General features: G+C 69.6%; 45 protein-coding genes. 19 read left to right on the top strand and 26 right to left on the bottom strand.

The window, feature by feature from the left end; all coding sequences use genetic code 11:
• Positions 1-144: 144 nt before the first annotated feature.
• The 15 genes from ENSA5_RS28180 to rplU form a co-directional block, all read right to left on the bottom strand.
• Positions 145-747 (bottom strand): polysaccharide biosynthesis/export family protein, encoded by a 603-nt coding sequence (locus ENSA5_RS28180; RefSeq protein ID WP_106394812.1) that lies wholly within the window; start codon positions 745-747, stop codon positions 145-147.
• A gap of 1 nt (position 748) precedes the next feature.
• On the bottom strand, positions 749-2,098 hold the full coding sequence (locus tag ENSA5_RS28185; RefSeq protein WP_106394813.1) for a hypothetical protein: 1,350 nt from the start codon (positions 2,096-2,098) through the stop codon (positions 749-751).
• 225 nt (positions 2,099-2,323) lie between these two features.
• A complete protein-coding gene (locus tag ENSA5_RS28190; protein ID WP_146156200.1) occupies positions 2,324-3,070 on the bottom strand; it encodes a hypothetical protein in 747 nt (248 codons plus the stop codon).
• Positions 3,071-3,258: 188 nt separating this feature from the next.
• A complete protein-coding gene (locus ENSA5_RS36450; protein ID WP_146156201.1) occupies positions 3,259-5,142 on the bottom strand; it encodes an AgmX/PglI C-terminal domain-containing protein in 1,884 nt (627 codons plus the stop codon).
• Positions 5,143-5,546: 404 nt separating this feature from the next.
• Entirely contained in the window at positions 5,547-6,080 is a 534-nt protein-coding gene (locus ENSA5_RS28205; protein WP_106394816.1) for a biopolymer transporter ExbD, read from the bottom strand.
• 61 nt (positions 6,081-6,141) lie between these two features.
• Complete coding sequence (locus ENSA5_RS28210; protein WP_106394817.1) at positions 6,142-6,720, bottom strand: ExbD/TolR family protein; 579 nt, start codon at positions 6,718-6,720, stop codon at positions 6,142-6,144.
• Between the two features lie 114 nt (positions 6,721-6,834).
• Entirely contained in the window at positions 6,835-7,467 is a 633-nt protein-coding gene (locus ENSA5_RS28215; RefSeq protein WP_106394818.1) for a MotA/TolQ/ExbB proton channel family protein, read from the bottom strand.
• A 135-nt stretch (positions 7,468-7,602) separates the two neighbouring features.
• Positions 7,603-7,866: a hypothetical protein gene (locus tag ENSA5_RS28220; RefSeq protein ID WP_146156202.1), complete on the bottom strand. Its 264-nt coding sequence runs from the start codon at positions 7,864-7,866 to the stop codon at positions 7,603-7,605.
• A gap of 453 nt (positions 7,867-8,319) precedes the next feature.
• On the bottom strand, positions 8,320-9,708 hold the full coding sequence (locus tag ENSA5_RS28225; protein WP_106394820.1) for a tetratricopeptide repeat protein: 1,389 nt from the start codon (positions 9,706-9,708) through the stop codon (positions 8,320-8,322).
• Positions 9,705-13,172, bottom strand: coding sequence for a tetratricopeptide repeat protein (locus tag ENSA5_RS28230; RefSeq protein ID WP_106394821.1), 3,468 nt, complete (start codon positions 13,170-13,172; stop codon positions 9,705-9,707). The genes ENSA5_RS28225 and ENSA5_RS28230 overlap by 4 nt, the downstream gene beginning before the upstream one ends.
• 39 nt (positions 13,173-13,211) lie before the next feature.
• The gene (locus tag ENSA5_RS28235; protein ID WP_146156203.1) at positions 13,212-15,626 is read right to left on the bottom strand and encodes a tetratricopeptide repeat protein; all 2,415 of its coding nucleotides are present in this window, start codon (positions 15,624-15,626) and stop codon (positions 13,212-13,214) included.
• A gap of 10 nt (positions 15,627-15,636) precedes the next feature.
• Positions 15,637-16,566 carry a dihydrolipoamide acetyltransferase gene (locus tag ENSA5_RS36455; protein WP_146156204.1) on the bottom strand — a complete coding sequence of 310 codons (930 nt, stop codon included), beginning with the start codon at positions 16,564-16,566 and terminating at the stop codon, positions 15,637-15,639.
• 299 nt (positions 16,567-16,865) lie between these two features.
• Positions 16,866-18,215, bottom strand: a complete 1,350-nt coding sequence (locus ENSA5_RS39590; RefSeq protein WP_308726579.1) for an Obg family GTPase — start codon at positions 18,213-18,215, stop codon at positions 16,866-16,868.
• A gap of 106 nt (positions 18,216-18,321) precedes the next feature.
• Positions 18,322-18,609: a 50S ribosomal protein L27 gene (gene rpmA, locus ENSA5_RS28255; protein ID WP_106394823.1), complete on the bottom strand. Its 288-nt coding sequence runs from the start codon at positions 18,607-18,609 to the stop codon at positions 18,322-18,324.
• A gap of 16 nt (positions 18,610-18,625) precedes the next feature.
• Positions 18,626-18,943: a 50S ribosomal protein L21 gene (gene rplU / locus ENSA5_RS28260; RefSeq protein WP_106394824.1), complete on the bottom strand. Its 318-nt coding sequence runs from the start codon at positions 18,941-18,943 to the stop codon at positions 18,626-18,628.
• A gap of 230 nt (positions 18,944-19,173) precedes the next feature.
• Here rplU and ENSA5_RS28265 point away from each other — a divergent pair, with 230 nt between their 5' ends.
• From ENSA5_RS28265 to ENSA5_RS28280, 4 genes are all read left to right on the top strand, one after another.
• Positions 19,174-20,142, top strand: coding sequence for a lytic transglycosylase domain-containing protein (locus tag ENSA5_RS28265; protein WP_106394825.1), 969 nt, complete (start codon positions 19,174-19,176; stop codon positions 20,140-20,142).
• A gap of 25 nt (positions 20,143-20,167) precedes the next feature.
• A complete protein-coding gene (locus ENSA5_RS28270; RefSeq protein ID WP_219906879.1) occupies positions 20,168-21,415 on the top strand; it encodes a cysteine desulfurase-like protein in 1,248 nt (415 codons plus the stop codon).
• On the top strand, positions 21,412-22,107 hold the full coding sequence (locus ENSA5_RS28275; protein ID WP_106394827.1) for a hypothetical protein: 696 nt from the start codon (positions 21,412-21,414) through the stop codon (positions 22,105-22,107). The genes ENSA5_RS28270 and ENSA5_RS28275 overlap by 4 nt, the downstream gene beginning before the upstream one ends.
• A 219-nt stretch (positions 22,108-22,326) precedes the next feature.
• Entirely contained in the window at positions 22,327-22,743 is a 417-nt protein-coding gene (locus tag ENSA5_RS28280) for a host attachment protein (protein WP_181198233.1), read from the top strand.
• Between the two features lie 43 nt (positions 22,744-22,786).
• Here the strand turns inward: ENSA5_RS28280 and ENSA5_RS28285 are convergent, their stop codons facing one another.
• Positions 22,787-25,720, bottom strand: coding sequence for a protein kinase domain-containing protein (locus tag ENSA5_RS28285; protein WP_106394829.1), 2,934 nt, complete (start codon positions 25,718-25,720; stop codon positions 22,787-22,789).
• A gap of 214 nt (positions 25,721-25,934) precedes the next feature.
• The gene (locus ENSA5_RS28290) at positions 25,935-26,513 is read right to left on the bottom strand and encodes a Crp/Fnr family transcriptional regulator (protein WP_106394830.1); all 579 of its coding nucleotides are present in this window, start codon (positions 26,511-26,513) and stop codon (positions 25,935-25,937) included.
• Positions 26,514-26,763: 250 nt separating this feature from the next.
• Here ENSA5_RS28290 and ENSA5_RS28295 point away from each other — a divergent pair, with 250 nt between their 5' ends.
• On the top strand, positions 26,764-27,819 hold the full coding sequence (locus ENSA5_RS28295) for an SIR2 family protein (RefSeq protein WP_106394831.1): 1,056 nt from the start codon (positions 26,764-26,766) through the stop codon (positions 27,817-27,819).
• Between the two features lie 72 nt (positions 27,820-27,891).
• Here the strand turns inward: ENSA5_RS28295 and trxB are convergent, their stop codons facing one another.
• Positions 27,892-28,836 carry a thioredoxin-disulfide reductase gene (gene trxB, locus ENSA5_RS28300; protein ID WP_106394832.1) on the bottom strand — a complete coding sequence of 315 codons (945 nt, stop codon included), beginning with the start codon at positions 28,834-28,836 and terminating at the stop codon, positions 27,892-27,894.
• 142 nt (positions 28,837-28,978) lie between these two features.
• Between trxB and ENSA5_RS28305 the strand changes: the two genes are divergently transcribed.
• Together ENSA5_RS28305 and ENSA5_RS28310 are read left to right on the top strand one after the other, a co-directional pair.
• Positions 28,979-30,178, top strand: a complete 1,200-nt coding sequence (locus ENSA5_RS28305) for a fatty acid desaturase family protein (RefSeq protein ID WP_106394833.1) — start codon at positions 28,979-28,981, stop codon at positions 30,176-30,178.
• Positions 30,179-30,201: 23 nt separating this feature from the next.
• The gene (locus ENSA5_RS28310) at positions 30,202-31,122 is read left to right on the top strand and encodes a MerR family transcriptional regulator (RefSeq protein WP_181198234.1); all 921 of its coding nucleotides are present in this window, start codon (positions 30,202-30,204) and stop codon (positions 31,120-31,122) included.
• Positions 31,123-31,137: 15 nt separating this feature from the next.
• On the opposite strand, the gene ENSA5_RS28315 is transcribed toward ENSA5_RS28310, so the two are convergent.
• A complete protein-coding gene (locus tag ENSA5_RS28315; protein ID WP_106394835.1) occupies positions 31,138-31,887 on the bottom strand; it encodes a hypothetical protein in 750 nt (249 codons plus the stop codon).
• A gap of 428 nt (positions 31,888-32,315) precedes the next feature.
• On the opposite strand from ENSA5_RS28315, the gene ENSA5_RS28320 reads away from it, so the two are divergent.
• Positions 32,316-33,206 carry an MBL fold metallo-hydrolase gene (locus ENSA5_RS28320; protein WP_106394836.1) on the top strand — a complete coding sequence of 297 codons (891 nt, stop codon included), beginning with the start codon at positions 32,316-32,318 and terminating at the stop codon, positions 33,204-33,206.
• A 79-nt stretch (positions 33,207-33,285) separates the two neighbouring features.
• Positions 33,286-34,962, top strand: a complete 1,677-nt coding sequence (locus ENSA5_RS28325; protein WP_146156205.1) for a right-handed parallel beta-helix repeat-containing protein — start codon at positions 33,286-33,288, stop codon at positions 34,960-34,962.
• Positions 34,963-35,101: 139 nt separating this feature from the next.
• Here ENSA5_RS28325 and ENSA5_RS28330 read toward each other — a convergent pair whose 3' ends face one another.
• The gene (locus tag ENSA5_RS28330) at positions 35,102-37,195 is read right to left on the bottom strand and encodes a cytochrome P450 (protein WP_181198235.1); all 2,094 of its coding nucleotides are present in this window, start codon (positions 37,193-37,195) and stop codon (positions 35,102-35,104) included.
• 254 nt (positions 37,196-37,449) lie between these two features.
• Between ENSA5_RS28330 and ENSA5_RS28335 the strand changes: the two genes are divergently transcribed.
• From ENSA5_RS28335 to ENSA5_RS28345, 3 genes are all read left to right on the top strand, one after another.
• Positions 37,450-38,301: a hypothetical protein gene (locus tag ENSA5_RS28335; protein ID WP_106394839.1), complete on the top strand. Its 852-nt coding sequence runs from the start codon at positions 37,450-37,452 to the stop codon at positions 38,299-38,301.
• 170 nt (positions 38,302-38,471) lie between these two features.
• Positions 38,472-39,182 (top strand): hypothetical protein, encoded by a 711-nt coding sequence (locus ENSA5_RS38405; protein ID WP_181198236.1) that lies wholly within the window; start codon positions 38,472-38,474, stop codon positions 39,180-39,182.
• The gene (locus tag ENSA5_RS28345) at positions 39,170-40,738 is read left to right on the top strand and encodes a DUF2961 domain-containing protein (protein ID WP_106394840.1); all 1,569 of its coding nucleotides are present in this window, start codon (positions 39,170-39,172) and stop codon (positions 40,736-40,738) included. Before ENSA5_RS38405 ends, ENSA5_RS28345 begins: the two co-directional genes overlap by 13 nt.
• 46 nt (positions 40,739-40,784) lie before the next feature.
• Here the strand turns inward: ENSA5_RS28345 and ENSA5_RS28350 are convergent, their stop codons facing one another.
• A complete protein-coding gene (locus ENSA5_RS28350) occupies positions 40,785-41,582 on the bottom strand; it encodes an SDR family NAD(P)-dependent oxidoreductase (RefSeq protein WP_106394841.1) in 798 nt (265 codons plus the stop codon).
• A 62-nt stretch (positions 41,583-41,644) separates the two neighbouring features.
• On the opposite strand from ENSA5_RS28350, the gene ENSA5_RS28355 reads away from it, so the two are divergent.
• The 4 genes from ENSA5_RS28355 (at position 41,645) to ENSA5_RS28370 (ending at position 46,053) form a co-directional block, all read left to right on the top strand.
• Positions 41,645-42,364 carry a histidine phosphatase family protein gene (locus tag ENSA5_RS28355; protein WP_106394842.1) on the top strand — a complete coding sequence of 240 codons (720 nt, stop codon included), beginning with the start codon at positions 41,645-41,647 and terminating at the stop codon, positions 42,362-42,364.
• 55 nt (positions 42,365-42,419) lie between these two features.
• Positions 42,420-43,652: an acyl-CoA dehydrogenase family protein gene (locus ENSA5_RS28360; RefSeq protein ID WP_106394843.1), complete on the top strand. Its 1,233-nt coding sequence runs from the start codon at positions 42,420-42,422 to the stop codon at positions 43,650-43,652.
• On the top strand, positions 43,649-44,794 hold the full coding sequence (locus ENSA5_RS28365) for a phosphotransferase family protein (protein WP_258183038.1): 1,146 nt from the start codon (positions 43,649-43,651) through the stop codon (positions 44,792-44,794). The genes ENSA5_RS28360 and ENSA5_RS28365 overlap by 4 nt, the downstream gene beginning before the upstream one ends.
• 152 nt (positions 44,795-44,946) lie before the next feature.
• Positions 44,947-46,053, top strand: coding sequence for a vWA domain-containing protein (locus ENSA5_RS28370; RefSeq protein ID WP_106394844.1), 1,107 nt, complete (start codon positions 44,947-44,949; stop codon positions 46,051-46,053).
• Here ENSA5_RS28370 and ENSA5_RS38410 read toward each other — a convergent pair.
• The 3 genes from ENSA5_RS38410 to ENSA5_RS38415 form a co-directional block, all read right to left on the bottom strand.
• A complete protein-coding gene (locus tag ENSA5_RS38410; protein ID WP_181198237.1) occupies positions 46,050-46,703 on the bottom strand; it encodes a hypothetical protein in 654 nt (217 codons plus the stop codon). The genes ENSA5_RS28370 and ENSA5_RS38410 overlap by 4 nt on opposite strands.
• A gap of 183 nt (positions 46,704-46,886) precedes the next feature.
• The gene (locus ENSA5_RS28380; RefSeq protein ID WP_181198238.1) at positions 46,887-47,810 is read right to left on the bottom strand and encodes a hypothetical protein; all 924 of its coding nucleotides are present in this window, start codon (positions 47,808-47,810) and stop codon (positions 46,887-46,889) included.
• Between the two features lie 54 nt (positions 47,811-47,864).
• Positions 47,865-48,866, bottom strand: a complete 1,002-nt coding sequence (locus ENSA5_RS38415; protein ID WP_181198239.1) for a hypothetical protein — start codon at positions 48,864-48,866, stop codon at positions 47,865-47,867.
• 100 nt (positions 48,867-48,966) lie between these two features.
• Here ENSA5_RS38415 and ENSA5_RS28400 point away from each other — a divergent pair, with 100 nt between their 5' ends.
• Positions 48,967-51,168: a DUF4139 domain-containing protein gene (locus ENSA5_RS28400; RefSeq protein ID WP_106394847.1), complete on the top strand. Its 2,202-nt coding sequence runs from the start codon at positions 48,967-48,969 to the stop codon at positions 51,166-51,168.
• 1 nt (position 51,169) lies between these two features.
• Positions 51,170-52,795, top strand: coding sequence for a mucoidy inhibitor MuiA family protein (locus tag ENSA5_RS28405; protein WP_106394848.1), 1,626 nt, complete (start codon positions 51,170-51,172; stop codon positions 52,793-52,795).
• Positions 52,796-52,910: 115 nt separating this feature from the next.
• Here the strand turns inward: ENSA5_RS28405 and ENSA5_RS28410 are convergent, their stop codons facing one another.
• On the bottom strand, positions 52,911-53,462 hold the full coding sequence (locus ENSA5_RS28410) for a carboxymuconolactone decarboxylase family protein (protein ID WP_106394849.1): 552 nt from the start codon (positions 53,460-53,462) through the stop codon (positions 52,911-52,913).
• A gap of 102 nt (positions 53,463-53,564) precedes the next feature.
• Between ENSA5_RS28410 and ENSA5_RS28415 the strand changes: the two genes are divergently transcribed.
• Positions 53,565-54,476, top strand: coding sequence for a LysR family transcriptional regulator (locus ENSA5_RS28415; RefSeq protein ID WP_106394850.1), 912 nt, complete (start codon positions 53,565-53,567; stop codon positions 54,474-54,476).
• Positions 54,477-54,544: 68 nt separating this feature from the next.
• Here the strand turns inward: ENSA5_RS28415 and ENSA5_RS38420 are convergent, their stop codons facing one another.
• Complete coding sequence (locus ENSA5_RS38420; RefSeq protein ID WP_181198240.1) at positions 54,545-55,171, bottom strand: DUF4351 domain-containing protein; 627 nt, start codon at positions 55,169-55,171, stop codon at positions 54,545-54,547.
• Between the last annotated feature and the right edge of the window lie 480 nt (positions 55,172-55,651).

Raw genomic sequence — 55,651 nt, forward strand, 5'->3', positions numbered from 1 at the left:
GGGGTCTAAATAGCAGCCCCCCTTGGGGGGCCACGCATCTCTCGGCCAAGCTCATCAGAGCCCACCGAGCGAGCGAGCGCAGCGAGGGAGCGACCGGCCGCGCAGCGGCCGTGCGTGGCAAAGTGCAGGATGCCCGCGGGGGGTCTAAATAGGCGCGAGCGGCACGAAGATGATGTCGCCGGGCTGGAGGAGGATGTCCTGCTCGCGGCCGTCGGTGATCGCCTTGACCGAGACTTCGTAGGTCCCCGCCCCGGTCGGCCCCTTGCGGGTCAACTTGACCCGCCGGGCGTGGGCCAGCTCGTTGAGCCCGCCCGCGGTGGAGATCGCCTGGACCAGGGTCAGCTTCTCGGCGTAGGGAAAGGTCCCGGGTCGCTGGACCTGGCCGAGCACGCTGACCTCGAGGTTCTCGCGCTCGGTCAGGATCACGGTCACGTGGGGATCGCGGAGGTAGCCCTGGCCGAGCTCTTCCTCGAGCAGCGCGGCGAGCTCGCCCTGGGTCTTGGCGGTCACATCGACCCGCCCGATCAGCGGAAAGTCGATCGTCCCGTCCTCCTGAACCTGGAAGGAGCCGCCGATGTCCTCCTCGCCGAACACCCGGACCTCGAAGATGTCGCCCGCGGTCAGGCCCGAGGTCACCTCGACCGGCTGGGCCGGTGGGATCAGGCTGTGATCCGGCTCGAAGCAGGCCGTGAGCAGCGCGCCGAGCACGAGCGCGAGCACGGCGAGGCGGGCGATCGCGTGGGCCACCTCAGTACCTCACGGCCACGAAGGCCATCGCCAGGTGGCGGGAGAAGCGGCCCGGGCTCGTGAAGCCGTTGGCGTACTCGACGACGAAGTCGGTGAGATCAGCCGCGACCGCGTAGCGAGCCCCGACGACCAGATACTTGCCGAAGGGCTGCTCGAGTTGAAGGTTGAAGGACACCAGCGTGTCGCGCCGGACGAAGCCGGGCGCGCCCGTGTACCCGGTGATGTCGTTGGTGTCTTGACCGGGGATCGGGAGCCCGGCGTAGCGCCGCCCGTAGACCCCGAGCCCGGTGTCGAGGCGCATCTTCCACCGAAACACGTGGGTGGCCGCGAGCGAGCCGCCGACGTCGGTGAGGTAGTTGCCGAACACCGAGTCATGAAACTGGCGACCCACGCGCAGGCCGATCTGGGTCTTGGACGTCGGAAACAAGCCGAGCGCCGCGTGGCCGATGAAGTTCTTGTGGTCGGGCCCGCTCGCGTCGAGCTTGTACAGACCCCAGCCCCAGCCGCCGAACACCTCGAGCACGACCTTCTTGCCGAGTTGACCGACGTAGCCGCCGAGCAGGCGGTGGGCGTGGGAGTCCTCGTTGCGGCCCTCGCCCAGGGTCGGGAACAGGTAGTAGGTGTAGTGAAACGAGTAGCGAAGGGCGAGCGCGCTGCGATCTCGAACGCGATACTTGGTCTCGGTCTCGGCCCCGTTGACGAGCCGATCGGCGGTGTAGATGTTGCCGCTCGTGAAGTACAGCAGCTCGTTGCGGTAGGCGAGGTTGAGGCTCAGCCGCCCGCCGCTCGGGCGAAGGATGAAGCGCAGCGCGGCCGAGTTGTCGACGCGGTTGAAGTTGTAGGCCTGTCCGGCCTCGAAGTTGGCCGGCTCCCCGACGAAGTTGAAGTCGTCCTCGACCGCAAACGAGAACCGGCGCCCGGGCGCAAACATGACCCGCATGTTGACGCCGATGTTGGGCTTGCTGGCCTGCCAGACCGTCGGCTGGCCGCTCATGTACAGGCGATAGCCGGCGAGTACGCCGAGGTGATAGTCGACCTTGCGCCCGCTGCTCTTGGGCGGCGAGTCGAGCACGCCCGCGCGCAGCGGCCGGTTGCCGACGGTCAGCCAGACCGAGGGCAGCGCGTAGGCGGCGCGTCGGGGATCACGCGAGCCCGACTCCGAGAACACATTCGAGTCGAAGCCGATCGACAGCGCGGCGCCGCCGTGAAAGGTCGAGTTCTTGCCGACCTTGAGCCCGGGGCCATCGGCGACGCGCGGCACCAGCGTGGCGGGGTTGCCGGGCGCCATGCTCGGTCCGCCCGGGGTCGACGCGAAGGCCAGGCCAGGCACGAGCAACAGCACGGCGAACACGAGCAGCAGCTCGAACCGGGCTCGCCGAGATGTAGACCTGCAGTGCAAGATGGTGGGCTGACTCAGGTATGCGCCCGAGTCACTCGTCGAGTAGGGCGAGGTGGCGACGCGACGCCGCGCCAGCGGAGCCTAGCTGAGCCTCGCAATTAATACAGATACCGGCGTCGGCTCGAGCTCCCCGAGGCTGCGACGGTCCGGGACCGTGGGACCGCGCTTCGTCGGTCGTCACTCCATCGGGCTCGCGAAGGGTGGCCAGCCCGCGTCGAATGGCGGTGGTACTGGGCTGTCTCCGAGGCCGGCGGTGGGGTCCCAGATCGGGATCGTGCGCGGCTCGTCGGCCTCGTTGCGCGTGATGTCGACCTCGTCCTCCGGGCCCTCGCGACCCGAGCAGGCCTTGGCGTCTTCGACGAGCTTGTCGATCCGGCCGGACGCCGCCTCGAGCTTCTCGAGCGCGAAGCCCCGGGCCTGATCACTCGTACCCGGGTCGCGGATGACCAGCAGCTCGCTGGTGCCAAGGTCCATCACGTCGTTGGCCCGATCTTGCTTGTCGAGCACACAGGTCGCGCGGACGAGGTCCTCGTCGTTGCGGGCCTCGACGGCGAGCTCGCCGAGCTCGGTCATGCCGGACTCCATCCTCGCGCGCATCGAGCTCGCGCCGGGCACCGAGGCCGCGCTCTCATCGGGCAGCGTGTCCACTGGCGGGAGCTCGGACGCGTCCGGCAAGGTCGCGCTCGCGTCTGCCGCGACCGGCTCCGCCGTGGGGTCTGCGTCGAGATCGCCGCTCGCGTCAGGCGCGGGCTCAGCCTCTGGACCAGACTCGGCGGGGGCCTCGGCGTCTGCGGCTGGGGGTCCGCCCCAGACAGTTCGCGCGAGGCCCAGGCTCGAGGTCAGACCCAAGACGACGGCCAGCGTCACCACAGACCGGAGCGGGCTGCTCGTGCGGTGGTTTCGGGGGTTTTTGCGGTCGGGCATGGGGTCCTCCAGAGGGTAGATGGCGGGAGCGCCCGGATCCTTTGCAGTTTTCCGGGCCCGCGAACACCGCGGAGTGGCTGCAACCAGCTTGCCCCCCTCTGGGCGCCAGATCAACTATGCGCCCCGCGACCGCCCTGTACTGTGACTGTGCCACGCAGGGCCGCAAACGATCGGTCGCCGCTGTAAACCTAGCCCGTGAAGGCCACGGAGAAGGTGACCTCTGACGAGTCCTCGGCGCCCTCGGACAAGAAGCGCCAGCCCTTGATCTTGGCCGTGGTGCAAGACCGGACGGAGGCGTCGCCGACGGTGTCCACCTCGATGTCCACGTCGCTCACGCGGCCCGAGGGGTTGATCGTGATCGTGTAGGTCATCTTGCCGCTGAGGCTGCTGTTGGAGCGCAAGGCTTTCTCGTAGCAGGCCTCGAGGCCCGGCATCCGTCGCCGGATCGTGGCCGACACCGACTTCTTGTCGACGTCGCCGACCACGTCGCCCGTGCTGCTCTTGGCCTTGACCTTGCGCTCTTTCTTCTTGGTCGCGCCGACCTCGGCCGGACCCGTGCCGGTCTCGAGGCCCGCGTTCTTGGCCATGGTCCCGGTCGACTCGATGCCGCCGCCGCCCGCGACGAAGTCGCCGATCTCGCCGCCGCGATACTCCTCGGTCGACGACATGCCCAGCGCGAACATCTCGCCGAGGTTGTTCTCGGTGTTCTCGATCACATCGAGGACCGAGCCCTCGCCGGGGCCGCCGTAGGTCCCGAGGACTCGCGCGACGCCCACCCCCCGGGCCTCTTGGAAGGCCTTTTCGGACACGTTTTCGGGCTTGTCGAGCTTGTCTTCCTCGGGCTCGTCTTCCTTCTCTTCCTTCTCTTCCTTTTCGTCTTTTTGCTCGAGCGCGTCCTTCTCTTCGGTCTCTTCGGGCTCCTCTTCCTCCTCCTCCTCGTAGAAGGAGGCTGGCATGCCCATCTCCCGGACGAAGCGCTCGGCGGGGGGCGGCGGGGTGCGGTCGGCGAAGTAGGCGAACCACACGCCCAGGAGCACGGCGACCCCGGCGACGGCGCCGAAGGAGGAGGCGTCGAGGCTCGACGGCCGCAGGTGGGTGAGCGGGTCGACGTACTCGACGGGGAAGGGCCGCCTGGCGGCCGCGCGAGCCGGCTTGGCGGTCTGGAAGATGATCTTGGTCTGGCCGATGAGCAGCTTGCCCTTGACCTTGGGCCCGAGCTTGATGCGGAGCCGATCACCCTGGCCGTAGCGCTTGCGCAGCTGGTCGACGCTCGCGCGGTTCTTGCCGAGCGCGAGCTTGCCGCGGGTCTCGGGCGGGAGGTCGATGTAGTAGGCGCCCTCGCGCTCGACCCACTCGAACAGCTTGTGCTCGCGGGGCGCGTGGCCGCCCTTGGGCTTGCGCCTGCGCGGCTTGACCGGCGCCTCCTGCAGGCCCATGAACCCGATGACCAGGGGCACGAGCCCGAGCAGGCCGATAGCGAGCCCGATCCCACCGGTGCCCTGATCCTCGGCGTTCTTGAACGCCTCCATGTCACCGCGCTTGACCTCGGTGATCGAGGCCCCGGGATCGTGCTGGCCGACCTCGTAGGCGAACAGCCCGCCGCCACCGAGGGTCAGGACCAGGCCTAGGCCGAGCCAGATCGGCGCTCGCTTGCGGTAGTCTCGAGGCTGAGTCCAGCCGTCGTAGACCGTCAGCTGCTGACGGCGGCGACGACGGCGTCCGCGCAGCATCGTGACCCCGGTCATGAGCGGGACCACACCCAGCAGCGCGACGAGCAACGCGATCGTGCTGCTCGGATCGTTCTTGGCCTCGCTGGCCTCGGGCGACGCGTCGGTCGGGCCGGCGAGGACCGCGTTCTCGGTCACATGCTGGCTGACCTCGTAGGCGAAGAAGCCGCCGGCGAGCACGACCATCAGCAGCCCGATGACGATCAGCGCCCACGGGAGGGTCTGCTCGCCAGGGCGGCCCTCCGCGGCGACCCCCGTCTCGAGCTCGAGGCTCGGGCCCATGCTCAGCGAGGAGCCCGAGGCTCGGCCAATGACCACGTCTCCCGGCTCCGACTGGTGGAGCACCTCACACGACTCTCCGTCGACGATGACGGCTACGCGGAGGACTTTGGAGGGCTTTGGCGAGGACATGAGCGAGGCGGTTGAATCAGTGACGGCCAGTCTGAGGGAGAGTAGCAGCGAGGATTTGGTCGCCCAAACGGTCGGAGCTCCGTGAGATCAATGGCCTGGCTGATCCGTGACCTTCACGGATTCTGGTCGCGCGCGACGTCAATGTGAACGTAACAACCAGCGGCGCGATCGATCACAGCGGGCCCCAGGCCCGAGTCTTGGCGACGATAAAGACGCTCTCCCGGCAACGTTGGGCTCGCGCGTAAATTTGCACAGAGGCGAAGATTTGGCCGGGGCGCGAAAATGACGAAACCCGACAGCGCCTGGTGCGCTGTCGGGTCGCGGCGGCCAAGGCCGGCTCAGCCCTTCTGAATGATGCAGAACGAGTACTCGGAGTACTCGAGGCGACCCGCCGTGTACATGACGTCGACGATGGTCGAGAACTTGAGGGCCTGGTCACCAATCAAGATGATGTGGCCGACCCACTCCTCGCCGCGGGCCTCGAACACTTGCTTGGACTTCTCGGTCTCTTCTTCGAGCTTCTCGAAGAGCGGCCGGATCACGTGCCCCTGGACGATGTTGGCATCGAGCTCGCCATCGGTCAGGGTCGCGAGCTGCTCCTCGTTGAAGATCAGCTCACGCGACGAGACGTAGAGCGCGACGCCCTCCTTGATCGGCATGTCCATCCGGGACATGGGGATCTTCTGCTCGGCGATCGGCGTGATCAGCACGGGGTCGGAGGCGTAGGACTTGAGCAGGTAGATGACGATGATGGCGACGATGTCCATCAGGGAGGTCATCCCGAGCTTGGCCTCTTTCTCCGTGTCCTGGCGACGCTTGGCCTTCTTGATTTCCTTCTTGAGCCTGAACAGCTCTTCGGGGGTCATGCTCATGACGACTCCTTGCCTTGTCCGTGCGTGCGCGAGGGGTTAGCCGGGCAGCGAGCGGGGAGGCTCACCCTGCACCAGCTTCTACGATGGGTTGGAAGAAGAGGCACTCCTCGGGGATCTCATCGTCATCCGTGAGCGTGACGAGCTTGCAGTCCGTCCCCCGGACCGCGTCCATCGTGCTGATCAACACCTGCATGGGGATGTCGTTCTCAGCGCTGATCGTCACGACGGTCTCGTGCTTGGCCTTGTCTTTGAGCTCTTTCGCCTTGGCCTCGAGCGCGGCGTAGTCGTAGCGCTCGTAGTCGGTCGCGTCCGCGCCCGGCTTGGCCAGGGGAATGCTCGGGCCAGAGCTGTCTTGCTCTTTGCCAGCCTCGGCGCCCTCTTGCTGGGCGGCGGTGCTGACTCGGAAGCCGTCGGAGAGGATGAACACCTTGAACTTCAAGGGTTTCTCTTCCTTCTTCTCTTCTTCCTTTTTATCGGAAGGAGCCGCGGCAAATTTCGGCGGCGACACGGCGATGGCTGCCAAGCTCGCGACTTCCATGGCCAGCAGCAGAGCTGGGATGAGAAGGAACATGATGTTCATGACGGGAAGCACGTTGGCTTCCTCGACTTCGAGCTCTTCATTCTTCCTGACACGTGCCATGGTGTTCCTCGATTCGAGAGGTGGCGAGCCTGTGCTTGCCGGTGCCGTGTCTCAGTCGACGGTCGCGAGGGATTGTTCCCCCGCGACCGGGGCTGCAGCACTCGGACGATTCGATCAGCTGTGACGCACGCGCGCCGCGAGCAGGTTCTCCAGCTTGACCGAGTAGAGCTCGACCTCGTCGGAGATCTTCTTCGCCAGGTTGGAGATGAAGATGTGAGCGGCGAGCAGCGGGATGGCGATCATCAGACCGAAGCCGGTCGTGTTCATCGCGATACCGATGCCGCGAGCCAGAGCGGTGGAGCGCTGGTCGGCGGGCGCGTCGGCGACGGCGCGGAACGCCTCGAGCATGCCGAAGATGGTGCCGAGCAGACCGAGGAGGGTCGCGATGTTGGCGATCGCGGCGATCATCGGGACGCGCTTGTTGATCGCCGGACCGACCTCGAGCATCGACTCTTCGATGGCGGCCGAGATGTCCGCCTCGCTCTTGTTGGCGCGGGTCAGACCGGCCTTGACGACGCGCGCGAGCGCGGCCTTGTCGGCGGCGTTGCAGAGCTTGATGGCGCGATCGATGTTGTTCGCCATCACCAGCTTCTGGATTTGGTTGAAGAACTGCTGTCCGTTGATGTTGAAACGGAAGAACAGAAAGATGAAGCGCTCGACCATGACGGCGAGGCCGAGGATTGCGCAAAGGGCAATGGCGTGCATAAACACGCCGCCGTTTGCGTAGAACGTTGCGAAATCACCCATGACCGGTGTCCTCCTGAGGGGGGGCTGGCGAAGCTGCCCGAGTGCTGCAGTGCCCGAAGGGCTTGGTGCGGTTTGTCGTTCTGCGACGGAGTTGATGAAACGTCGGTGGCGCGGGATGCGCCTTCGACCTAGGTATTAGAACAAAGGATCCTGTACGGACTCAAGTACGAGCGGTGTAAACTGCGCGTCGAGTCGCGCCCAGTCGTAGTCCAGCGCCGAACGCTTGAACACGAAGAAGGCACTCGGCTTCTCGAGCTTGCCCTCGACGAGGAACTCGTCGTCGAGAGAGATCCGCTTGCGGCCGCTGGGGGCCGGCTTCGCCGAAGCGCTCGCCTCGGCCCCACCTTCGGGTGTTGGATCCTGTGCGAGTGCCGGGCAAGGAAGCAGCATCGTAGACAAAACCCCAGCGACTGCCAAGACCGAAAAAGCGCGCGTTCGTGTCAACACTGCAAAACTCCCATGCTCTAGCTCAAGCGAGGTTCGGCACCGCGCGGGTTGCGATGCGCTTGGAAGCGGGTTGGAGCGGCGGTGAGCGGCGCTTCGTGGCCGATCGCTCCAACATGTTCCGAGGAATTGTCCATTCGCAGGATTCTGACTGTCGAAGGCGTACGCGGGGTCGCAAGCCCGATCGCGGCCGATCGTCGGGAAACGCGCGGCCTGCCTGGGCTGAGCCTGGGGTCATCTTAGATCGGAGGTGGGTCCCAGCGAAAGTATTGTCTGACGCGACCTGGTCACGTGGGCGAGGCGCGGCGCGGCGCCTGGCGCTCACAGCGGCATATCGATGCAGTTCAGCTCGCACGTTCAGGTGCCGTCGAACGGCTAACATTCCTGGGAGATCTTCTCAGCCTGTCATTAACCGCCAGGTTTTTGGACTTTTGGCTTCTGAGGCTTGGGTTTGCTCGGGGCTTGCGGCTTCTGCGTGGGCTTGACCGGTTCCTGCGGCTTCTCACTGGGAGGGGGATCTGCGGGCTTGTCCGCGGGCTTCTCGGCCGGCTTCTCCGGAGCTTTCTCCGGCGGATTCGGTGCTTTTTCGGCCGGTTTTGGGGTCTCGCCGGGCTGCTGCGGCTGGGCCGGCTGCGCGGGCTCGACCGGCGCAGCCTCGGCGGCGGCCGCGGCTTCCTCTGCCTCTTGCTTGGCCTTCTCGGCGTCCCTTTTCTTGCGCTTGGCCTCACGATCCTGGCGCCGCTCCTCGCTCTCGATGCCCTTGTTGGCGGCCTTGATGTAGAGGTCGGCCTGGGCGACCGAGACGAGCTCGTTGCCCATCGCGTCGGTCGGCCCGCGCTGTTGGGTGCTGCGCTCGATCGAGCTGTTGCCCTTGGCGACGAGCGACTTGTAGCGCTCGAATTCCTTGATCGCGGCGTCGAGCTTGGCGACCTCGTCGTGGTTGGGGATCTGGTCGGCGTCGAGGTAGAGCACGCCGAGGTTGAAGTGGACCTCGGGCCAGTCGGGCCGCAGCTTCGAGGCCTGGCGGTAGGCGGCCTCGGCCTCGGCGAGCTTGCCGTTGGCCCGGAGCGCGGCGCCCCAGTTGAGCTGGGCCTCGGCGAACTTGGGATCGAGGGACACGACGTACTCGAAGCAGGTCTCGGCCGTGGCCGAGTCGCCGCGCCACATGTACTGAACGCCGAGGTTGTTCCAGCCCGAAACGTTATTCTCGTCGGTCTCGGCGGCGTTCTTGAACGCGCGGAAGGCCTCGCCGCGGTGGCCCGCCTGGAGGTACGCGAAGCCCACGAGGTTGTAGGCCTGGGACTTCTCCTCGGGGCTGAGGACCTTGGGGTCGACCCTCAGGATCGAGCCGGTCACCGACTGCACGAGCTCGTGCTTGCCCTGCTTGTAGAAGGCCTCGGCGATCACGAGCATGGCCTCGACGTTCTGCTCGTGGTCGCGCAGCGCGTTGCGAGCCTCGGCGATCGCCTTGTCGCCCTGCCCCGCGCGCAGCATCTGCTTGGCCTTGGCGCTCTTCTCCCGCGAGCGCTTCATCTTGGCCTTCTCTTGGTTCGGATCGCGGTCCTGGACCTTGGGCAGCGACGCGGCCGGCTCCTCGATCTTGTTGGCCGCGACCTTCTCGTCTTCGACGGGGTCGGGGGCGGGCTCGTCGGGGCCGGCCTTGTCGGCGACCTTGGTCTCGGGCGGCAGCTCGAACTCGTCGGGCGTGTCGCTCGACGGCTGGTCCTTGGCGCAGCCCGCCCCGAGCACCCCGAGCATGAGGGTGAGGCCGATGATCTCTAACGTCCCTGCCTTCATCGACGATCCTCCAGCTCGAGGGTCAGGGCCGGGTCACGCAGCGAGGGGTACTCGTCGGCCTTGTAGACGTTGAGGCGCTCGAGCGCCCGCGAGGTCCACACGTTGTTGATCCGAAACTCCTTGCTGCGCTTGACGCACTCTTCGTAGAGACCGATCGCCTTTTGATAGAGCGGCTCCATCTGGTCTTGGATCGTGATCTTGTAGGCGTAGTAGGCCTCGGAGCCCTTGCGCAGCTGCCTGGGGACCGGGGCCTCGATGACCGCGGTCGCGACGCTCTCGAAGGCGTAGGCGCGGCGATACATGGCCGCGAGCACCCAGTCGAGCGAGCGGTAGGTCACGACCTTGTCGTACTCGCTGGCGACCTTGACCAGCGCGTCGAGCAGCTTCGTGGCCTCCTTGCCGATCTTGTTCGAGTTCGTCGACTTGATCTTGATCTTGACCACGTCTTCGAGCGCGTACTCGGCGAGGATGAACTGGGCCTCGGCCGGGAGCGCGGCCTCGGGCGTGCCGGCCGCGAGCCCCCGGGCCGCGAACAGATCGAGCGCGGCCTGGAGCTCGCGGGTCGCGGCCTTTCGATCCCGGCCCTTGCGGTAGAGCTGGCCGAGGCGCAGGTGGGCCTCGACCTCGCGCACGGCCTGATCGGCCTGGCCGCCGTGGGCCTTGAGAAACTTCTTGTAGGCCGCGATGGTCTTCTTGTCGTTGCCGGCCTTCTCGAGCACCTCGGCGGCCTCGTAGAGGGCCTCGGCCTTCTCGGTCGCCGAGTCGGCCTTGTTGGCGACCTCGTAGTAGAGCTTGGCCGACTGCTCGTAGTTCTGGAGGCTGTCTTGGAGGCCCGCGGCGTTGCGCAGCGCGGTCAGGCGGTGGTCGCTGTTCTTGTAGTCGTCCTTGGTCGCGAGGATCAGGTACTTGGCGACGGCGTCCTCGAACTCGAAGAAGCGGGAGTGGTTGTAGCCCGCGCGCAGCAGGGCCTCGTCGGCGAACTCGCTGCACTTGTCGCCGTCTTTGAGCGTCGGCGAGTCGCAGGGCTTGTAGGTGGTGTAGATGCGCTCGTAGGTGTTTGAGGCGCTCTCGAACCGGCCGATGTTCTCGTAGGCGACGGCGGCGTTGTTGAGCGCGTTGTCGGCGTTGGGATCGTCGGGCGCCTGGTTGACGAGCGCGACGTAGCGGTCGGCGGCGGCCTCGAACTCGCCGGCCTCGAACAGGATCGTGGCCTCCTGGAAGATGACCGCGTTGCCGATCGAGCGCAGCTTGCCAGCGAACTCGGTCTTGGCCTCGCCGGTCCCGCAGGTCTTCATGTCGGCCAGGATCTCCTCGGTCAGCTGGCCCTGGAGCGTGTAGCCGTCGATGATCGCGAGGCTCGCGTTGATCGAGACGTCCTGCTCGCAGTGGCGGTCGATGACCCGCTGAAAGCGCGGCCGGGCCTCGGCGAAGCGGTTGTGCCTCTGGCTGATCTCGCCGGACTTGAAGATGATCTCGGCCACGCCCTCGCTGTCGGGGTTGAGCTCGGCGTAGCGGTCGTAGGCGTCCTGCAGCGCGAGCGCGAGCGGGGCCACCTCGAGCGGCTCGTAGGGGCCGGCGTCCGGATCTTTGGGCATGTCCGGCAGCGCGAACTCGCCGGCCGCGGCCCGCTCTTCGGCGTAGGCCTCGAGCGAGGAGACCACGCCCTCGGACGCGTCGGCCTGGAGCCGGTTGTCGAGGTTGGAGTCGCGCACGATCGCGAATTGCTTGGCGGCCTCGAGGTACTGATCGGAGTAGTAGAGCGAGTCGGCGTAGCTGTAGCGATAGTCGTAGGAGCTCTGGGTGTTGGGGAAGCGCTCGAGGTAGGCGGCGTAGGCCCGCGCGGCGATCTCGTACTCGAGCTTGGCGCCGGCGTCGTCGCCGTCGCTGCGCAGCGCCTGGGCCCGGGCCTGGTGGTCGACGGCGGTCGCGACGAGGGCGTCTTCGGCGAGCTTGAACGCGCGCTCGATCGCGTCGGGGTCGTTCTCGTTGGCGTAGTACCAGGCGGTCCCGCGCAGGTAGTTGGTCGCGAGCTTGTCGCGCGCGTCGGTGATCTTCTTGTCTTCGCGCAGGGCCTTCCAGGCGGCGAGGATCTTGGCCTGGATCTCGGGCGCGGCGGCGGCCAGCGGCCAGCGGGCGAGGGCGAGCTCGTAGATCTGCACGGCCTCCTCGAACTCGGTCTCGTAGGCGAGCAGGTCGGCGTAGGCGGCGTAGATCTCCGGGACGTGGGGCTCGTCCTTGCGCTCGGCGTAGTCCTGCTCGAGGCGCTTGATGCCCGAGACCCGGTCGCGGCGGCCGTTGCCGTCCCAGTCGTCCTCGTTGTAGGTCTTGGCCATCCACTTGATCACGTCGCCGCGGTAGGCCCCGTCGTCTTCGAATTGCTCGGTGCCCGCGAGCGAGTCGGCGTAGAGGATGTACTGGTCGAAGCGGGCGATCGAGCCGGGGAAGTCGCGCTTGAGGTAGGTCGTGAACGCGATGCGGAGCAGGGCCTGGGCGAACAGCTTGCTGCCGGGCTCGCCGAGGGCCTGGGTGTAGGCCTCGAGCGCCGGGTCGAGCTCGTCGACGTCGTAGTGGAGCTCGCCGACGCGCAGCCAGCTCTCGGCCGTGAACGCGCTCTTGTCCGACAGCGGCGTGCAGCGCTCGTAGTCGCCCGGGCGAAAGGTCGAGGTCGAGGCGATGTTGGAGAAGTCCTTGTTGGGGACCGCGTAGCGGTTGGAGCACGACAGGGCCAAGAACGCCTGGCGGCTGGCGTCGAACTCCTCGCTCTCGTAGAGCAGCACGCCCATGCGGTAGAGCGCGGCGTCGTTGAGCGCGTAGTTGGGGAAGTTGCCGACGACCGTGGTCAGCAGCTCGATCGAGCGCAGGTAGTCGACGGTCGGCGGCGGGCGCATGTCGGGCAGGTTCTGCTCGCCGGCCTCGCGGCGCTTGTCGAGGGCCGCGAGCTCGTCTTGCCAGGCGTCCTCTTGCCGCTGGTAGCGCTCGAGCGACGACTCGAAGTGGAGCTCGGCGAGGCGGAACATGATCTCCGGGGTCCAGGCCGCGTCGTTGGGGTGGAGCCCGAGGAAGTCCTCGTAGCGGGTGATGGCCTTGGCCCGGAGCGAGCGAGCCTGGGCTCGGTGCTCGCGGATCTCGCGGTCGTACTGGCCCGCGAGCTCCTCGCGGCCCTTCTCGGCCTCGATGATCAGCTGGTCGCGGAGCGTGTCCTCGCTCGCGATCGCCGCCGCCTCGAAGCGCTCGAACAGCTCCTCGAGCTCGCCGATCGCCCGGGCCTCGTCGTCGTTGCGCGGGCGCCGAGGCAGCGGCGCCTGGAGCCGGTTGGGGTCGCCGCCGCCCTCGACGAGGCGGCCGACGCCAGAGCCGGGCTCGCCCGGGATCCCGACCAGCTGCTCGGACTCGGCCTGGGCCCCAGTTGGAGTTGGACGCGAGGCCTGGGCCTCGGTCGCCAGCGCGAGCGCGCCCAGGCCCACCAAAGCAACAAACGAACGAGCCAACGAAGCGCGCCGCATCTACTCGTCCTCCAGGGCTTGCTCGAGCACGCGGTCGAGCTCGCGCATGTCACGGTCGCGGGTCGTCTCGAGCCGACGGATCTCCTCGGCCTCGACCTCCTGGATCGCCCAGGCGACGTCGAGGAGGCCGACCTCGGACCGGGTCACGAGGTTGGCGAGCTCGCCGACGACGTCGCGGTAGCTGGCCTGCATGACCTCCCCGACCAGGGTCCGGGCCTCGGCCTTCTTGTCGCCGAGCTCGACCTTGTAGCGATCGAGGTTGACCCGCTCCTCGCGCAGGATCTGGATCGCGCGACGCAAGCGGCGACCGGCCGCGTTGTCGAGGCGCTCGCGACCCTCGACGACGCGCGCGCGCAGCGAGCTCGCGCGCGCCCAGATCTTCTGGGCTCCGCTGTCGGCTCGCGCCTTCATGATCGCCGCGAACGCACGATCGAGGAAGGCGGCGTACTCGTCGACGGCCTGGCGCTGGGCCTCGGCCCAGGGGTCCGCGAAGCGCAGCGCGGTCTGGGTCCGCTCGACGTCGGCCTCGAGCACCGCGACCGCGCCCTCGAGCTCGGCGACCTCGTCGCGCAGCTCGGTCGCCTGGTTGAGGAAGCCCTCGGGGTCGATGCGCTGATCCTTGCGGGTCTCTTCGTAGTAGCGCTCGGTCGCGATCAGCTGGGCGCGCAGGGCCTGGACGGTGAGGTCGAGCTGGTGGAGCTCCTCGGCCCGCTCGCGCAGGCCGCCGGTCACGTCGTCGCGCGAGTTGCCGTCGCCGAGCGGGTTGTCGACGCGCTCGCGCAGGACCCGGCGCTGGGCCTCGATGTCGGTGAGCCCGGCCCCGCTGACGCCCCCGCGGGCGCGAGCGAGGAGCTTCTCTTCGAGCGCGATGATCTCGAGGTCGACGGAGTCGAGCGAGCTCAGGTGGGCGCCGAGATCGGTGAACAGGCGCGCGCGCTCCCGGGCCTTGGCGGCCTCCTCCATGCGCGCGAGCAGGGCCCGGGTCTCGAACAGCATCTGCTCGACCTCGCCGACCTCGTTGGCCAGCTCGACGGTCTGGACCGCGCGCGGCAAGGTGTCGGCGACCGGCACGGCCTCGACGGGCATGACCGCGCCGAGCGAGAAGTGCTGCATGTCCTCGGCGGCGACGGCCGAGAAGTAGTGGGCGGCGTCGGCCTTGGCCTCGAGCTGACGACCGAGGCGCTTGGACAGCTCGTCGAACTCGCGGCGCAGGGCCAGGAACTCGCCCTCGGCCGCTTGCCAGTCGCGCATCTGGATCTTGACCTTGCCGCGCAGCTGCTTGATCTCGGGCACGATCGGGCCGTCGGGGTCGTAGACGAGCAGCAGATCCAGGGCCTGGAGCGCGCGGTCGTAGTTGCCCGCGCGCAGCAGGGTCCAGGCGGTCTCGTACATGGCCTCGGAGAAGAAGGGCGAGTCGCGGGAGATCCGTCGGTAGGCCTGGACGGCGCGGTCGGTCTCGTCGAGGTCGTGGTGGATGCGGGCCCGGGCCAGCCACGCGAGCTCGACGATGCGCTTGTCTCGCTCGTTGATCGGCGTGGCCACGGTCATCGACTCGAAGCGCGCGAGGGCCTCGTCGATCTCGCCCATGGCCAGGGCCGCGGTCGCGGCGAAGTACGCGGCCCGGACCCGCCACCGGGCCCCGGGCCCGCCCGCGGACATCGGCACGTCGAAGGGCGAGACGCTGTCGAGCGAGGCGATCGCGGCCTCGTGCTTGGCCTGGAAGTAGAGCCAGCGGCCGTAGGCGTAGCGCAGCTGGAGCTCGCGCTCCTCGGGCGCGATCGCCTCGACGGCGAGGGCGACCCGCAGGATCATGGCCTCGTCGACCTTGCCCTCGGGCGGGGCGACCTCGACCTTCATGCCGATCGCCTCGAGCCGGGCGCGGACCTCGGGCGTGGCCGAGAGCCCGGGCTTGCGGGCGAAGCCCTGCTCGCGGCGAGGGACGGCGAGGTCGAGCATGTTGGCCATGCTGCGCTGGTGGAAGCGGCGGCCGTCCTCGCTGTTGTCGACGAGGTTGCCGCTGAAGCACTCGATCGCCCAGCGGTCCATCTCGAGCAGGACCAGGGCCTCGCCGAGGAAGTACAGGGCCTGGCTCGCGGCGAGGCTGCCGGGGTGGTTCTCGAGCACGTCGAGGAACACGATCGCGGCGTGCTCGACGTCGTGGTCGACGAGCATCAGCTGGCCGGTCACGACGCGCTTGGCCAGCTCCTCCTCGGTCTCCTCGGTCTCTTCGTTGGCGGCGGTCTCGGCGGCCACGAGGACCGACTCGATCGCCTCGATCCGCTCGACCGCGTCGTCGAGATCGAAGCCGCGGCGCGGCGGCGCGGCCTCGGCGGGCGCGGGCGCGACGAGCCCCGCGGCGACCGCGAGGATCGTCGCCGTGGCCGTGGCGAGCACCAGTTTCGCAGGGCGGATCATCGCGTGGGGCTCAGTCGCCGGCCGGTTTCTGGGCCGCGGGCTTCTGGGCCGCGGGCTTTTGGGCGGCGGGCTCGGACACCTTCTTGGTCGCGGGCTTTTGCTTGGACTTCGACTTGGACTTGCCGGGCTTCTTCTTGGCCTTGCGCTCGACCTTGGGCAGCGGCTTGCCCGAGGCGTCGAGCGGGATCTCCTGCCAGTCGACGCTCGGCCGGTCTTTCATCTCGGTCGTGATGTTGCCCTTCTCGAAGCCCGAGCTCATCAGGCGCAGGGCGCCGTTCTCGCGGGCCGTGAAGTTGTGCGAGCTGCGGCTCTCGAAGGTGTAGCCGTTGAGGTAGCTGAACACGCCGAAGCCCTGGCCCTGGTAGGTCAGCTCGACGGTGATCGTGTGCGGGCCCGGGACGATGTTGCCGTCGAGCACGGTCAGCTCGTCCTCTTGATCGAGCGCGCCGCTGTCGTCGGTCCGGGCGTAGATCTGGGCGCCGTCGAGGATCACCGCGAGCTTGGTCAGGCGAAATTGCGAGCCCATCAGGTTGCGGTGGACGATGATCACGCGGCTGCCCGCGAGCACGCCGTGGAGCACGGTCTCTTTGAGGACCGAGAGCCGGGCCTTGCTGCGGAAGATCCGCTCCTTGAGATCGTCGACCTCCCCCTGGAGGCCGTCGATCCGCGCGCCGTAGATCTCGCTCTCGCGCCGGCTGCTGTCGACGCCCTCGGGCGTCTCGGTGGTCTGGAACAGCTCGGCGGTGTCGTCGTCGTTGTCGGCGGGCGGGGCTGGGGGCTGGGTTTGGGGCAGGTCGGCGGGCGGGATCGCCTGACCGGTCGCCGGCGGTGGCGCGGCCTCGCTGACCGAGACCATCGAGCCCGAGAACAACAGCGCGAGCGCGACGGTCAGAATCGCCAGCAGAGCCGACCCGCGAGAGTTCCAATGGGACCGCGACACGCCACTACGGTATCAGGGCCACTGCGCCCTCGCCAGCTGGCAGCGCCGCCTGGCGCGAAGATCGAGGGCGCACGTTCAGTGAAGATTGGCGCCGGGCTGGGGCCAAGGTTGGCCGCGAAATTTCCCGTGAAGGAAGCACGACGCTCGGCCATGGAGAGGGGCCCGCGGGTCTGATCAGGCTCGGATGAGGCCGGCTTCAGACCAAGTTCGAGCCAGGTCCAGACCAGGTTCGAGCCAGATCCAGACCGGGTTCGAGCCAGATCCAGACCAGGTCCAGACCAGGCTCGAGCCAGCCCGGCTCAGGTGCCTCGAGCTCGGTCGGCCAGTTGCAAGCGGCGCCACAGCGCCTCGAGCAGGGCGTCGGTGCCCTCGCCGGTCACCGCGCTGATCGGGAACAGCGGGATGTTGCGCTTGCGCAGCGCTCGGCGCGTTGCCTTGATCAGCTCCTGACCTTCGGTCGTGTCGATCTTGTTGAGCGCGACGACCCGCGGCCGGCCCTCGAACATCGGGCCGTAGCGACGCAGCTCTCCCTCGAGGGCGTCGAGGTCGCGGAGGAGCTCGCGGCCGGGGGTCGGATCGGGCGCGAGCAGATGCAAGAGCACGCGCGTGCGCTCGAGGTGGCGGAGGAACTCGTGGCCGAGGCCGCGGCCCTCGCTGGCGCCGTCGACGAGGCCGGGCACGTCGGCGACGACCATGGTCCGCTCGTAGGTGTCGCCCGGGAGGCTGACAACGCCGAGCTGCGGGACCAGGGTCGTGAACGGGTAGGCGCCGATCTCGGGCCGGGCCCGGGAGATCGCGCTGATCAGCGTGGACTTGCCGACGTTGGGGTAGCCGACGATCCCGACGTCGGCGAGCAGCTTGAGCTCGAGCCGCAGCCACATGCCCTCGCCCTCGGTCCCGGCCTCGGCGCGGTCGGGCGCGCGGTTGGTCGAAGATCGAAAGTGGACGTTGCCGCGCCCGCCCCGGCCCCCGCGGGCGATCGTGAGGCGCTCGCCGTCGGCGTCGAGATCGCAGATCAGGTCGCCGCGCTCGTAGCTGCGGGGCTCCTCGCGTCGGCGACTGCGGCCCGTGCCGCGCCGCATGTGGCGGCGCTGGGCGCCGCCCGAGATCGTCTCGCCGATCGCCACGACCTCGGCGGGCGCGCCGAGCTCGATCAGCTCGACGCGCTCGGGATCGGCCTCGGCCTCGGCCGGCTCGCCAGCCTGGCCCGGAGCCTCGACCTCCTCGCCGTCGACGATCCACACGTTGTCCATGCCCTCGCCGTCGGGCTCGACGCTGATCCCCTCGGGGGTCTCGTCGGGGGTCTCGTCGTCGAGCCACGGGGGGCGCTCACCGTGGCCGGTCGCCTCGCCCTCGTAGTAGACCGCGGTCCCGAGCGGGACGTGGACCTCGAGGGTCTCGCCGCCGCGGCCGTTCTTGCCCGCGCCGCCGCCGGGCCGACCGCTGGGCGCGTGGTGGTGCTGGCGGTACTTGAGGTCGAGCAAGGTCGCGAGCTGGGCATCGGCGACGAGCACGACGTCGCCCCCGTCACCGCCGTCCCCCCCGGCCGGGCCGCCCTTGGGCACGTGAGCTTCGCGGCGCCACGCGACGGCCCCATCGCCGCCGTCGCCAGCGCGGACCTGAATGCGGACGCGGTCGATGAAGCGCATGGGGAGTCTGCCTAAAACGTCGAAAGCCCCCCCTGAAGCAGGGAGGGCCCAGAGGGGCGGCTGCGAGGGTTCACGAGTGGAGCCGCCGCGGCCGGGCGGGCCCGAGCTACTCGGCGGCTTCGGCCACCTGGTCGATCGGGTCGACCGTGACGTAGCTGCGGCGCTGAGCCTTGCTGCCGGCCTTGTAGAAGCGGACCACGCCGTCGCGCTTGGCGAACAGGGTGTAGTCGCGCCCGCGGCCGACGCCTTCGCCGTTCCAGAACGACGAGCCGACCTGACGAATGATGATGTTGCCGGCGCGAACTTGCTGGCCGCCGTAGATCTTGACCCCACGCATTTGCGCGTTGGAGTCGCGGCCGTTCTTGATCGAGCCCTGACCTTTTTTATGTGCCATCGGTGCGTTCCTCTTGTCAGGCGGAGATCCCGGTGATCTCGACCTCGGTGTAAGGCTGACGGTGACCGTTCTTGCGCCGGTAGTTCTTGCGACGACGGAACTTGTAGACGATCAGCTTCTTGCCGCGGCCGTGGGCCTTGACGACGCCGCTGACCTTGGCGCCCTCGACGAGGGGGGTTCCGACCCGGGCCTTCTCGCCCGCGCCGACGAGGAGGACCTCGTCAAACTCGACAGCTCCGCCGACCTCGGTCGGGAGCTTCTCGATACGCAGCTTCTCGCCCACGGCGACGCGGTACTGCTTGCCGCCGGTCTTGATAATGGCCTGATCGCTCACTGGCTTGTTTTTTCGTCGACGATGCGCCCGTCTCGGCGGGGACTTCGACCCAGGTCCCGGGGCCTCCGCGATCGATCACGCGGGGGAGCGAAGGATATGGATCTACCAGCGCGGGTCAAGCGAGGGCGAAGGGGGCCCGCGTGTGGCCGACCACGGGGCAGATGTCCAGGGGCTCCGGCTGCGCTTCGTCGAAAATTCGGCTGTGGCGCTGCTTTGCATAGGGTGGCGTCATGCGGCTGTCCTCGAACCTCCATTTTGGCCTGGCCCTCGGCATCGCCACGGCGGGCGTGATCCTCGCGCTCGGTGGCTGCGTGGCCGGCGGGAGCGCGACGACGACCAGCGCCGTCCCCGCTTCGGGCGCGGAGGCGGGCGCCTCGAAGCTCGCGCAGTTCAGCGACAGCGAGCGCGAGCGGATCCTCGCCGTCCAGGGGATCGTCGAGCGCGCCGCCGCCGAGCACCAGCTCGATCCGACCTTGATCAACGCGATGATCTGGGTCGAGAGCCGGTTCGAGCCCACGGCCAAGTCCTCGTCCGGCGCCCGCGGGCTGATGCAGCTGATGCCCGCGACGGCCGCCTACCTGGCCAAGCGCATGGGCGAGCGCAGCGCCCGGGCCTACGACCCCGAGTTCAACGTCCGCGCGGGCGCGCTCTACCTGGCCGAGATGATCGAGAAGTTTGGCGACGAGCAGCAGGCCGTCGCGGCCTATCACGCCGGGCCCGGCAACGTGCGTCGCTGGGTCGACGCGGGCGAGGCCTTCCCCGACTACAGCCAGGCCTACGTCGCCAAGGTCATGGACGCGCGCGCGCGCTTCGAGGGCGTCGACGTCCACGGCCGCCCGAGCGGCGCCCGGGCGCCCGCGGTCGCGGCCAAGCCCGGGCCCAAGACCCCGCCGCAGTCGGAGCCCGAGCCCCTCGTCGCGCCCGAGCTCGACACGCTGCAAGACGCCGCCGAGATCCACGGCGTCCCTCGGGTGATCCGCGAGCAGCCCCAAGCACCGGCGCCCACGCCCGAGCCCCAGACGCTCGAGCCGGTGTTCGAGGTCCACCCCGAGTTCGACCGTGACCGCGGCGCTCCCCCGCCCGGCTGGCGCATCGCCAAGCCGAGGCCCAAGCCAGCGTCGAAGCCAGCGGCAAAACAAGCGCGCCCAGACCCAGCCCCGAGTCAAGACGCCGGGCTCGGCGTGCTCCCGGATCTGTAATCGCGCGGCTTGCTAAGGTCTGCGCGTGCCCTCGCTCGACGTCGAGTTCGTCCGCTCGCAGTTCCCCGCGCTCGCCCAGCACTGGCCCGACTGGGCGCTGATGGACAACGCTGGCGGCTCGGTCATGCCCCGGCAGGTTCAGACCCGCGTGGCGGACTACCTGCGCCGCTACATGGTCCAGACCGGGGCCGACTACCCGCTCTCGCAGCGGGCCGCGGGCATCGTCGCCGAGGGCCACGCCAGCGCCGAGCTGCTCGTCGGCGCGCAGCCGGGCGAGGTTGCGATCGGCGCCTCGACCACGCTCAACGCCAAGCTGCTCGCCCTCGCCCTGCGCCCGCTGTGGCGCCCGGGCGACAAGATCATCGTCAGCGATCTCGACCACGAGTCGAACATCGGTCCGTGGGCAGCCCTCGCCGCCAGCGGGATCGAGGTCCTGACCTGGCGGCTGCGACCCGAGACCGCCGCGCTCGAGCTCGACGACCTCGCGCCGCTGCTCGACGAGCGCGTCAAGCTGGTGTCCATGACCCACTGCGCCAACATCGTCGGGGCGATCCACGACGTGTCGGCGGTCGCGGCGAGGGTCCACGAGGTCGGGGCCCAGCTGTGCGTCGACGGCGTCGCCTTCGCCCCCCACCGCCTCGTCGACGTCGCCGCGCTCGACGTCGACTACTACCTCCTGAGCCTCTACAAGGTCTACGGACCCCACCAGGGCCTGCTGTGGGGCCGGCGCGCGCTGCTCGAGGCCGCGCGGGGGCAAAACCACTACTTCATCAGCGAGGACCGGGTGCCCTACAAGCTCGAGCCGGGCAACGCCAACCACGAGCTGTGCGCGGGCATCCCCGGGATCGCCGACTACCTCCGCGACCTCGACGGTCACCACCACGGCCACCCGGCGCCGGCTTCCAACCCCGATCGCGAGGCCCTCGCGCGCAGCTTCGAGCTGATCGCGGCCCACGAGGCCGAGCTCGCCGAGCGCCTCTTGAGCTTCCTCCGCGAGCACCCGAAGGTCCGGATCCTCGGGCCGAGCTCGAGCGATGCGGCGACCCGCGTGCCGACGGTCGCCTTCGTCGTCGAGGGTCGCAAGGCCAGCGAGATCCCGCCGCTGCTCGCCGCGCGCAAGCTCGCGATCCGCTCCGGTGACTTCTACGCCCGGCGGGCGATCGAGGCGCTCGGGCTCGTCGAGGGCGACGGCGTCGTGCGCGTGAGCCTGGTCCACTACAACACCCTCGCCGAGGTCGACCGCCTCGTGTCCGCGCTCGACGAGGTCTTGTGAAGGCCGCCTGGACGACGGCGCTCGCGGTCCTCGTCGGCTGCTCGCGGCCGACGGTCATCGTCGAGGCGCCCGCCGACCCGGCGCCGGTCGCCGCCGCCGCTGCCGCCGAAGATCCCCTCGTCGAGCAGGAGGCCGTCCGCGAGGCCGTGCGCAGCTACGCCGCGGCCCTCGGCGCGCGCGAGGCCGAGGCCGCGCGCGAGTGGGTCGTCTTCGAGACCTTCGGCTTCTATGAAGATCTACGGATCGCGGCGCTGCGAGCGAGCCGCGAGCAGCTCGAAGCGTGGGATCTGATGACCGTGATCTTGATCCTGCAGATCCGCAGCGAGGTCCCCCGCGCGCAGCTCGAGGCCCTCGACGGTCGCGGTCTGTTCGCGCGCGCCGTCAACGACGGGCTCGTCGGCGAGCAGCTCGAGGACATCGCCCTCGACGAGGTCTGGATCGACGAGGAGCGCGAGCACGCCCAGATCCGGGTCGAGGGCGATCCGGTCGTGTGGCTGCGTCGCGGCCCCGACGACGAGCGCTGGCGTGTCGACATCCCCGAGATGATCCGGCTGCTCGGTCCGGCGATCGAAGCGCTCGCGCGCGAGCGGGTGCTCGCCGACGGCAAGGTCCGGACCGCGCTGACCTTCGTCGAGCTCAGCGCCGATGGCTTCGTCGACATCGCCGTGCTCGATGGACCGCTCGACGAGTGAAGCTCGGCGACGCCAGCAGCGCCGGGCTTCAACACCCAAAGCGTGGCAACTTGGGACAGCGTGAACGAGGAACATGCGAAGCAGTCGACACACATCGTTCGCTCGCCGTTAGCTCCCTTGCAGGCATTACGACGGCGCCCTGGGACCCGCGAATTGTCTTGCCCGCGCACGAGCGACGATCCGACAATCGAGCTACTGGAGGTGTCAATGATTCCAACCGTGTTCGTCGTAGCAGATCAAAGTGAAGCCCACCTGTACAAGGTCGGCGGCACCAAGCTCAACCCCACGCTCGAGGCGATCGAGCAGCTCGAGCATCCGGAGGCCCGCGAGCGACTCGAAGCGAGCGAGTCGAACGCCCACCTCCACGTCGACACCAGCGGCTCCGAGGCCGAGGAAGAGCGCCGCTTCGTCCGCGAGCTCGTCGATCGCCTCCGCCGCGGCCAGTCTTCGGGTGAGTTCCGCAAGCTCTACATCGCGGCCCCGGCCAACTTCGTCGGGCGCCTGCGCAAGCACTACGGCTCGGCCCTGTCGCGGACGGTCGAGCGCGAGATCATCGGCGACTACACACGCCAAGACGCGCGCACCCTCACCAAGCGCTTCGCCAAGTGGACCGGCGGGACCGGCGGCTCGGCGTGACTCCCCCCTGGCGGCCCTGCGCTGTGCGGGGCGGCCACCGGGGTCACAAAAAATACGACTCGGGGACGACGACGCCGATCCAGAGCTTGGGTCGGTCGGGCGCTTCGACCCGACGAAAACCAACCCAGTAATTCTCGCCGTTGTGGGCGAGGCTGAACCCGCCCGGCTCGTCACCGCGCTCGCGCCACTCGGTGAAGGCCGCGCGGCAGATCGGGGCGGCTTCGACCTCGGCCATCGGCTCGAGCAGCAGCGCTTTTCGCTGGTCCGCGCTCAGGGCCAGGGTCTCGCGGGGGAGGCCGAGCAGGCGCAGCTGATCGTCGAGCACGAACACCTGGCCCTGCTCGACGCCCTCGGGCAAGCGGCTGGTCACGCGCGAGAGGTCGCCGAGCCTGACGTCGAAGGCGAGCACGAACTCGCGGCCGGAGCTGCTGGTCGCCGGCGCCGAGACCGAGATCCCGAGCTCGCCTGTCGTGAAGAAGATGTAGGGCTCGGTCCAAAACACCGGGTGGCCGCGATCGTGACCGACGCGGGGGGCTCGCTCGCGCAGCTTGGCGCCGCCGATGTACCAGGGGCGCTGATGGGGATCGTAGGCGAGCCGCTCGCGGCGAAGGTCGAGGAGCTCGCCGTCGGAGCTCCAGTCGCGCAGCTCCTGGGCGGCGCCGGGGATCGTGCTGCGCGTGCGCCAGCCCTTGGCCCAGTCCGTGGAGTTGCTCAGCAGCATGTACTCGTAGCCGTCGGCGTCGGCCCGCAGCATCGAGCTCGCGGCGTCGACCCCCTCGAGCAGGGGGATGAAGTAGGGGTTGAGCAGCTCCGGGTTGTCGACGTCGAGGGTCCCGGCCTCGGTCCAGCTGACCGAGGTCATCAGCGCGCCGTGAACGGGCCTGAACAGGATCTCGAGCTGGGCCTCGACGGTGTTGGCGGTCGCGTCGAGCAGGACCTTCGACAGCGCGTCGCGCTCTTGCCGGGCGCGGTCGCGCTCTTGCCCGAGCGCCATCCTGCCGACCCCCATCGCGACCAGGGTCGCGACGGCGAGCACCGCGGCGAGCCCGGCGGCGAACCACAGGGTGAGGCGTCGCCGCCGAAGCGCGTGCTCGCGCTGATCCAGCGCGGTGCGCAGCTGCTCGGCCCGGATGTCGAGCTCGCGCAGCTCGCCGATCGTCGTCTCGCTGGTGTCCTGCTGGATCCGCACGCTGGCCACGCTGGCCACGCTCGCGGACTCGAGCTCGGAGCGAGGGGACAGCTCGCCGCTGACCTGCGCCCGCGCCCGGGCGAGCTCGATCGCGCCGAGGGTCGAGGTCGGGACGTCCTCGGTGACCAGGTCCGAGCCCGCCCACTCGCTCGAGCTCCCGGCGACGAGCGAGGCCGTCGGCGGCCCCGCGCCCGCCCCGACCTCGCCGGGTGAGTGCGTGGTCAGGCGTCGAGCGACGCGGTCCGGCTCGGGCGCGGGCAGCGGCGGGAGCTTGTCGAAGGCGTCGATGCTGATCCTGGCCAGGCCGTGGTCGTCGATCGCCAGGGCCAAGGTCGCTAGCTCGAGGTGAGCCTGGGCGAGGGTCTGGCGCGCAGCGACGTTGCGCGGCCACGACTCGAGCGCGCCCTCGAGCCGGGCGATCATCGCGACCAGCGCCTGATAGCCCGCCGCGCCGCTCGTGTGGCTCTCGTCGCGGGCCGCGAGCTCCTCCTGCGCGCGGCTCGCGACCTTGGCCGAGTCGTAGTTGCGGATCGCCCGGCGCAGGGCCTCGCCGAATTCGCCCGCGTCGGCGAAGCGCAGCCCGGGGTCGCTGGCCAGGGCCCGATTGATGACCGGGCGCAGCAGCGCGTCCCAGGGCTTGAGGTGGCCCGAGATCTTGCGCGGGTAGGACCAGCCGTTGACCTTGGCCGTGCTGAGGACGTGGTGGACCGACTTGCCCTGGTGCGGCGGGCGACCGTAGAGCACGTGGTACAGGACCGCGCCGAGCAGGTAGACGTCGGTTGGGGGGCCGATCCGCTCGCGCGCGGCCATGGCCGTCTCGGGCGACATGTACGCTGGCGTGCCGCAGACCAAGGCCGAGCGCGGCAGCGAGGCCAGGGTCCAGGTCTCGGCCCCACCGAGCCCGGGCAGCGGTCGCAGGGCCACGGCCAGCCCCCAGTCGACGACCTGGACCTCGCCGTAGTCGCCGATCATCACGTTGCCGGGCTTGATGTCGCGGTGGATGACGCCGCGGCTGTGGGCGAAGGCGATCGCGTGGCTGACCTCGACGAGGATGTCGAGGTGGTCGCGGAGCTCGACGATGACGATCTCGCCGACGCCCGTCGAGCGCTGACCCGTGGCGAGGATCTGGCTCCACGCCGTGCCCTCGATCCGCTTCATCGTATAGAACACGCGCCCGCCCTGATCGCGGCCGAGCTCGTGGACGGTCACGATGTTGGGGTGGTCGAGGACCCCCGTGAGCCGGGCCTCGCTCTCGAACTGGCGTATGACCGCGTGGGCCGTGCGCCGACCGTCACGCAGGCGCTTGAGCGCGACCGAGCGCCCGAGCGAGCGCTGACGGGCCTCCCAGACCTCGCCCATGCCGCCGGCCCCGATCCGCGCGAGCAGCTCGTAGGCGGCGTCGGCGGGTCGCGCCTGCCCGTTCTCGTCCTCGCGGTCCCCCTCTTCGCGCGGCTCGAGCACGGGGATGACGAAGGGCCCGGACTCGTGGGTCTCGTTGGCGTTGAAGGGCTCGCGCCAGCGCGGTGGCGGCTCGAGGGTCGCGTCGTCGAGGCCGTCGCGCTCGGACGCCTCGGCGCCGACCCCCGCGCCCGCGCCGACGTCGGTGAGCTCGACGGTCGCGGCCACGAGCCGCGGGTTGGCTGGGAGCTCCGGCCGAATCGAGGCCATCGGGTCGCCGCTCGCGCGCGGCGCGGCCTCGGTCTCGATCCGCGACTGCCGAACCGGAGCGTCGGGATCGCCCGTGGGTTCGGCGTGCTCGTGCCCCGAGCTGCGGTCAAGCTGGGCCATGCGGAACCCTGCCAGTATATCGGAGCCGAAACACGACTCGCCTCCAGATCCGCGCCAGCTAGCCCTGAATCGAGCGCTGCGCGCTCGACTCAGGCCTTCTCGTCATCAAGGCGCCTTTCAAGAGGCCCCTCGCTGCGCCGTGCGGCTCGTACTCGCCCTAAATCATTCAGCTTTTTCAGGTCAGCGCTCGATCTAGGACTAGCAGCCCGGGGTGCTAGAACTTGGAGGTCGCCGTCAGCATCATCAGGCGGTCGTTGGAGTCGCGCAGGCGCGAGCTCAGGCCCCGGACAAAGCGCCACAAGAGCTCGTAGGCGAGCTCGCGGTCGACGAACATCAAGTCGCGCAGGTCGAACTTCGGCAGCTTGAGCAGGCGCGCGTTTTCGTGGCACAGGGCGTCGGCCGAGCGCGGCACGTCGTCGTCGATCAGCGACATCTCGCCGAAGTGCTGGCCCGGGCGCAAGACCGCGAGGGCCTCCTCGCCCATGCCCGACATGTTGCGCGAGATCCGGATCGCGCCGTCGAGCACGAGGTAGAGCCCGTCGCCCTCGTCGCCGTGGTGAAACACGTACTCGTTGCGGGTGTACTCGTACTCGCGCGCGAGCTTGGCGATGCGGTCGAGGTGCGTGGGCAGGAGCCCGGTGAACAGCGAGATCCCTTCGAGCGCCTTTTTGATCTGCTCGGGGTCGGTCTTCTTGTCGCTGGCCTCGACCGGCTTGCCGCCGCTGATCTCCGGCGCGCGGGCGATCGGCGCGTCGTCGTCGACGATGCCAAACTCTTCGAGGCCGGAGGTCATCGCGGCACAGGGTAGCCGAGCGCGGGCACGGCTGACAATTTAGTTGCTGGGGATAGCCGCGGCCGAGAGCGCGAAGCCGGGCATGTCGCTGTAGGTACAGGCCCCCACGAGCCCGCCCACGGTGGCGAGGCCGTCGTGGACCTGGGTCGTGACCGGCGAGCTGTCGTAGGTGAAGATCTGACGGTCGACGGCGCCGCCGTAGCCGGACCACGGCCGCGTTCTGCCAGAGATCGCCTGCTAAACTGCGAGGGTGATCACCCGCGAACAGGCGCAGCAGTACGCCGAGCTGATCGAGCGCATCGGCGACGCCCAGGTCGAGTCGCTGCGGGCGGGCTTGACCCTCGCAGACCCGGATCAGCAGCTCGCGCGCCTCGTCGCCCGCTACCGCGAAGACGGCATCGCCCTGGTCCTCGGCGCGGGCGTCAGCGCCGCAGCGGGGGTCCCGACCTGGCGACCGCTGATGAACGCCCTGCTGATCGGGGCGATGACCGAGACCCTCGGCGTGGCGCCCGAGAGCGCGACCTTGCTCGCCCAGATCTACTCGCGGGCGATCTCCGAGAGCGCCCCGGTCCAGGCTCGTTACCTCAGCAACATGCTCAGCAAGTCGGCCTTCGTCGAGCGCCTGCGCGACAACATCTACCAGCGCGTCGAGCCTGGCCTGACCTCGCCGATGCTCCGAGCGATCGCGCTGCTATGTCAGATGCGCGAGAGCGTGCCCGGCGGGGTCAAGGAGGTCATCACCTACAACTTCGACGTGCTGCTCGAGGAGGCCCTGACCAGCATGGGCCGCGCGCACACCGTCGTCGATCGCGACAGCTTCATCCCCGGCACGGATCTGCCGATCCGCCACGTCCACGGCTGGCTCGCGCGTCAGCCCGACGCGCGCGAGTGGATCGTGTTCGGCGAGGACGAGTTCCACGAGAAATTCGCCGACCCCTTCGACTGGTCCAACGTCGTGCAGCTCAACGCCTTCAGCCAGCGCAGCTGCCTGTTCGTCGGCCTGAGCATGCAAGACGTCAACTTGCGGCGGCTGCTCGACGCCGTGTCCAAGCGCCGGGCCGGGGCCAGCCCCCAGCACTTCGTGTTGCTGCCACGGACGACCGACGACGCCCTCCGCGACGCGGTCGGGAGCGTGTTCGACTGGCGCGAGCACGACGACCCGGACCTCGTCCGGCGGCTCCGGTGGCTGCGCGAGCTGGCCGACTTCTCCAAGCAGCAGGTCCTGCTCGAGCTCGGGGTCTCGACGATCTGGTTCGAGGGCTTCGAGCAGCTCCCGGGCCTGGTCGAGCGCGTCCGCGACTGCTGACGCGTCGAGCGCTGGCCTCGAGTGTGCCGCCGTCTCGGGCCCGATCGTCTCGGGCCCGGTCACGAACGGGCCTCAGCCCTCTTGTTCAGCCAGCCAGCGCTCGGCGTCGATCGCCGCCATGCACCCGGTCCCGGCCGCGGTCACGGCCTGGCGGTAGACGTGGTCGGCGACGTCGCCCGCGGCGAACACCCCCGCGATGTTGGTCGCCGTCGAGCCGGGCTTGACCTCGAGGTAGCCGGTCTCGTTCATGTCGAGCTGGCCCGCGAAGATCTTCGAGTTGGGCACGTGGCCGATCGCGAGGAACAGGCCCGTGCAGACCAGCTCCTCGCTCGAGCCGTCGACGGTGTTCTCGAGCACCAGGCCCTCGACCCGGTCCTTGCCGAGCACGTCCTTGACCGCGCGGTTCCAGTGAACCTCGATCTTGGGGTTCTCGAGCGTGCGCTTTTGCATGATCTTGCTCGCGCGGAATTCGTCGCGGCGGTGGATCAGGTGGACCTTCTTGCACATGCGGGTCAGGAACTGGGCCTCCTCCATCGCCGTGTCGCCGCCGCCGACGACCGCGACCTCCTGGCCCGAGTAGAAGTGGCCGTCACAGGTCGCGCAGGCCGTGACCCCGCCGCCGGACTTTTGCAGGCGCTGCTCGTTGGGCAAGCCGAGGTACTTGGCCGAGGCCCCGGTCGAGATGATCAGCGCGTCGCAGGTGAAGATCTCGCCGCCGTCGACCTCGAGCTCGAAGGGCCGCTTCGACAGGTCCGCGCGCACGCCCATGTCGTAGTGGATCTCGGTCCCGAAGCGCTCGGCCTGCTCGCGCAGCTCCTCCATCATGTCGGGCCCGGTCACGCCCTTGGGGTAGCCCGGGTAGTTCTCGACGTCGGTCGTGGTCATCAGCTGACCGCCGGGCTCGTTGCCCGTGATCACCAGCGGCGCGAGGTTGGCGCGCGCGGTGTAGATCGCCGCGGTGTAGCCGGCCGGGCCGGAGCCGAGAATGATGACCTTGCGGTGGACGGGATCGCTCATTTCGACGGGAGGATAGGTGGGCGCCCGGGGGTCGACAATGGCTCACGCAATTTAAGTTGACACCATTCACTGTCACGGTTAGCACTGACGCACCGGGTGATGAGACATCGCTCGCCGACATCCAGAGAGACCGGACAAAACAATGTATTCACCCGCCAACAAGGCCACCGCGACGATCCCGAGTGAGCAAGCCGAGCGATTTCGCGCATTTGGAGCCGCGATCGAGGACATCCGCAAGCGCACCCAGGCCAAGGTCGGGCAGCGAGACCTCCGCTACATCCGGACCGTCGACCGCGTGTCACGGGTCGCCGAATTCGTCGGCCGCACGCTGATCGCGGTCAGCCCGGGCCCGATGATGTTCAGCGCGGGCGTGCTCTCGTTGTGGGTCTACAAGCAGCTGCAGGCGACCGAGATCGGTCACGGCGCGCTGCACGGGGCCTTCAACCGGGTCGAGGGCGCGGGCAAGTTCCACTCCAAGGCCCACGTCTGGCAGATCCCGATCGACGAGGCCTCGTGGGTCCGCGGGCACAACGGCCGCCACCACGGCCTGACCAACGTCGCGGGCCACGACGCCGACATCCACTTCGGCCCGGTCCGCCTGACCGAGGACACGCCCCACCGCTTCGTCCACTACTTTCAGCTGCCGTTCACGCTGCTGATCCTCGCGCCCAACTTCACGGCCCTGATGAACCTGCACTTCACGGGCGTGACCGACGTGTGGTCGGGCAACGGGCGCGGCGGCTTCGACTTCATCGAGGAGCGCTCGCCGGCCTCGATCCGCGACACCCACCGCCGGGCGCTGCGCAAGTTCGTGCCCTACTTCGCCAAGGAGTACTTGATGTGGCCGCTGATCGCGAGCGTGGTGTTCGGCTGGTGGATCGGGCCGCTGGTCTTCGCCAGGAGCCTGGTTGGCAACTGGCTGGCCGAGCGCCTCCGCGACCTTTATTCGGCGGCGACGATCTTCTGCGGCCACGTCGGCGAACAGACCGCGGCCTACCCCGAGGGCACGCTGCCGCGGTCCAAGGGTGAGCGCTACGCGATGCAGGTCGAGGCGACCAACAACTTCGAGGTGCCCTGGATCGTGTCGGTGTTGTGCGGCGCGCTCGACCTCCAGATCGAGCACCACCTGTTCCCGAGCCTGCCGCCCGAGCGCCTGCGAGAGATCGCGCCCGAGGTCCGTGCGGCCTGTGAGGCCCACGGTGTAGAGTACCGGTCCGACACCTGGCCGCGGACCCTGGGCCGGGCCCTGGCCCAGGTCGCCCGGCTCAGCTTCCCGCTGGCCCACGAGCGCACCGCGCGAACCAAGCCCTCGGCGACCACGCTCGCGGGGGCCCAGCAATGACCACCCACACCCTCCCCGCCTCGATGAGCCCGACCAAGCCCGCGTCCAAGAAATCCAGCCGGGCCCAGCGCCGCGCGAAGCGGCAGCTGGCGAAGAGGGGCGAAGCTGCTGCAGAGGCCCCGAGCGACGGGGCCGAGGCCGAGCCCGAGCCCGAGAACACCGCCGCCGAGACTGCCGAGGCCACTGAGGTCGGGGCCGAGGCCGAGTCCTACACGATCGACGAGCTCGCGGCCCACACCGCGATCCCCAGCCGCACGATCCGCTTTTACCAGTCGAGCGGCGTGCTCCCGAAGCCCACCAAGCGCGGCCGCATCGCCTACTACGGGCCCGAGCACGTCGAGCGCCTCGAGCTGATCGGCAAGATGCAAGACCGCGGGCTGCGGATGCGCGCGATCAAGGAGCTCGTCGATCAGATCGAGCGCGGCGAGCTCGTGCTCCAGGAGTGGCTCGGGCTCGAGGAGCAGCTGTCGTCGGCCTGGATCGACGACGCGCCCAAGGTCCTGACCCGGACCGAGCTCGACGAGCTCCTCGGCGAGCGGCGGCCGGGCTTCATCGCCGAGCTCGCCCGCGCGGGCACGGTCGAGATCCGGACCGACGACGCCTACCTCGTGCCGAGCCCCGGGCTGCTGCGGGTCGCCACCCGCCTCGACGACGCCGGGGTCAGCGTCGACGTCGCGACCGGGGCCTCGGCGATCCTGCAAAAGCACCTGGCCAAGGCGGCCAAGGAGCTCGCGGGCTTCTTGCGCGATCACGCGGGCGAGGGCTTCGGCCAGAGCGACTCGGTCGCGAGCATCAGCGACGCGTTCCGCGAGCTGCGCACGATCGGGCCCGAGTCGGTCCGGCTGATCTTCGCCCGCGAGATGGAGCAGGTCTTGCGCAAGATGGTCGAGACCGGCGAGGCCACGCGGATCGAGACCAAGAAGAAGCGCAGGCGCAAGCGCTGAGCCGGGCGAGCTCGCTCAGTCTCGGTGGCGCTCGAGCAGCTCGACGACGTCCTCGGGCAGCTCGAGCTCGGCGTCTTCGGCGGCCCTGCGCAGGGCCGCGGCCATCCGCGCGGCGGCTCCGCGGGCCCCGGGCAGCTCATCCTGGGCGGCCTGATCGAGCACCCGCAGGCCCTCGACGAGGTGCGCGAGGCCGTCGAGGGGCCGGCCGAGGTCCGTGGCGAGATCGGCCTGAAACGCGAGGCCGCCCGTGAGCAGCGGCAGCGCTGCGGGCAGCTGCCCGCGAGCGAGCCCGATGAACTCGGCCGCGACGGCGTAGGCGCGCTCGAGCTGATCCGACTGCGCCAGCGCCAGCGCGTAGCTGGACATGACCTCGAGCAGGGTGAGGCGAGCGCCCGTCGGGTCCGCGGCGGCGAGGATCCTCGACGCCTGGACCGCCTGCTCGAGGGCCGCGGCGGCGCGCTCGAATTGCCGGGCGCGCTGGCAGCAGCGGCCGAGCTCGGCGGTCGCGTGGGCGAGGGCGGGCAGGTAGCGCAGGGCGTCGGCCCGCGCGAGGGCGGTCACGAGCGCGAGCGATTGCTCGGCCGCGACGAGCGCCTCGTCGACCCGATCGCGCTCGCGCAACACGGCGACGAGGGAGAACACCTCGTCGACCGCCGCGAGCGCGGCGTCGTGGTCCCCGGTCTGCGCGGCAGCCTCGGCCTCCCGACGGCGGGTGAGCCCACGCTCGATGATCATGGGATCGGGCAGATCGGGGACCGTGCTCACCCCGGTACACTAGCAGCCCGTGGTGCAATGCATCGTGTCGCCTCGCGCCGGAATCTTCGCCGAGGGCGCGAAGCCAAAACGCCGCTGTACCGGGCGTACTGCAAGTTTTGGCGACAAATCCCTCGGCGAAAATTCCGGCGCGAGGCATTGCACCACGGGCTGCTAGCCGAAAGGCGAACGTTTGGGGGTGAGCGGAGGGGGCTTCGCCGCCGCCGCGAGGGGCCCTTTCGAAAGGCCTCTCGAGGGCTAGCAAGCTCACAGTACCGGGCCCCGCGGACGCCAAACTTGCGCTGTTTCGAGCCCGCCCAACCGCGCCGCGCGATTGAAACGCGGGCCATCGTATTCGGGCAAATCCACGGGCCGACGCGCAGCTGGAGTTTGGCCCAGTCGATGCACTACAAGCGCTCGAACCTCCGAGGAGCCACACCATGCAGATCCGCCCCTTCTTCGATCCCGCGACCTACACCCTGACCTACCTCGTGTGGGATCCAAACACCAAAGACGCCGTCGTGATCGACCCCGTGCTCGACTACGAGCCGCTCGCGTCCCAGACCTCGACGACCTCGGTCGACGCGCTCGGCGACGCGATCGACGAGCTCGGCCTCCACCTGCGCTGGGTGCTCGAGACCCACGCCCACGCCGACCACCTCAGCGGCTCGCGGGTGCTCGCGCAGCGCTTTGGCGTCGGCGTGGCGATCGGGGCGGCCATCACCGAGGTCCAGGAGACCTTCAAGCAGGTGTTCGACCTCGACGACGACTTTGCGACCGACGGCAGCCAGTTCGACCGCCTGCTCGACGACGGCGAGGTCTTCGAGGCCGGCTCGATCTCGATTCGGGTCATCACGACGCCGGGCCACACGCCCGCGTGCGTGACCTACCAGATCGAGGACGCGATCTTCACCGGCGACGCCTTGTTCATGGACGACTACGGGACCGGCCGCTGCGACTTCCCGCGCGGGAGCGCGACCGCGCTCTACGAGTCGGTCCACGACAAGCTCTACGCTCTGCCCGACGAGACCCGGGTGTTCGTCGGCCACGACTACCAGCCCGACGGGCGCCCGCTCGCGTGGGAGACCACGATCGCCAAGTCGAAGGCCAACAACCCGCAGCTGCGCGCAGACACCAGCAAGGAGAGCTTCGTGAAGCTACGCGAGGCTCGCGACGCCAAGCTCTCATCGCCGAAGCTGCTGTTTCAGAGCGTGCAGGTCAACGTCGACGCCGGGCGAATCCCGAAGCCGCACGCGAACGAGATCCGCTACCTGCGGCTGCCGCTGAACCTGTTCAAGCCGAGCGACGACCTCGGGCGGCCGAAGGACTGACGCGAGCAGCGGGAGGACTGGGCCCGTCGAGCGTTTCCGCTCCACCCGCCCGTCCACCATCTTGGTTTAGTCTCGCATCATGTACGACAAACTTGGCTTGTTACTCACGGCCGCGCTGCTGCTGCCGGCTTGCAAAGACGGCAACAGCGACGACGGGGACGGCACCGACACGAGCACCGGGGACGGCGACGGCGACGGCGACGGCGACGGCGACGGCGACGGCGACGGCGACGCCACCCCCTGCCCCGACCTCGGCTTCGACGGCGGCGCCAGCTACTACGTGTGCGACTGCGCGGCCGGGGCAGACCCGGCCTGCGTCCCCGGCGACGACGGCAACCCGGGCACCTCTCCCGACCAGCCCTGGCGCAGCTTCGATCACGCCCGCGCCCAGTTCCCCGCCATGGCGGCGGGCGACACCATCGGCTTTTGCCGCGGCGGCGCCGTGGACGTGGGCAGCGAGGGCGGGTGGGTCAACACCAACTGCCAGGCCGACACCCCCTGCGTGATCCGGGACTACCTCCCCGACTGGGCCGCCATGGACGCGGCGGCGCCGATCATCCACTCGACGACGACCGGCTTCGACCTGTCCAACCCCGGCGACGCCCAGCACGAGGAGGGCCTGGTCTTCCTCAACCTCGACCTGCGCGGGGCCGAGGGCTCGAGCTGGGGCTTTTTCCTCTACAACGACGTCGACGACGTGCTGATGTGCAACCTCTCGATCGACGGCTTCGACATCGGCGTCGGTCTTGGCGGGGCCAACCCCCTCGGGCCCGGGGCCGACGGGGACCACGCTCGCATCATCCTGCGCAACTCGAGGGTGACCAACAACAGCAACCAGGGCTGGCTCGGCGTCGGCTCCGACAGCGCCATCGAGCACAACGAGTTCCACAACAACGGCTTCGACGGGCCGTCGGGCTTCACCCACAACATCTACCTGGCCGGCTGGGGCCCCAACGCCCGGGTCATCGGCAACGACGTCTACCAAAACTCGATGGTCGACGGGCAGTGCACCTCGACCTCGGTGGTCGGCCACGGGACCCTCGAGAACCTGCTCATCGAGGGCAACACCGTGCGCGAGGATCCGGGGGCCGCGGCGCCGGGCTGCTGGGGCATTGCGATCAACTCGGCCTACGAGGAGGCCGAGCTGTTCACCGCCATGCAGATCCGCAACAACCGCGTCGTCGACGTCGGCAACCTCGCGATCGGTGTCAACGCCTGCACCGACTGCGTGATCGAGAACAACACGGTGATCCAGACCGCCCAGTTTGGCCAGGGCATCGCCGCCCCCGCGACCCCACCAGGGCCCGGCGACGCCACGACCGAGAAGCTGACCGTGCGCAACAACTCGATCTACTTCGGGGCCAACACGGGCGGCGTGGGGATCTCGGTCGGCAGCGAGGGCTCGGGTCACACCGTGGTCTCCAACGCCATCGCGAGCGCGACCCCCGGCGGCCTGACCTGTGTCGAGCTCAACCTGCCCGCGGGTGACTACAGCGCCGTCGATCACAACGTGTGCAACGGCGGGACCTGGGAGACGAACGCGGGTGATCTGGCCGGCTGGCAGGGCGCGTCGGGTCACGGCCAGTCCTCGCTCGCGAGTGACCCGGGCTTCGCCGACCCCGGAGGCGGGGATCTGAGCGCGGCCAGCGGGGACGCGGCGATCGTCGACGCCGGGCACCCGCAGCTCAGCAGCAGCGAGGACGCCAGCGGCAAGCCCCGCGACGACGCGCCCGACGCTGGCGCCTTCGAGTGGTGAGGGACCCTCGGTCCGGTCCGTCCACGGGCTCGTTGAAGGAGCGAAGCGACGCAGCGACCGGCCGCTTGCGGCCGTGGGTGGCAACGTGCGAACGCGCCTGTGGAGGCCTAGCAGCCCGGGCTGCTTGCACCCCGGGCTGCTAGTCCTCGTACTCGTCGTCGTCGAAGCGGATCTTGGCGACGAGGCTGACGGCGGCCTGGGACTCCTCGCCGCCGGAGACCCGGGCGAAGGCGTTGCGGTCGAGGGACAGGAGGCGCGAGCCGTTCGGGCCCGCGCGGACCGTGGTCGGGCGCGGGCGGCCGTCGAGGAGGCCGACCTCGCCGATGCAGTCGGGGGCCTGGATGACGCGGAGGACCCGGGGCTCGCCCGCGAGGCTCTCGGCGAGCTCCTCGAGCGAGCCGAGGGCGACGAGGAAGTAGTGCTCGGCCGGGTCGCCGTGGCGAAACAGGATCTCGCCAGGCTCGAGCTCGAGCTCCTCGACGTGGCCGTGACGGCCGAGCCGGGGCATCCGACGGCCGGAGTCGAAGAGCTGGGCGATCAGGGCGCCCGCGTGGCGGCGGACGGCGACGTCGCCGAGCTCGCGGGCGGTGATGTCGCTCTCGACGACGGCGTGGGAGAAGGTCTCGCCGTCGACGGCGAGGAGCGTGGCCGGACCGATCGCGCGGACGGTCGCAACCCGCGGGAGGCCGTGGAGGATGCCGATCTCGCCGACGACCTCGCCGGGGCCCAAGGTCGCGAGGTCGACCTCGTCGACCTCGCCGGCCTGGCCGCGGTCGGTCGACACGCGGAGCTTGCCGTCGAGGATGAAGTAGAGGCGGTCGGGCGCGTCGCCCTGCGAGAACAGGAGCTCGTCGTCGGCCAGCGTGACCTCGGGCGCGTCGTCGAGGGCGTCGAGCAGGGCGGCCGAGAGCGAGTAGCGCTGGGTCGGGCTGCGGCGGCGCTCGCCGGGCGGCGGCGCGATCTCGCGGCGCTCGATGACCTTCATCTCGTGCTTGGGGTCCGGGCCCGGCAGCGCGTCGAAGATCGTGTGGAGCTCGTAGGGCGCCTCGAGCTTCCAGCGGTGGAGGACCGTGCCGACCACGACCATGGTGATCGCCTCGAACACGCCGTGGGCCACGCACGCGTGGTGGCCGACGCCGAAGGGGTTGTAGACGTAGCGCTGGTGATCCTCGCCGCGGTCCGGCGAGTAGCGATCGATGTCGAAGCGATCGGGATCGGGGAAGTACTCGGGCAGGAAGTGGGTGGCCGAGATCGGGGTGAACAGCCGATCGCCGACCTCGAACTGGTAGCCGCCGAACTCGAAGGGCTCGGCCACGGTCCGCTGCAAGGTCACGGCCGTGGGCAGCAGGCGCAGGGTCTCCTTGACCGCGGCCTGGGTCGCGTCCATCGAGGAGATCTCCTCGAGCGTGAGCTCGTCGTCGGCGAACACCCGATCGATCTCGGGCTGGACCCGCGCGAGCACATCCGGGCGCTGGACCAGCTGCATGAGCACGTGGTTCATGACCCGACCGGCGTAGACGCCCATGTTCTTGAACGGGATCTGGCCGAACACGATCTGGACGCGCTCGGGCAGCTCGACGCCCTCGGGCAGGGTCCCGCGCAGGATGAAGTCGAAGTAGTCGGGCGCGCGCGCGCGACCGGGCGGCGTCGCGCGGTGCTCGGCGAGGCGCTCGCGGATCATCTCGTCGAGGCCGAGGCGGACCTTGCGGGTCCGGCCGAATTTCATCAGCAACATCGGCATGCCCATTGCGATGACCTGAGTGAAGGTGATCGCGTAGCGCCGAAACTGCTCGGTGTCCTCGCCGATGTCGCGACCGGTCGCGAACAGCGAGATACAATTGAGACCCATGCGCGCGGTCTCTTCGGTCACCCGGATCGTCTGCCCTGGCGTCCAGTGGTCGACGTAGTCGCGGACCCAGCCCATCATCGCCGGGAGGTGCGGGTCGGCGGCCTGACGCGAGAAGCCCGGCGCGACCTGGCGGCGAAGGTGACGCTGGAGCGCGCCCTCGGTGAAGCTCGGGTGGTACTCGGTCTCGAGCACCTTGGGGGCCTTGGGGTAGGTCGCTTTTTGGTCGAACAGCCGCGCGCCCTCCTTGGCCACGAGCTCGTTGGCCTCGCGCCCGGCGATGACGATCCACGGGCGCCAGTCGGTCGGGAGCTTGACGCGAAAGACCGGCCCGAGCTCGACGTACTTCTCGGGCCACCAGCGGTAGGGGTTGCTGCGCAGCTGCAACGCCGAGCGCAACGGTATGGCGCTCGCGCGGGGGGCCGTTCTTGCCAGCGGAAGGCTCGTCATCCGTCTATCCTGGGGTCTACGCGAGTCGCTCAAAATTGCCCAATTTCGGGCTCTCCGTCAGGCTTCGGCCGATGCGCTCTGGCAATCTGTACAGTCGCAAAGCCGACAGCGCGGGGCGAATTTCGGTGATGATACCCCAGTGAACCGATCGCCGGCCGCCCAGACCAACTCTGCAACCGGAGCCAACACCCGTGATCCATGACCTCGAGCTCACCCAGCGCCGTCTTCATCGCCTCACCACGACCGCCGCGGGGTTCACGACAGGGCGCGCTCGGGCCCTGGCGAGGGTCAGGACGAGCTTCGTCGCCGTGGCGTTGCTCGCGTGCCCGCAGCTGGCGGCCGCGGGTGGGCTCGAGGCGCCGCCACCCACGCTGCCCGACGACAGCGCGCCGGGGCCCGATGTTCAGCCCAGCCCGGCGCCTCAGCCGAGCGTCGGGGCCCCGACCTCGGCCCCGGTCATGCAAGGTGGGCCCGCGGCCCCGGCCCCGCGGGTCGAGAGCAGCCTGTCACTCGAGGGCGGCGCGGTCTGGGACGGGCTCCGGGGCCAGCGCGTGATCCTGACCCTGGCCAACGGCGCCGAGCTCCGCGGCACGATCGTCGCCCACTCGGCCGCCGACCTCGCGATCTCCCGGGCCGACGACGGCATGGTCGTGTCGGTGCCCAAGGCCAAGGTCGAGGGCGTGCGCGTGCGGGCGCGTGGGGCGATGGACACGAGCGGCATCCCGCCGGCCCAGCGGACCCTCGACGACGGTCGCAAGGCCTACGTCGCCGGGGTCGCGATGCTGGCCTTCGGCGCGCCGCTGGGTTTGTCGGGCACGGTCATGCTCGGGATCTGTCCGAGCTGCGCACTCATTCACCTGCCGCTCTTGCTACCGGGCATCGGGCTGATCATCGGTGGTTCGATCGCGGTCAAGCGCGGCAAGACCAAGAACACCGCGTTTCGCAAGGCCTGGGGCATCCCGATGACCGGGCGCATGCAGCTGACGCCGAGCCTGGCCTTCGCCCGTGGCGGCGGCGAGGTCGGCTTCACGCTACGCTTCTAGCCGGGCGTACTCCAAGTTTTGGCGACAAAGCCCTCGGCGAAGAGGCCAAGCGAGGCGGCGCGAGGGATTGCACCACGGGCTGCTAGCAGGCTGCTCGCGTGCTTCAACCCCGATGGCTGAGCCCGCGACAGGACCGGCCACGGCGCGATACACTCGGCGCGGAGTTTGACATGACCAAGACGCTACGAATTCTCGGGTCCGGCCTCCTCACCATGATGCTCGCGGTCGCCTGCGGCGGCGACGACGTCGCGATCAGCGGGTCGACGGGATCCACCGACGCTGACGGCTCCGGCACGGGGACCGGGGAAGGCCAGGAGGGCAACGATCAGGACGGAGGCGACGGCGACTCGGGTGATGGCGACTCCGGCGATGGCGACGGCGATCCGGGCGACGGCGACGGCGATCCGGGCGACGGCGACACGGGCGACGGCGACGGCGACACGGGCGACGGTGACGGTGACACGGGCGACGGCGACGGTGACACGGGCGACGGCGACGGTGACACGGGCGACGGCGACGGTGACACGGGCGACGGCGACGGTGACACGGGCGACGGCGACGGTGACACGGGCGACGGCGACGGTGACACGGGCGACGGCGACGGCGACGGCGACGGCGACGGCGACGGTGACGGTGACGGCGAGGGCGACGTCTGCGATCCCGACGCCGAAGACATCCCCTGCCTGGCCTGCACCAAGGAGTTTTGTTGCCCCGAGCTCGAGGCCTGCTTCGCCGACGCGCCCTGCACCTGCGCCTACAACTGCGTCCTGATGGGCGGCGACCCGATCCAGTGCCAGACCAACTGCAACGCGGTAAACGCCCCGACCAACGCGCTGCTGCTGTGCGGGCAGGCCAACTGCTTCGCCGAGTGCGTGGGCTGAGCGGGGCGAGCCCCAAGGCGGGGCTCGTCGGGCTGGTCGCCGCGCTGACCTGCGGCGTCGCCTGCGAGGCCTCCGGGCCTCCGCGCGACGCCGTGTACTTCCTCGAGCGCCTCCATCAGCTCGACGAGCTGCCGCGGCTCGAGCCCGGGACCTCCGAGCTCGCGAGCACCTACGACCGCGCGGGCGGCAACGCGCTCGACGGCAGCACCTACCCGTGGATCGACGGCCAGCGCAACGTCTTGATGTCGGTCGACGGACCCGGCTGCATCCACCGGATCTCGACCGGGGATCTCGAGGCCGTCGCGGCCACGCGAATCGAGATCCTGCTCGACCACGGCGAGCTCGTGTCGATGCCGGTCGGCGAATTCTTCGATCCAACGCTCGGGCCCTTCGCGGGCGGGCTGATGCTCTCGGGCCCCTACCCCGAGGTCCGCTACCCGACCGTGCGCATGCCGATGCCCTTCGCCGAGCACGCCGAGGTCCGGCTGATCTCCGACGACGCCAACTGGGGCGTGTTCTGGCAGATCGGCTACTCGCGCTATCCGGCCCAGACCCCGGTCGAGACCCTGACCTTGCCCCTCGATCCCCGGACCGCGCGCGCCCTCGACGAGGCCGGAGCCGCGTGGACCGACGCGGTCGCGGGCGCGCGCAGACCTGAGCCGCCGGGCATCGACCTGGCCCAGACCCTCGCGCCCGGCGAGCGCCTGAGCTGGACCGAGCGCGGCTGCGGGACGATCGAGCGGGTCCAGGTCACGATCGACCCCGACTGGCCCGGGGCCTGGCGCTCGCTCCGACTCCGGGCGATCTGGGACGCGCAGCCCGACGCGCCCGCGCTCGCGCCCGCGCCGGCGATCGATCTGCCGGTCGCCGAGCTGATGGGCGCGGGCGACCACGTCGGCTTGCCCGAGGCCCGCTACGACAGCCTGATCATGGGCGCGGCCGACAAGCTCGCGTACCTGCGCCTGCCGATGCCCTACCGCGAGGCCGCGACGATCGAGCTCCACAACGAAGGCGAGGTCGCGATGGAGGTCGGCCTCGGGCTGTGGCGGCGACGCTGCGCCGAGCAGCCGCCCGACTTCGGCTACCTTCACGCGCAGGTCGTGAGCGCCCCCGCGGCGACGGCCGACAGCCCCGTGGCCGGACCCGCGCAGATCCCTGTCCACCGGCTCCTCGATCGCGACGGCCGCGGCAAGGTCGTCGGCACGATCCTGCGCGTCGAGTGGCCCTACGAGGAGTTTTGGTGGGGCGAGGGCGACTGGCAGATCTGGACCGACCAGGCCCTCGACGAGTGGCCGCCGCTGTACCACGGGACCGGAACCGAGGAGTTCTACGACGGCGGCTGGACCGGCTTCGATCGCAAGGCCCTCAGCGGCGTGATCAAGCGACGTCCCGGCCTCGTCACCGTCTATGGCTTCATGCTCAACGACGCGTTCAACTACGAGCGGCGCGTGCGGATGCAGGTCGAGACCCTCGGGCTCGGGCTCGGCGACGTCGTCGTGACCAAGCAAAACCCGATCTGGAGCTCGACGGTCTACTGGTACGATGAAGCGCCCTGAGCCGCTACCTGCTGCGCGCTGCCGAGCCCGACGCGGTCGTCGACGCCTACAAGTTCACGCCCGAGGCCGCGAGCTGGCCGCCGTCGATGTCGATGATCGAGCCGGTCACGAAGCTGCTCTCGTCCGAGGCCAAAAACAGGATCAGGTTGGCGATCTCCTCGGGCGCGGCCATGCGGTGCTGGGGGATCGCTTTCATCACGGCCTCGGAGATCGCCTCGTTGGCCCAGATCGCGCTCGAGAACTTGGTCTTGACGAAGCCGGGGGTCAGCGCGTTGACGTTGATCTTCTGATCCGCGAGCTCGACCGCGAGGACCTGGGTCAACATCACGACCGCGGCCTTGGACACGCAGTAGATGCCCATGCCCGGCTGGACCCGGCGCCCGGCGACCGAGGCCAGGTTGATGATCCGCCCGCCACCGCGCGCGCTCATCTGCGGAACGCAGGCCCGCGCCATGCGGAAGTAGCCCTTGACGTTGACCTCCCAGGTCTTGTCCCAGTGGCTGTCGGTCGAGCTCAGGATCGGGCCAAAGTGGGGGTTGGTCGCGGCGTTGTTGACGAGGATGTCGACGCCGCCGAACTCGGCCACGGCCCGCTCGACCACGCGCTCGACGGCCTCGTCGTCGCCCGTGTGAGCGGGGACCGCGAGGACCTCGGCGCCCGTGTGCTCGCGGATCTGCGCCGCCGCCTGCTCGAGGGGCTCGGGCTTGCGCGAGGCGATCACGACCTTGGCGCCCGCGCTCGCGAGGGCCGTGGCCGCGGCCTGGCCGATGCCCCGCGAGCCGCCGGTCACGATCGCTACCTTGGCGCTGAGATCAAACTTGGTCGTGGGCGTGGACTCGCTCATGGCCGGGTTTTAGACGGCCACAGGCGCGGCGTCTAGCCGCGCAGATCGGCTACAGTCCCTCGGTGAGCACGCTCCACGTGATCCGCCACGCCCAGGCCTCGATGTTCGCCGCGAACTACGACGAGCTGTCCGAGCGCGGGCGCGAGCAAGCCCGGACACTCGGTGAAGCGCTCGGGCGGCGCCTCGCCGAGGCTGGTCGACCGAGCTTCGACGCGGTGTTCTGCGGGCCGGCCCGGCGTCACGTCGACACGGCGGCGCTGGCCGGCTTCCCCGACGCGGTCGTGATCGAGGGCTTCGACGAGCACGACGGCGAGGCCATGGTCCTCGCCTCGCTCGCGCAGCTCGGCGAGGGCGAGGGCGGACTCTCGGCCCATCCAAAATTCGCCAAGCTCGCGCGCGAGGCCGCGGACACGAGCCTCGACCCGCGCCAGCGCTCGCGGTCCTGGCAGCTGCTGTACGAGGCGATCATGCGTCGCTGGCTCCGCGCCGAGCTCGAGCTCGACGGCGTCGAGACCTGGGCGGCCTTTCATCACCGGGTCCGGGCTGCCTTCGCCGAGGTCCGCGAGCGCGCCCGGGGCGAGGTCGCGGTGTTCAGCTCGGTCGGCCCGACCGCGGTCGTGCTTCACGAGGTCCTCGCCGTCCCGCCCGAGCGGGCCTTCGAGCAGGCCTGGCGCCTGTACAACACGGCGATCACCCGGGTGCTCTACAGCGGCGAGCGCCTGACCCTCGACGGCTTCAACGAGGTCGCCCATCTCCCGCGCACGCAGTGGACGCACCGCTGACGGCGCCGCCAAGGGGGCTCATCTTCCCGTGGACAATTTGCGATAGTCGCGGGTGATGGACTTCTCGGTTCCCGAGCCCTTTCAAGCGACCCTCAATGAGATCCGCGCGTTCCTCGACGAGCGGGTGATCCCGGTCGAGGCCAGCTTCCGCGGCGCCGACGACTTCGCCCCGGTCGAGGCCGCGATGCGCGAGGTCCGGGCCGAGGCCAGGGCCCGCGGGCTGTGGCTGCCGCAGATGGCCAAGCGCCACGGCGGCATGGGCCTGAGCCTGCTCGAGCACGGCCTCGTCAGCGAGATCCTCGGCCGCAGCCCGATCGGGAACTACGCGCTCAACTGCCAGGCTCCCGACGCCGGCAACATGGAGGTCTTGGCCGAGTACGCGAGCCGAGCCCAGCGCGAGCGCTTCTTGGACCCGCTGCTCGCCGGCGAGATCCGCTCGTGCTTTGCGATGACCGAGCCCGGCCGGGCCGGCAGCAACCCCGTGTGGCTCGAGACCAAGGCGACCCGCGACGGCGACGAGTTCGTGATCGACGGCCACAAGTGGTTCACGAGCGGCGCCGACGGGGCCGCGTTCGCGATCGTGATGGCCGTGACCGAGCCCGAGGGCGCGCCGCACAAGCGCGCGAGCATGTTCGTGGTCCCGACCGACACGCCCGGCTACTCGCTGGTCCGCAACATCTCGGTCATGGGCGACCCGGGCAGCGGCTGGGCCAGCCACGCCGAGGTCCGCTTCGAGGGCTGCCGGGTCCCGGCGTCGAGCATGCTCGGGCTGCCCGGCGCCGGCTTCCTGATCGCCCAGGCCCGACTCGGGCCCGGGCGCATCCACCACTGCATGCGCTGGATCGGCATCTGCGAGCGGGCCTTCGACATGATGTGCGAGCGCGCCGCGACCCGCGAGCTCTCGCCCGGCAAGATGCTCGGCGAGAAGCAGACGATCCAAAACTGGATCGCCGAGAGCCGGGCCGAGATCGACTCGGCCCGCCTCGCGGTCCTCCACGCGGCCTGGCGGATCGACGCGGTCGGCCAGCGCGAGGCCCGGGTCGAGGTCTCGGCGATCAAGTTCCACGTGGCCAAGGTCCTGCGCAACGTGCTCGAGCGGGCGATCCAGACCCACGGGGCCCTCGGCATCACCGACGACACGGTCCTGAGCTTCTTCTACCGCCACGAGCGCGGCGCGCAGATCTACGACGGGCCCGATGAGGTCCACAAGTCGGTCGTCGCCCGCGAGCTGCTCAAACGCCACGGCCTCGACGTCCGCCGCCGGCCCGCGCCAGGAGCCGCCAAGTGAACGACGCCGAGATGACCCTGACCGACGGCCTCCTCGATCGGCCAAGGCGCGTGCGCGAGGGCGAGGAGCTCGACCTCGACGCGCTCGCGGCCTGGCTGCGGACCGAGACCAGGCTCCTCGACGACGCCGCGGCGAGCGTCGAGATCCTTCAATTCCCGAGCGGCTACTCCAACCTGACCTACATGCTGCGCCTCGGCGAGACCGAGGTCGTGCTCCGGCGCCCGCCCTTCGGCAACACCGTCAAGACCGGCCACGACATGAGCCGCGAGTACAGCGTGCTGTCCAAGCTCGCGCCGGTCTACGCCCTCGCGCCCAAGCCCCTGGCCTCCTGCGAGGACGAGGCCGTGCTCGGGGCGCCCTTTTATCTGATGGAGCGGCGCCGCGGGATCATCATCCGGCGCAAGCCCCCGCGCGGCATGACGATCGACGAGCCCACGGCCCGGGCGCTCTCGCTCGCGCTGATCGACGGCCTCGCCGAGCTCCACGCGATCGACTGGCGGGGCATCGGCCTCGGCGACTTTGGCCGGCCCGAGGGCTACGCGCGGCGCCAGGTCGAGGGCTGGACGCGGCGCTGGGACCGGGCCAAGACCGACGAGGTCCCCAAGCTCGACGCCGTCGCCAAGTGGTTGGCCGAGACCCTGCCCGCCGACGCCGACGCCGACCCGGCGCTGATCCACAACGACTACAAGTACGACAACGTCTTGCTCGCCCTGCCCGAGGCCGAGCCCGAGGCCGAGCCCGAGGCCGGCACGCAGCGCGAGGCGCCCGTGCGCATCAACGCCGTGCTCGACTGGGAGATGGCGACGATCGGCAGCCCGCGCATGGACCTCGGCACGACCCTCGGCTACTGGGTCGAGGCCGGCGACGACCCGCGCCTCCAGGGCCTGGCCTTCGGCCCGACCAACCTGCCCGGCAGCCTCACGCGCGCCGAGCTGATCGAGCGCTACCAGGAGCGCAGCGGCATCGAGCTGTCGAGCGGCGTCTACTACCGGGTGTTCGGCCTGTTCAAGATCGCCGCGATCGTCCAGCAGATCTACGCGCGCTACCGCAAGGGCTCGACCCAAGATCCGCGCTTCGCCGCGCTCGGCTACTTCGTGACCATGCTGGCCGAGGTCGCGGCCGAGGCGATCGAGCAGGGCTGACCGGCCGTCAAACCCGGTCAGGACCCCTTCACTGTGTGTCGGGGCGCCAAAAGGGTCGGGCCTGTTACACCTTGTTCGACCGGGCCGAGCGCAGGGTGGGACCGGGGCCGCTTCACCGCGACCGCCGGGCGTCGGTCGTCGTACCATGGGCCATGGACTCGACTCGCGCTCGCCCCTCGGGCCGGTGGCTGCTGCTGCCCGGCCTCGCGCTGCCCTTGATCGCGTGGGCGACGACCTTGCCGGCCTGCGCCGAGCCCTGCATCGACGACGGCCTCGGCCAACAGTATTGCCCCGAGGCCGAGACCGAGGCCGCGACCGCTGGCGACACCCTCGCGGGCGACGGCGACACCGCCGACACGACCAACAACGAGGCTGGCGACACCGAGGGCTGCCCCCTGCTCGACCTGATCTTGATCCCGAAGACGCCCACGATGGTGCTGCTCGTGGATCAGTCCGGCAGCATGACCGAGGACTTCGGCGGCGACACCCGGTGGAACGTGATCACCGACGTGTTGATCGATCCGGACGCGGGGATCGTGCCCCAATTCGCCGCCAGCATTCGCCTCGGCCTGACCCTCTACACCTCCGTCGATGGCAACACGATGGGCGGCGTGTGCCCGATGCTGATCGAGGTCGATCCGGCCCTCGACAACTTCCCGACGATCGAGTCGACGCTGAGCATGGCCGCGCCGGCCCAGGACACCCCGACCGGCGAGAGCCTCGATGTCGTGTGGCAGAAGCTCGACGCCCTCGACGTCCCCGGGCGCAAATACATCGTGCTCGCAACCGACGGCGAGCCCGACACCTGCGACGAGCCCAACCCGTCCAACGGCCAGCCCGAGGCCGTCGCCGCCGCCGAGGGGGCCTTCTCCGCGGGCATCGAGACCTTCATCATCAGCGTCGGCGACGACGTCAGCGACGCCCACCTCCAAGACATGGCCAACGCCGGCCAGGGCGTCCAGCCGGGCGACCCAGACGCGACCTTCTACCAGGCCCTGGATCAGGCCGCGCTGGTCGGCGCCTTCGAGGAGATCATCGCGGGCGTGCGCTCGTGCCAGCTCGACCTGATGACGCCGCTGGCGCCCGAGGACGCGGCGAGCTGCACCGTCGAGGTCAACGGCGAGCCCGTCGCCCTCGGTGACCCCGACGGTTGGCAGCTCAACAACCCGAACGAGGTCGAGCTGCTCGGCGGCGCCTGCGATGCGCTGCAGACTGGGACCTCGTCGATCGAGATGGCCTGCAGCTGCGACCTGCCTTAGTCGCAGTTGAAGTAGCCCATCGGGGTCTCTGAGCAGTTGTTGCAGTCGCCGACCACGACCTGGCCCTCGAAGCACAAGGAGACCTCGTTGGGTCCCGTGCAGCCGAGCTCGGCGCCCTCGCAAAGGTCGTTGGTCGTGCACAGGCAAACGGCGGGGGTGTTGACGCCACCGCAGGCCTCGGCCCCGAGTCCGCCACACTCGCCCGCGCAGGAGAAGCCGAACAGCCCGGTCTCCTCGAGCTGACTGGACAGCTGATTGCAGAGCAGCGGCGTCCCGGCCTCGCCGTCGAGGGCGGGGACGCACGCGTAGTCGGTCATGTCGGGGTCGCAGGCGTCCCCGACCATCGGGATGACCTCGTCGCCGTCGCCGTCGCCGTCGCCGTCCCCGTCGCCGTCGCCGTCGCCGTCTCCGTCGCCGTCTCCATCCCCGTCTCCATCTCCATCGCCGTCTCCGTCCCCGTCTCCATCGCCGTCGCCGTCCCCGTCGCCATCGCCATCGCCGTCCCCGTCGCCATCTCCGGGATCCCCGTCGCCGTCGCCGTCTCCGTCTCCGTCGCCATCCCCGTCGCCGTCGCCGTCCCCGTCTCCATCACCGGCAGTCTCGGTCTCCGTCCCGACCTCCGCAGTTCCGTCGTCTCCGCACCCGCCCAATAGCAGGACGACAAGCGCGGACTGGGCAGCGAGAAGGCTGATATTCTTAATATTGCTGTTCTTCATTGGTCGCGGTGAGACCGCCGCTAGCAAGGCGGCCCCTCGTAACCATGGGCATACAAGGCCACCCCTCGGGTGGAAAAATTAATTGAGCTCGGGCTCGTGCTGGGCCAAAATTGCCCCTCAGAGATCGTCGATGCAGGCGACAGGCGTCCACGGCGCCGCCAGGTTGTTGCAGCTATGGCCCATGTCGCCGATCTCCTCGGTCACGCCGGTCTCGGTGTCGACCGAGTAGAGATGCCCGTTGGTGCATGCGTAGAGCACACCGTTGTCGGGATGCCACTCAATGCCGACGGTCCCGAAGTCGACGTCGAGGTCGACGACCTCCATCGCCACGCCGGTGACCGGGTCGACCTGGTAGAGCCTGTCGTCGCCGGCGTTGATCGTGAACAGGCCCTGGATGTCGCTCGACCAGGTCGAGCCGCTGTTGCCGATGTCGATGCCGAGCCCATCGCCGACCTCGAGCGCCATCGCGGACTCGGTGTCGATGTTGAGGAGCACGTCGGAGCTGATCGAGATGCCGAACAGGCGCAGGACCTCGAGCCCGTTGGCGGTGATGCCGTTGACGCCCGTGTAGCCCATGTTGCCGATCGGCGTGGTCTCGCAGGTGCACGGATCGATCGCGTCGAGCTCCTGCCCCCCGCGTGAGCCGAACAGCTCGCCGCCGATGCCGAAGGTGATCGACGGGTAATTGGCGTTGCCGCCGAAGTCGCAGATCTCGGTCTCGACCCCGGTCTCGGTATCAATCTTGACCAGCTTCTCGGTGTCGTTGCGGACGTGGAGCAGCCAGGGGGGATCCTGGTTGGGGTCTCCGTCTCCGTCGCCGTCGCCGTCTCCGTCCCCGTCGCCGTCGCCGTCGCCCATCTCCATGCTGCCGCCGGTGGTCTCGCTGCCGTCCCCATCTCCGTCCCCATCGCCGGTGCTCGTGTCGGTCGCCGACTCGCCATCGCTGCCATCTGCGACGCCGTCATCGGTGCACCCGGCGGAGAGTGTGAACAAGAACCCGGCGACGCCGAGCGAGACCACGCGAAAGTCATGCTTCGTCATTGAGACGATAGGATAGCCGATGCCACATCACCGTGGAATCGGTGCGTGACGCTCTCACCCGTCGCAGACCTCGATCGTCTCACCGAAGTAGGGCTCGACCGCGAAGTCGGGCCACGGCGCCTGCAGCTTCCAGATCGAAATGTCGTCTTCCCACAGCTGCACGTCGTCGTTGTCGCCGCTGGCGTAGGCCCCCCAATGCCACTGGCACACGTCACTGGTCGGCCGCGCGACTTCGCCCGAGAGCAGCTTCTGACCGTCGTGCCAGATGTGGATCGTCTCGTCGACGAGGTTGATGTAGATCGTCGTGCGCATCCAGGTGTCGAGGGCGACCGTGGGCGCGTCGGGCTCGAAGGTCACGGTCCCGCCGGTGTTGACGATGTGCGCCGGGGTCAGGCGGTGGCTGGGCTCTTCGAGCCCGAGCGTGATCACGTCCTCGTTCCAGCCGCAGTCCGAATTGATCGTCCAATACGAGAACCACCGCCCGTTCCCGAAGGTGTAGGGGACCGAGAGCCGGCTCCAATAGGTGTTGACGATCCCGTAGGGCGCGTCGGTCCCGACGCCGACGTTGGTGTAGGCCGGCAGCGGGGTGTCGCCGTCGAACTGCACGCCGCCGTAGCCGCGGTGTGAGTTGCCGGAGCCGCAGCTGATCGCCGACCAGTGCGACTGGGTACCCGAGACCGCGTACTCGCTGGAGAACCCGTTGGTGGTGCAGCCGCTCCACTCCGGGTCGTAGCCGCCGGTCCACGCGTCGTAGGTGCCGGACTCGAAGTCCTCGAACCACAGCAGCTCTGCCTCGAAGCAGCCGCCGTCGCCGTCGCCATCGCCGTCGCCGTCTCCCGTGCCTGGATCGCCGTCGCCGTCGCCAGTGCTCGGATCTCCATCGCCGTCGCCGGTGCTCGGATCCCCATCTCCATCACCAGGGCCATCCCCATCCCCAGTTTCCGAGCTGGCGTCGCCGTCTCCCTCCGTCCCATTTGTCGAGGAGCTGGCCGTATCATCGCTGCAGCCAAAGGTGGTCAAGACGAGACTACAAATTAAGGTGTGTGCACGGTACATGACCAGACGATACGCCAGATCGCGCCCTGAAGATCACCAAAGCTCGCTCGAAAGCTTGTGTGATCCCCGAGGCGCGCTGTAATAATCACGGGCACCGAACATGGACAGCCCGATCAAGCTCAGCTCCCGCGTTCGCGCCGTGACGATCTACCGCCGCGGCGCCACGGTCACGCGCGTGGTCGAACTCGTCCGCGAGGGCCCGGCCTTCCCCGCCCGGATCCAGCTCGTCGGCCTGCCCCTGACCCTCGACGACAGCTCCGTCAGCGTCGAGCTCGAGGCCACGGATCCGGCCGGCCGCGCCGCACCGATCGCCGGGGATCTGCGGGTGACCGTCTCGGCGCCCGGTCACGACCCCGCGCTTCGACCCCCAACCAACGACGAGCTCGAGCGCGCCCGGCTCGAGCTCGAGCTCGCGGTCGAGACGGCCCGTCAGCACGGCCGGGCCAAGGCCCGGCTCGCGGGATTGCAACCGGTCGCGCGCGGGCAGGCCGAGGAGGGCAAGCCGCCCCCGCCCTCGCCCACGGCCGCGCGCATGGAGCTGCTCGAGTTTCGCCGCGAGCGCGCCGAGCAGCTCGCGCGGAGCATCGAGGCCGCGGACGAGCGCGTGCGTGAGGCGAAAGAGCAGCTCGAGACCCTGCGCGAGCGTGAACGCGTCGCCTCGTCGGAGCGCAACGCCCGAACCCACGAGCTGCGCAAGGCCGCGCTCCTCGAGCTCGGTCCACCGTCCGAACAAGGCGCGGGGCTGGTCGAGCGCGTGCGTGTCAAGCTGCGCTACTTCGTGGCCGGCGCGCGCTGGGCCCCGGCCTACACCCTGCGCCTCGACGCGGCCATGCGCGCGGCGACCCTCGAGCTGCGCGCGATGGTCGGGCAGTCGACGGGCGAGGACTGGAGCGACGTCGCGCTGACCCTCTCGACCGCGAGCCCGCAGCAGTGGACCGAGCTGCCCGAGCTCGAGTCGCGCCGGATCGGGCGGCGCCAGCCGCCGCCGGCCAAGACCGGCTGGCGACCGCCACCGCTCGGCGCCGACGAGCTCTACGCCGACTACGACCGCAGCCTCGGGAGCCCCGAGCCCGAGCCTGAGCCCACGCCCACGCCCACGCCCACGCCGCGAGCCGAGCCCGAGCTCACCGAGATCACCGACATCCCCGAGCTCCCCGATGAAGATGACGAAGACGCCTACCGCGGCTCCGCTGTCATGCCACCGTCACCACCGAGCGCCGCGCCCCAACCCGCGCCGATGATGCCCGTGAGCCTGGCCAAATCCAAGTCGGCCAAGCGCTCCGGGGGCATCGGGAGCCTCGTCGGCGACGCGATCGACGGCATCACCTCGGCCTTCTCCGCCGAGGACACCGCGATGCAGGGCTTCGGGAGCGGCGGCGCGATGGCGTCGGCGTTTGAGCCCGAGCCCGAGCTCGTCGCCGGCCGCGATCTGCTCGACTACGGCCGCCTGCGCCTGCTGTTCGCGTCGAGCCCCCGCCGCGGAGCCCTGCGCCGGATCGACACGCGCACGCAGTACCAGCAGCTCAGCGGCGAGGGCGTGCGCGTCGACGCGGCGATCGATCAGATCTGCGAGGCGCTCGAGTGGGCCCGGCTGCTCGAGACCGAGCGCCCGCCCGAGGGCTACCGCTGGCCGCACAGCGAGGCCGGCTTCGACTACGCCTACGTCGCCGAGGCCCCGGTCGACCTGGCCAGCACCGGGGCCTTCACCTCGCTGCCGATCGACCTCCGCGAAGCCGAGGCGACCCCGCGCTACGTCAGCGTCCCGCGCGAGACCCAGGACGTGTTCCGGATCGTCTCGCTCCGCAACCCCCTCGCCGCGCCGCTCCTGCCCGGGCCCGCCGATGTCTACGTCGCCGGCAAGTTCGCGCTGAGCTCGGCCGTCGAGCTCACGCCGATCGACGGCCGCATCGAGCTCGGCCTCGGCGTCGAGCAAGGGATCAAGATCGCCCGCAACGTCAGCTTCACCGAAGACAGCTCCGGCATGTTCAAGCGCCACCTCGGCCTGAGCCACACCCTCACCCTCGAGGTCCACAACCACCTGCGCAGCCCGGCCCTCGTCGAGATCCGCGAGCGCGTCCCGATCGCCGCCGAGGCCCAGGCCGACGACATCACGGTCGCGGTCGAGGACGTCACGCCCGCGTGGGACGACTACGACCCCAAAGACCCCGACCACCCCCTCGACGGCGGTCGCGTATGGAAGGTCGAGGTCCCCGCCAAGGGCGAGCGCGCGCTCTCGGCGACCTGGGTCGTGACGATCCCGACCAACCACGAGCTCGTCGGCGGCAACCGGAGGGAGAGCTGAGATGGCCGCTCCACTCGATGTCGACGCCGTCCAAGCGCTCGTGGCCGAGGTCCCCGTCGCCGAGGTCACGCTCCTCGAAGATCGCGCGCTGGTCGTCCGCCGCGGCGCCCTCACTGTGCCGCCCGGGCGCTCGCGCCTGGTCCTGACCAAGGTCGCCCCGGTCCTCGTCGACAAGACCCTGTCGGCCTCGCTCGCGCTTCCAGCTGGCGCCGAGGGCGAGCTGCCCGAAGATCTGCGCGTCCGCAGCGTGGCGGTCGCGCGCCGCCGCGTGACCCGCGAGGAAGACCGCCCGGTCGACCTCGCCGAGCTCCAGGCCACCCGCCGGACCAAGGCCCAGGCCCTCGCGAGCGCGACCGGGCAGCTCGAGCGGATCGCGGCCGAGCACGCCTCGACCGAGTCGCTGCTCGCCCTGACCCTGGCCGAGATCAACGAGGACGTCGGCTGGGGCCGCCAGGATCGCCCTCGCTGGGCCGAGCAGCTCGACCAGCTCGAGGCCAAGCTGCGCGAGCTCGGGCACGAGGCTACCCGGCTCGAGCACCACAAGCGCGCGCTTCAGCGCGAGCTCGACGATCTCGCCGCGCTCGAGGCCGCCAGCACCTCGCTCGGCAGCGAGGCCAGGGCCGAGCTCACCCTCGAGTTCAACAACCCCGGCGCGAGCGCCCGCGAGCTCGAGCTCAGCGTCGACTACCTGGTGCCCGGGGCGCTGTGGCGGCCCTGGCATCGCGCGCGCCTGGTCGAGACCGAGGGCCAAGCCGCCCGGGTCGAGTTCAGCTGCGAGGGCGCCGTGTGGCAAGCCAGCGGCGAGGATTGGACCGACGTCCAGCTGATCTTCTCGACCGAGCGGCCCTCACTCGGGGTCACGCCGCCGCCCCTCGCAACCGACACCCTGCGCGTGCGCAAGAAGACCAGCACCGTCGAGGTCGAGGCCCGCGATCAGAAGATCCACACCGCCGGCCTCGGCGGCGAGGCAGACGGCGCCAGGCGAGAGGTCGCCGAGTCCGAGCTCCCGGGCATCGACGACGGCGGCGAGGCGATCGAGCTCCGCGGCCGGACCAAGGCCACGATCCCCGCCGACGGGCGGCCCTACCGGGTGCCGATCTTCGACTTCGAGGCCCCGGCCGAGACCGCCCTGGTCTGCGCCGCGGAGCTCGCCGCCTCGGTCATCCTCCGCAGCCGCCAATCAAACGCCGCCGACCACCCGCTGCTCGCCGGCCCCGTCGACCTCGTCCGCAACAGCGGCCTCGTCGGCCGAACCTCTCTGCTCTACATCGCCCCCGGCGAGCGCTTCGAGCTCGGCTGGGGGCCCGACTCCAGCCTCCGGGTCCACCGCGAAGTCGAGGAGCTCGAGCACGAGCGCCGCATGATGAGCTCGTGGACGCGCAAGCCGAGGCGCGTGACCGTCAAGCTCAGCAACCTGTCACCCGCGGCCAAGTCGATCGAGGTCAAGGAGCGCGTCGCCGTGTCCGAGATCGAGAAGGTCGAGGTCGAGGTCGGCGAGGCCAGCCACGGGGTCGAGGCCGACGACGACGGCTTCGTGACCTGGGCGCTGGAGCTGCCGGGCTTCGGGCGCGAGGAGCTCGAGCTGAACTGGACGATGCTCGTCCACGACGATGTCGTCGGCCTGTGACCACAGTCCCCTGGGCGACGCCACGGGGCGAGACGTCGAGCCGGACATCGGGAGCGTGCTCCTTGGCAGATGACAAGGGGCGGTGGCCCGGGCGGGCCACCGCGATTGAGGGCGATCAGCTCGCCTTGGCGGTCGTCACCACAGGGAAGTCGATCTCGGTCTCGGCCACCGAATTGAGGTAGTTGGTCCAGACGTTGAGCGCGACATGCTGGACGATCTCGATGATCTGGGCGTCGTCGTAGCCGGCGGCACGCACGGCGGCGAGATCGGCGTCCGAGGCATGGCCGCGAGCCGTGGCCACCGCGACGGCGAAGCGGACGGCGGCATCGGCCTTGGCATCGGTGGAGCGGCCTTCACGGTTGGCGGCGATCTCCTCGGCCGAGAGCTTGGCGAGCTTGGTGCCGAGATAGGTGTGAGCTGCCAGGCAGTAGTCGCAGCCGTTGTATTCGGCGATGGCGAGCGCGATGCGTTCGCGGGTCGGCGCGGGGAGCTGGCCCTTGCCGAGCGCGCCGAAGATGCCGAGGTAGCCCTCGAGCGCGGCCGGGCTCTGCGCAGCCAGACGGAACAGGTTCGGGGCAGATCCGAGCTGCTTCTCGACCTCGCGGAGCGCGGTCTGGGATGCCGCCGGGGCGGCTTCGATCGTTGTGGGGATGGCGATACGGGACATGGGTTTCTCCTTGGGTTGCGGTTGCAGGGCCAAGGTATGGCGTCTCGGATTCTCGCGGCAGATGGCCTTTTCAGGAGTGAGCCTTCCGGATATCGAGAGGACATGACCGATCGCTTCGAGGCCATGTCGATCCTTGCTGCCGTCGTCGATGCGGGCTCGCTCTCGGCGGGCGCGCGGGCGCTGCGGCTGCCGCTCGCCACCGTGAGTCGCAAGGTGGCCGATCTGGAGGCCTTGCTCTCCACGCAGCTCCTCCTGCGTTCGGCCCGCGGGCTGCGGCCAACGGATGCAGGCGCGGCCTATTTGCTCGCGGCGCGGCGGATCCTGGAGGATGTGGCGGAGGCGGAACGGGCGGCGCGGGGCGAATTCAGCGCGCCGCGGGGCACGCTCACGATCACCGCGCCCATTGTCTTCGGGCGTCTGCACGTGCTGCCGGTAGTGACGGCGTTTCTTCGCGACTATCCGGAGGTGACGGTGCGGCTGGAGCAGAGCGACCGGGCGGTGAACCTTCACGAGGAGCGGGTCGATCTGGCGCTGCGCATCGGATCCCTGCCCGACAGCAATCTCATCGCCCGGCGGCTGGGCTCGGTCACGCGCATGGTCTGCGCGAGCCCGGACTATCTCGCGGCGCGCGGCACTCCGCACAAACCCGAGGACATCACCACGCACGATTGCGTCACCTTCGGCAACCTGATGTCCGCCACGCGCTGGCGGTTTGGCCACGGGCGAAGCGAGACCTCCATACCGGTGCGCTCCCGGCTAGTGACCAACACCGCGGAGGCGGCGATCGATGCGGCAGAGGCCGGGCTGGGCCTCACGCGAGTGCTGTCCTACCAAGTGGCGGACGCCATCCACTCCGGGCGGCTCTGCCGGGTGCTCACCGAACACGAGCCCGAGCCCTGGCCGGTGAGCCTGATCTACACCCCGCGCGAGCTCCTGCCGCAGAAGCTCCGCGCGTTTCTCGATTTCGCCGGGCCCCGGATCGAGCGGGCGCTCCGGTCGCACGATGCCGCCTGATCGTTGCTGGTGATGCTGGCGCGGAGACGGCCGACGAGGATTGCTAGCACCTCTCGAGCTTGCCGACTTCAGTCGTCGAAGATCTGTTCGAGCGACGCGGCGGTCAGGACCCGACCGATGAACCCCTCGAGCTGGTCGTACGCCGTGGCCTGGATCCGGGTGACGATACCCGGTGGAAGGTCGCCGAACTTCAAGGTGAGCTGCTTGACGAGCAGCTCGGCACGCTCGGCCTGGCGACCTTCTTGGCGACCTTCTTGGCGGCCTTCTTGGCGGCCTTCTTGGCGCCCTTCTTGGCGCCCTTCTTGGCGGCCTTCTTGGCGGAGTTCCTCAGCGATGGTCATGGCGATCTCTCGAACCTCGGGAAGCTGTGCTTGAATGGTCTCACGAAAATCTTGGAACTGCATGTCGCCGGTGACCAGGGCGACGTAGCGCAGGACCTGCGCGACGGCGTCGGCGCCGTTGGGGGCGCGGAGGACGTCGAGAAACGCGTCTCGCCACTGATCGAAGTCTCGCCGCAGGCGCTCGGGGTTGCGACCGTCGCGGAGAAACACCAGCGCGAGCTTGGGGAACGCGTCGAGCGCCCAGTCACGTAGCGCAGCGTCCTCGGCATGCGCGAGGTCGAGGACGAGCATGGAGAGGTTCGGGACCAGCGCGGCGTTGATGAGGCTGGGTCGTGGCCGTTGGGCCCCGCGCATGGCCGCAGGAGGTCCGAGTTCGGAGCGTCGCCTCTCCATCTGGGGTGCAGAAGGCTCTTGGTGCAACACCACCAGGTCGGTCGGCTGCGCGTCGAAGGTGCTTTTCGTACGGCGATACTCCGAACTCGGACCTCCTGCGGCCTTTTTTGCGCTCTGCTCTTTGCGATGGCTGACCCCGCCCCGAACCACTGGGCGCTTCGTCCCTCCCGTGACTGCGGCGGAGCCACAGGTTGCAACACGACGGCCCCGCAAGAGGCCTCCGGGGTCCCTCGGAGCGAAGTTTTCACGGCGTATGCGTCCCGAACGAAGCGGTGCCGGTCACTCGGACCGAGTCACCCATCACGACGCGGGCTCCCGAGCCGCACGCGGGATCTCGCCCAGCGCTTCAAAGCGGGGTCAGCCACCGCAAAGAGCGGAGCGCAAAAAGGCTGGAGGTGGTCCGAATTCGGGGTATCGCCGTACGAAAAGCACCTTCGACGC

Source organism: Enhygromyxa salina (genome assembly GCF_002994615.1).
Classification (GTDB): Bacteria; Myxococcota_A; Polyangia; order Nannocystales; family Nannocystaceae; genus Plesiocystis; species Plesiocystis salina_A.

Coding starts and splice junctions, on each gene's coding strand:
- ENSA5_RS28190 (WP_146156200.1), bottom strand. CDS start 3,070: ATGCCCGACCGCAAAAACCCCCGAAACCACCGCACGAGCAGCCCGCTC.
- ENSA5_RS28205 (WP_106394816.1), bottom strand. CDS start 6,080: ATGAGCATGACCCCCGAAGAGCTGTTCAGGCTCAAGAAGGAAATCAAG.
- ENSA5_RS28210 (WP_106394817.1), bottom strand. CDS start 6,720: ATGGCACGTGTCAGGAAGAATGAAGAGCTCGAAGTCGAGGAAGCCAAC.
- ENSA5_RS28215 (WP_106394818.1), bottom strand. CDS start 7,467: ATGGGTGATTTCGCAACGTTCTACGCAAACGGCGGCGTGTTTATGCAC.
- ENSA5_RS28225 (WP_106394820.1), bottom strand. CDS start 9,708: ATGAAGGCAGGGACGTTAGAGATCATCGGCCTCACCCTCATGCTCGGG.
- ENSA5_RS28235 (WP_146156203.1), bottom strand. CDS start 15,626: ATGATCCGCCCTGCGAAACTGGTGCTCGCCACGGCCACGGCGACGATC.
- ENSA5_RS39590 (WP_308726579.1), bottom strand. CDS start 18,215: ATGCGCTTCATCGACCGCGTCCGCATTCAGGTCCGCGCTGGCGACGGC.
- rpmA (WP_106394823.1), bottom strand. CDS start 18,609: ATGGCACATAAAAAAGGTCAGGGCTCGATCAAGAACGGCCGCGACTCC.
- ENSA5_RS28265 (WP_106394825.1), top strand. CDS start 19,174: ATGCGGCTGTCCTCGAACCTCCATTTTGGCCTGGCCCTCGGCATCGCC.
- ENSA5_RS28285 (WP_106394829.1), bottom strand. CDS start 25,720: ATGGCCCAGCTTGACCGCAGCTCGGGGCACGAGCACGCCGAACCCACG.
- ENSA5_RS28290 (WP_106394830.1), bottom strand. CDS start 26,513: ATGACCTCCGGCCTCGAAGAGTTTGGCATCGTCGACGACGACGCGCCG.
- trxB (WP_106394832.1), bottom strand. CDS start 28,836: ATGAGCGATCCCGTCCACCGCAAGGTCATCATTCTCGGCTCCGGCCCG.
- ENSA5_RS28305 (WP_106394833.1), top strand. CDS start 28,979: ATGTATTCACCCGCCAACAAGGCCACCGCGACGATCCCGAGTGAGCAA.
- ENSA5_RS28310 (WP_181198234.1), top strand. CDS start 30,202: ATGAGCCCGACCAAGCCCGCGTCCAAGAAATCCAGCCGGGCCCAGCGC.
- ENSA5_RS28320 (WP_106394836.1), top strand. CDS start 32,316: ATGCAGATCCGCCCCTTCTTCGATCCCGCGACCTACACCCTGACCTAC.
- ENSA5_RS28325 (WP_146156205.1), top strand. CDS start 33,286: ATGTACGACAAACTTGGCTTGTTACTCACGGCCGCGCTGCTGCTGCCG.
- ENSA5_RS38405 (WP_181198236.1), top strand. CDS start 38,472: ATGACCAAGACGCTACGAATTCTCGGGTCCGGCCTCCTCACCATGATG.
- ENSA5_RS28350 (WP_106394841.1), bottom strand. CDS start 41,582: ATGAGCGAGTCCACGCCCACGACCAAGTTTGATCTCAGCGCCAAGGTA.
- ENSA5_RS28360 (WP_106394843.1), top strand. CDS start 42,420: ATGGACTTCTCGGTTCCCGAGCCCTTTCAAGCGACCCTCAATGAGATC.
- ENSA5_RS28370 (WP_106394844.1), top strand. CDS start 44,947: ATGGACTCGACTCGCGCTCGCCCCTCGGGCCGGTGGCTGCTGCTGCCC.
- ENSA5_RS28380 (WP_181198238.1), bottom strand. CDS start 47,810: ATGACGAAGCATGACTTTCGCGTGGTCTCGCTCGGCGTCGCCGGGTTC.
- ENSA5_RS38415 (WP_181198239.1), bottom strand. CDS start 48,866: ATGTACCGTGCACACACCTTAATTTGTAGTCTCGTCTTGACCACCTTT.
- ENSA5_RS28400 (WP_106394847.1), top strand. CDS start 48,967: ATGGACAGCCCGATCAAGCTCAGCTCCCGCGTTCGCGCCGTGACGATC.
- ENSA5_RS28405 (WP_106394848.1), top strand. CDS start 51,170: ATGGCCGCTCCACTCGATGTCGACGCCGTCCAAGCGCTCGTGGCCGAG.
- ENSA5_RS28410 (WP_106394849.1), bottom strand. CDS start 53,462: ATGTCCCGTATCGCCATCCCCACAACGATCGAAGCCGCCCCGGCGGCA.
- ENSA5_RS28415 (WP_106394850.1), top strand. CDS start 53,565: ATGACCGATCGCTTCGAGGCCATGTCGATCCTTGCTGCCGTCGTCGAT.
- ENSA5_RS38420 (WP_181198240.1), bottom strand. CDS start 55,171: ATGCGCGGGGCCCAACGGCCACGACCCAGCCTCATCAACGCCGCGCTG.